This is a genomic window from Burkholderia sp. SRS-W-2-2016 (assembly GCF_001931485.1).
Taxonomy (GTDB): domain Bacteria; phylum Pseudomonadota; class Gammaproteobacteria; order Burkholderiales; family Burkholderiaceae; genus Paraburkholderia.
Map to the genome: position 1 here is coordinate 1 of NZ_MSDV01000066.1, position 41,589 is coordinate 41,589.

Below are 41,589 nucleotides of genomic sequence, written 5' to 3' on the forward strand. Positions count from 1 at the left end.
GGTGGGGGGGGGCGCGGGCGGGTGGGGGGGCGGGGGCTGGGGGGGGGGGGGGGTGGGGGGGGCGGGGGGGTGGGGCGGGGGGGGGGGGGGGGGCGGGTGCTGGTGCTGGTGGTGCTGGCCGCGTGGGAGCCGGTACGGCTCAGTCGGCGGTGGCCACTGCGTCGGCGTCCGCTGCCGCATCCGCGTTCTCCCCATGGCGCACGCCACGCGCATGGACGCTCGGCCTCTACTTCGGCATCGTCAACGGCGGCTATACGAGTCTCGTCGCGTGGCTGCCGGCGTTCTATCAGCAGCGCGGCGTCAGCGTCGCCGCGAGCGGCTCGCTGCTCGCGGCGATGACGGTCTTCCAGGCCGCGTCGGCGTTGCTGCTGCCGCTCGCGGCGGCCTCGTTTCGCGACCGGCGGCCGTGGCTGCTGCTCGGACTGTCCGCGCAACTGGCCGGCGTGCTCGGGCTGATCGTCATACCCGATGGCGCGCCGCTGCTGTGGGTCGGCGTCGCCGGCGCGGGGCTCGGCGGGGTGTTCTCGCTCACGCTCGTGACCGCGATGGATCACTCGGCCGATCACCGCATCACCGCGCAACTGGTCGCGTTCACGCAAGGGGTCGGCTTTATCGTCGCGGCATTGGCGCCGCTCGTGGCCGGCGTCGTGCGCGGCTGGAGCGGCGGCTTCGGCGCCGCGTGGATCATGCTCGCCGGCTGCATCGCCGCGATGATGGCGGTCACGTTGCTGTTTTCGCCGCGTAGTTATTCGCGGTGGCTTTGAGCGCTTTGAGCGCTTTGAGCGCTTTGAGCGCTTTGAGCGCTTTGAGCGCTTTGAGCGCTTCGTGCGCTTCGTGCGCTTCGTGCGCTTCGTGCGCTTCGTGCGCTTCGTGCGCTTCGTGCGCTTCGTGCGCTTCGTGCGCTTCGTGCGCTTCGTGCGCTTCGTGCGCTTCGAGAGCTTCGTGCGCTTCGAGAGCTTCGTGCGCTTCGAGAGCTTCGTGCGCTTCGAGAGCTTCGAGAGCTTCGAGAGCTTCGAGAGCTTCGAGAGCTTCGAGAGCTTCGAGAGCTTCGAGAGCTTCGAGAGCTTCGAGAGCTTCGAGAGCTTCGAGAGCTTCGAGAGCATCAACATCAACGCACGCCATGCGCCGCTTCGGTGCATCGCGCGTTCGCGCCGGCCGGTGCCCCGTGCCGGTGCAACGCTGTGGACCCGACGCCAGCCAATCATCCGCATGCGGGGCACGGGCGTTTGTTCCCCGCTCGCCGCAAAACCCCCGCTAAATCCAGCCTCATTCGCTGCGAACACCCCGCTTTCCACCTCACCGCGAGCCGCGCCGCGCAACGCCTGGCACACCCATTGCTTTAAAGATGGTCAGTCGTCCACCCACCTCCCACATGCTGCGTGTTCTCCTCGTCACCGACACCGACAAACCGATCGGCGATCTGCGCGATGCCCTCGCCCGGCTAGGCTGCGAAATGCTCGCCGGCACCGCGACGCCGCACGCGCTGCACCGCGCGGTGCAGGACGAGCGGCCCGACGTGATCATCATCGACACCGAGTCGCCGTCGCGCGACACGCTCGAACAGCTCGCGGTGATGCACGCGAGCGCGCCGCGTCCGGTGCTGATGTTCAGTCACGACGCCAATCAGCAGCTGATCCGCGACGCGGTCAACGCCGGCGTCACCGCGTATTCGGTCGAAGGCCTCGCGAGCGAGCGGCTCGCGCCGATCCTTGAAGTCGCGCTCGCGCGATTTGCACAGGAATCCCAACTACGCGAGCGCCTCGCGCAGGCCGAAAACGAACTCGCCGAGCGCAAGCTGATCGACCGCGCGAAACGCCTGCTGATGGATCAGCAGAAACTCACCGAACCCGCCGCCTATGCCAGCCTGCGCAAACGCGCGATGAACCAGGGCGTCAAACTCGCCGAGGTCGCGCGCGCGGTCGTCGCGTCGGCCGGCTCGCTCAAATGATGCGTTCATGAATCCAGCCACTTTCACCACCGCGCCCGCTTCCGCGCCGCCGCCCGAAAAGACCCATCTGCGGCTCGGCTACGTCGCGCTCACCGACGCCGCGCCGCTCGTCGCCGCGAAGCTGCTCGAATTCGGCCACGCGCACGGGCTCACGCTCGAACTGTGCAAGCAGCCGTCGTGGGCCGCCGTGCGCGACAAACTGTTGTCGGGCGATCTCGACGCCGCGCACACGCTATACGGCCTCGCCTACGGCGTGCAACTCGGCCTCGGCGGCCCGCGCGCCGACACGGCGGTGCTGATGGTGCTGAACCGCAACGGCCAGGCGATCACGCTGTCGAACAGTCTCGCCGACGCGCTCGCGAAACACGGCACGCTGCGCGCCGCGCTCGCACCGCTCGGCCGCAAGCCGGTATTCGCGCATACGTTTCCGACCGGCACGCACGCGATGTGGCTGAACTACTGGCTCGCGGCGCAGGGCGTCGATCCGTTGCGCGAGATCGACAGCGTCGCGATTCCGCCGCCGCAGATGGTCGCCGCGCTCGCCGAAGACCGCCTCGACGGACTGTGCGTCGGCGAGCCGTGGAATGCGATGGCCGACGCGCACGGCGTCGGCAGGACCGTCGCTTACACGAGCGAAGTGTGGCCGGATCACCCGGACAAAGTACTGGCATGCCGGCGCGATTTCGTCGACGCGTATCCGCAAACGAGCCGCGCGCTGGTGCGGACGGTGCTCGAAGCGTGCCGCTGGCTCGACGGTGCCGGCCATCGCGATGAGATCGCGCGCCGGCTCGCGCAGCCGGAGTACATCGGCATCGACGCGGCGCTGATCGCCGCGCGGCTCGACCATCACACGGACGCCGCGCAGCGGCGCCGTCTGCCGATGCGCTTTTTCGACAACGGCGCGGTCAACTATCCGCACCCGTTCGAGGGCGCGTGGTTTCTGACGCAGTTCGAGCGCTGGGGGATGATCGATGCGCGCGGCGATTACGACGCGATAGCCGCGCGCATCAACCAGACGCAGTTGTATCGCGAGGCCGCGGCGCGCGTGAACGTGACGGTGCCTGATGACGCCGGCGTGACACGTGAGTTGATCGACGGCGAGAGCTGGGGAAGTACCTCGCCGTCCGCTGCGTATGCTGGGCGTTTTCCGATCAGGCGGTAAGTGGTAAGTGCTAAAACAACGCCACTGCCCGCCCGGAGAACAACCGCAGCCTAGAAGTTGTACTTATCGATATTGCTCGCATCGAACGTGGTCGGCGGTCCAAGAATGATTTCGCCCTGCGCGCCGATGGTCCGCTTGCCGAGCTTGCCGGCGTCGAACGTTTCGCCCTCCTTACCGCTGATCTTGCCCGAAGCGAGCGAGGCCGCCGCATACGCGGCCAGATAACCGAGTTCGGCCGGATCCCACAACTGGAACGCGGTCACGGTGCCGTTCTTCACGAACGCGCGCATCTGGTTCGGCGTGCCGAGCCCGGTCACCGCGACCTTGCCCTTGCTCGACGACGTCGAGATATAACGCGCCGCCGCCGCGATGCCGACCGTGGTCGGCGCGACGATCGCCTTCAGGTTCGGATACGCCTGCAACAGCCCCTGAGTTTCGACGAACGACTTCTGATCGTCGTCGTTACCGTAAGCAATCTTGACGAGTTTGATCTTCGAGTACTCGGGCTTTTTCAGTTCATCCTGCATCCACTTGATCCAGGTGTTCTGATTGGTCGCGTTCGGCGTCGCCGACAGAATCGCGAACTCGCCCTCGCCGCCCATCAGCTTCGCGACCAGTTGCACCTGGCCGCGGCCGATCCCCTCCGCATTCGCCTGATTGACGAACAGCTGGCGACCCTCGGGCGCGGTGTCCGAATCGAAAGTGACGACCTTGATCCCCTGCCCCATCGCTTTCTTCAGATACGGGACGACCGCGTTCGCATCGTTCGCGGCGATCACGATCGCATCCTGATGCTGGGTGATCAGCGTGTTGATATACGACACCTGCGACGACGCCCCAGCATCCGACGGCCCCACCGCCTTGCCCACGCCGCCGAACTCCTTGATCGCGGCCATCCCGCCGTCGTCGGCGATCACTTCATACGGGTTGTTGATCTGCTTCGGCAGGAATGCGATCTTCAGCCCGCTTTTCAGGTCCGCGGCAAACGCGCCGCTGCAGCTGATCGCGAGCAACGCGGCGCACAGCGCAGCCGTGCCGGTATGACGTAGAGGTTTGAACATGGAGTGTCTCCTGCGTTGTTGTTGGACAGACAGTGGTCCGGGTTATCGGTCGTGCAGAGTTGCGGATTACATGGGATCACTAAGAAACAGACGAAGCGGAGGCCGCAGCCGACTTCGCGATGAAGCGCCGGTCACGCGCAGCGCGCCAGCGCGCGACCAGGTTCGGGATCAGCACCGACGCGAGCAGCAGCACGCCGGTGACGACCGTCAGCGTTTCGCTCGACACGTCGTCGAGCGTGAGCGCGTTTTTCAGCACGCCGATGATCAGCAGCGACAGCAGCACGCCCACCATCGAGCCGCGCCCGCCGAAAATGCTGACGCCGCCGAACAGCACCGCGGCGATCACCGACAGCTCGAAGCCCTCGCCGTTATCGCCCCGCGCGCTGGTAAAGCGAAGCGTATAGACGATGCCGGCGAGCGCGCTGACCAAACCCGACAGCACGAACAGGCGCAGCCGGATCTTCGCGACCTCGATGCCGGAGAACGCGGCGGCGGTCGGGTTCGCGCCGATTGCGTAGAGGCTGCGGCCGAACGCGGTCGCCTGCAGCAGCACAGTGAACAGCACGGCCGCGACGATCACGATCACGAACGGCAGCGGAATGAAGCTCGCGCCGAGCGTATCCATCCCGAACGCGGTATAGCCAGCCGGAAAATCCGCGACCGCCTGATCGCCGAGCAGCACGTAAGCGAGGCCGCGAAACAGCGCGAGCGTGCCGATCGTGACCGCGAGCGACGGCAGATTCAGCTTGACGATCACGAGACCGTTCAACAAACCGGCCAACGCGCCGGCGATCAGCACCAGCACGATCACGAGCGGCATCGGCAGACCCATATGCCACAGCACACCCATCAACGCGGAGGACGCACCGAGCACCGATGCAACGGAAAGATCGATTTCAGCGGCAACGATAATCAACGTCATCGGCAATGCGATCAATGCGATCTCGGTCAGATCGGCGAGCACGTTGCTCAGATTCGCACCGGTCAGAAACACCGGCGACAACCAGCGCCCGAGCCCCAGCGACACGATCAGCACGATCACCAGCAACGCCTCCCATTGCAGCGGCGTTTCGCGTTTGCGCGTGAGCAGCGCGGAATCGGGTTTAGCCATGATCGCGTTTCCTCATCATGCGTTTGGCGACTGAGCGGGCCAGCAAGGTATCGGCGGCGATCGCGGCGACGATCAGCGCGCCCTGGATCGCCTGCTCCCAGAACGGCGACACGTGCAGCACGACCAGCGCGATGCTGATCACGCCGAGCACCAGCGCGCCGAGCGTCGCGCCGAGAATCGTGCCGACGCCGCCGGTGATCGCGACACTGCCGACCACGGCCGCCGCGACGACCTGCAATTCGATACCCTTCGCGGTGCTCGCATCGACGGTGCCGAAACGCGCGAGCCACAACGCGCCGGCGAAACCGGCAATCGCGCCGGACAGCAGAAAGCCCGACATCACGCGCCGCTCGACATTCACGCCGGCGAGCCGCGCGGCCTCCGGATTCGAGCCGATCGCGTAATGCTCGCGGCCGGCGCGGAACTGTTTCAGATAGATCGCGAGCCCGAGCAGCACGACGATCGCGATCAGCGCAAGGTTCGGAATCCCGAGCAACGTGCCGGTCGCGAGCCGCGAATACGCGTCGGGCAAGCTCGTCGCGTTGATCTGGCCGCCGTGCACCCACGCATAATCGGCACCGCGAAAGATGTACAGCGTCGACAGCGTCGCAACCAGCGAAGGCACGCGCCCGACCGCGACCAGCAGCGCATTGATGCCGCCCGCGACGAGTCCGATCGCAAGCCCCGCCGCCAGCGCGACCAGCACCGGCATATGCGGAAACGCAACATAGAGACTGCCCACCGCGTATGCACTGATCCCGACCGTCGAGCCGACCGACAGATCGATATGCCGCATCAGAATTACCACGGTCATCCCGGCGGTCAGCAGGCCGATGATCGACACGTTCAGCAGCACGTCGCGCAGATTCTGCAGGTTCAGGAACTGCGGCTTCGCGATGCCGGTGCCGGCCACCAGCAAGATCAGGACGACGAACAAGGTAGTTTCGCGGCTCTTCGCGAGACTCGCGACGAGGCCGCCCGACGCGGCGCCGGAGCGTTTCGGCAACGACTGCCGGACCGGCGCGGGATGGATCGAATGGCGCATCATGCTGCACGTCCCAACGGTGAGAGCCCCTGACCGAGCGCGGCGCCCATGATGCGCTCCTCGTTCGCGTCGGCGCGCGCGATCTCCGCGCTGATCCGGCCTTCGTGCATCACCAGCACGCGGTCGGCCATCCCGAGCACTTCGGGCAATTCGCTCGAAATCATCAGCACGGCCATCCCGTCGCGCACGAGTTCGGCGAGCGCGCCGTACACCTCGGCTTTCGCGCCGACGTCGATGCCGCGCGTCGGTTCGTCGATGATCAGCACTTTCGGGCCGGTCGCGAGCCACTTGCCGAGCACGACCTTCTGCTGGTTGCCGCCGGAGAGTGTGCCGACCGGCGCGTTCGGGTCACCGGCCTTCAGGCGCAGCCGCGTGCCCCACTGATTCGCGAGTTGGGTTTCGCTGCGCGTGGAAATCAGCCCATGCCGGACCAGTCGGCCGAGCACTGTCATCGATGCATTGCGCGCGATGCTCAGCTCCAATGCGAGCCCTTGCTGGCGGCGATCTTCCGGCACCAGCGCGAGCCCCGCGCGAACCGCCGCGGCGGGCTTGCCGGTCGCCAGACGCTTGCCGGACAGCCACACTTCGCCGGCATCGAGCGGATCGATCCCGAAGATCGCCCGCGCGACTTCGCTGCGGCCCGCGCCGACCAGACCCGCGAGCGCGACGATCTCGCCCGCGCGCACCTCGAATGAAATGTCCTTGAATACGCCGACACGGGTCAGCCCGCGCACCGACAAGCGCACGTCGCCCGGCGTGCAATCGGCCTTCGGATAAAGCGTCTCCAGATCGCGGCCGACCATCTTCGCGACGATCGCGTCGGTATTGAGATCGGCGGTCAGCGCGTCGAACACTTTCGCGCCGTCGCGCATGATCGTCACGCGCTGCGTCAGCGCGAACACTTCGTCGAGCCGGTGCGTGATGAACAGGATCGCGACGTCGCGCTCGCGCAGCTTGCGCACGATCGCGAACAGCCGCTCGACTTCGGGCAACGACAACGCGGCGGTCGGCTCGTCCATGATCAGCACGCTCGCGTTCAGCGACAACGCCTTGGCGATTTCGATCACCTGCTGATCCGCGATCGACAGACCCCGCACCAGTTGATCCGCGCGCAACTCGACGCCGAGCGACGCGAGCAGACCGTCCACTTCGCGATACATCGCGTCGTATTGAATGCGTCCAAAGCGGTCGACCGGCTGGCGGCCCATGAAGATGTTCTCGGCGATCGACAGATCGAAGAAAAGTGTGGGTTCCTGATAGATCACCGCGAGCCCGGCGTCACGCGCTTCGGCCGGCGTCGCGAAGCGGCGCGGCTCACCGTTGATCAGCAGTTCGCCGGCATCGGGCTGATGCACGCCAGCGAGGATTTTCACGAGCGTCGATTTGCCCGCGCCGTTCTCGCCGAGCAGCGCATGTACTTCGCCGGGCCACAGCACGAGGTCGCCGTCCGATAGCGCGCGCACCCGGCCGAAAGATTTGCTCGCGTGCCGCAATTCGAGTCGCGGCACCGCGGATGGGGATTGCTGCACTGCGTGTCTCCTGTATTTCTGCTGCGGTTACTCGTGCAGTGTTCTATTGCTTCGCCAGCGCCTCAAATGCGGTAATAGCGTTCCGCGTTGCCGCGAAACAGCGCGGCTCTTTCCGCCGCGCTCGCATCGGCGACGATCGCCGCATACGCGCGCCACAAATCCGTGTACGAGCCGAATAGCCGGTCGACCGGAAAATTCGACGCGAACATCGCGCGCTCGACGCCGAACGCATCGATCGTCTCCAGCACGTAGGGCCTCAGGCTTTCGACGGTCCAGCGATGATCGAACATCGCCAGACCGCTGATCTTCACCGCGACGTTCGGACAGGCCGCGAGCATGCGCAAGCCGTCGCGCCACGCGCGATACCCGGCCACGCTATTGCGATCGACGAACATCCCCGCGTGATTGACGATAAACAGCGTGTCCGCGTGTTCGCGTGCGAGTGCCGCCGCTTCTTTCATTTGCGACGGATACAGTTGCAGATCGAACGACAGATCATGACGGCGCAGCAACGCGAAATGCTCGCGCCATTGCGGCTCGCGCATGAAATGACGGCCGACGTAATCGTAGAGCTTGTTCTGGTGCACATTGAGGATCTGGCGGATTCCGCGCGTATTGGCGAACGACGCGTGCGCTTCGAGCAGCGCGGGCGCATTCGCGGCGGATAGATCCACCGCCGCGACGATCGCGTTTGGCATCCCGCGCGATTCAGGCGCATCGGCGAGCGACTGCAACCAGCGGGTCTCCTCGACCGGATCGGCGGGATCGTGATTGGCCTCGACGTGCACGAGTTTCAGCACTTCGATGTCGCCGGCCTCGCCGAGCAGATCGTCGAGCAGATAGTTATGCTTGAGCTCGCGCGCATCGCCGACGAACGACACGCCCGGATTTTCCAGCCATGGATAGCGATGCGTGCTCAGATCCCACAGATGAATATGCGAGTCGACAACCTGCATTCGGCACCTTCGTCGGGTGAAAAGCGGTTTTGGGGGCAGTCGTTAATTGTTCGTTAGCTCAGCGAACTCAAATGAAAGACCGCTTCGAGCGGTTGCGACAGCGGCGTATGATCCGGCGCGGTCTGCATGATGTCGGCCATGTAATCCCACCATTTGCGCATGACGTCGAGTTGCGGCAACTGGTCCATCGCGTGATCGCTATTGCGCGCGAGTACCGCGAATAGATGATGAGTGTCCGGGTCGAAGAAGATCCGGTAATCGCGCACGCCGGCGTTGTGCAACGCGTCAACCAGCTCGGGCCAGATCTGCGCGTGACGCCGTTCGTATTCCTCGCGCATGCCGGGGTTGAGCACCATCCGGAAAGCGATTGTTTCCATTGCGGCCTGTCTCCCAACCCATGCAAGCGGGTTGCTGTGGTTATGCGGCGCTGCGTCTGGCGAGCGTCTGGAACGACTATAATTCCTGCGTCGATAGCATCTCAATCCGTTCTTACGATTGGGCGATCCACAAACCGAATCGCACGGGCACCATGAGCCAATATTCAGCCGCCGTTGCCCTCGTCAACCGGCTCAAATTCAAGCACCTCGCACTGCTCGTCGCACTCGACGACACCCGCAATCTTCATCAGGCCGCCGAAACGGTCAACGTCGCGCAACCGAGCGCGAGCCGCATGCTCGGCGACATCGAGGAAGCGTTCGGCTTCCTGCTATTCGAGCGCAACGCGCGCGGCATGACGCCGACCCCGCTGGGCGTCGTCACGCTCGCTTACGCGCGTCGCGCGCTCGCCGAACTGACGCGCTTCGCCGAAGACCTCGAAGTCAAACGGCGTGGCGGTCACGGACAGCTGACCGTCGGCGCGATCATGGGCGCCGCGCCCGATCTGCTGGCGATGGCGGTCGCCACACTGAAGACCGAAAGCCCGCTGCTCAACGTGCGGATTCTCGGCGAAACCAGCGACCAGGTCGTGCAGTTGTTGCATCGCCGCGAGGTCGATCTCGCATTGGGCCGCCTGACCAATCCGCTTCAGCACAACGACTTCAGTTTCGAGCCGCTCGCGCGCGAAACGCTGTTGCTGGTCGTGCGCGCGGTGCATCCGCTTGCGCGGCGCACGCGGATCACGTTGCGCGAACTGGTCGACTGGCCGTGGGTCGCGCAACCGGTCACGAGTCCGGCGCGCGTGTTGTTCGAGGAAGAACTTGCGCGCGCAGGGCTCGCGACGCCGGTCAATCTGACCGAATGCGCGTCGATCTTCGCGACGCTGCAACTGCTCGAAAACTACGACGCGGTCGCGATGCTGCCGGAATCGGTCGTGCGCGATCACGTGCGCGGCGCACTGCTGGTCGCGCTGCCGCTCGAAATCGGCAAGAGCCTCGCGGGCTTCGGCATCCTCACGCGCAAGGAAGAAGCGCTCGCCGAACCGGCGCTGCGTTTCATCGAACTGCTGCGCGGCTTCTCGCGCAAGCTCGCGCGCGACGACGTCCTCGACACGACGCACGCGTCCATCGCGTTGAGCGCACCGAGCGCGGTCGATTAACCGGCGCATCGCGCGCCGCTCATTGCAGATTCACGAACAGCCCGCCGTCCACCAATAACGCGGCGCCTGTCACATAGCGCGCGCGGTCCGACGCGAGAAACACCACGCAATCGGCGACGTCGTCCGGACGGCCGAGCCGGCCGAGCGGAATACGCTTCTCGAAGTACGCTTTCTTTTCTTCGTCGGCGAGATCGTCGGCATTCAGGTCCGTCGCGATCGTGCCCGGCATCACCGAATTGCATCGGATGCCGAACGGTCCCAACGCGATCGCGCAAGACTGCATCAGCGAATGCACGCCGGCCTTGGTCGGCGTGTAGTGCGTCTGCATCCCGCCGCCGACCAGTGCGCTGATCGAACTGGTCGCGACGATCGCGCCGCCGCTGCCCTGCTTCTTCATCTGCTGCGCGGCCGCCTGGGTCACGAAGAACGCGCCGTTCAGATTCACCGCGACCGTCGCTTCGAGCACGTCGGCCGGCATGTCGAGAAACGCGTGGAATGGACAGATGCCGGCATTGCTCGCGAGCACGTCGACGCGGCCGAATGCGTCGACCGTGCGGCGCACCAGTTCCTGACCGGTATCGCGCGCCGCGACGTTGCCTTCGACCGCGATCACGCGCCGGCCGAGCGCTTCGATTTCGCCGACCACTTCCTCGACCGCCGAGCGGCGTCCATACGATGCGTCGTTATCGCCCCAGTAGTTGATCGCCACGTCCGCGCCCTCGCGCGCGCAGGCCACCGCGATCGCGCGGCCGATACCGCGTGAACCGCCGGTGACGATCACGACCTTGTCCTTGAGCAGCAAGTCAGTCTCCTTTGCGTCGTAGTCTGTTTTACTGTCGCGTCGCCGCGCTCAATACAATCAAAGCATGCGAAACATTCAATGCTGATACGGCCGCGCAAGCGCGCATTCCGGATTGAGCCGCACGCCGAAGCCCGGCGTGTCCGGCACCTTCATCCGTCCGTTGACGGGCACCGGTTCGTCGAGCAACAACGGGTTGAACATCGGCACGACCTGATCGGCTTGCGGCGCCATCATCAGGAACTCGGAGAACGGCGAGTTGTGCCGCGTGACGACGAAGTGATAGCTGTACACCGACGACCCATGCGGCACCACCATCACATTGTGCGCATCGGCGAGCGCGGAAATCTTGATCAGCTCGGTGATGCCGCCGCACCAGCCGACATCGGGCTGAATCAGATCGCAGCACTGCATTTCGAGCAGCATCCTGAAGCCCCAGCGCGTCGCCTCGTGTTCGCCGGTGGACACCATCATGCCGCGCGGCACGTTGCGGCGCAGTTCGGCGTAACCCCAGTAATCGTCGGGCGGCAAACATTCTTCCAGCCATTTGAGCCCGTATTCGTGCGCGCCTTGCGCGAGCCGCGTCGCATAGCGCACGTCGAGGCTCATCCAGCAGTCGTACATCAGCCAGAAGTCGTCACCCACGCGGCTGCGCATTTCGGCGAGCTTTTCGAGGTTCTGCCGCAGTCCCGTTTCACCCTCGGCCGGACCATGCTGCAACGGCAGCTTGCCGCCGATAAAGCCCATCTTCTTCGCCAGATCGGGCCGCGCGCCCGTTGCATAAAACTCCAGTTCGTCGCGCACCGGTCCGCCCAATAGTTGGTACACCGGTTCCTTGCGCACTTTCGCGAGCAGATCCCAGAGCGCGAGATCGACGCCGGAAATCGTATTGAGCACGACGCCCTTGCGGCCGTAGTACAGCGTTGCGAAGTACATCTGATCCCACATCTTCTCGATGTCGGTCACGAGCTGCCCTTCGAGAAAACGCGCGAGATGCTTCTCGACGATGAACGCGCCGATCTCGCCGCCGGTCGTTACCGCGAAGCCGACCGTGCCGTCGCTCGCTTCGATCTCGACCACCAGCGTGCCGAGTACATTGATGCCGAACGACTGGCGGCTCTGGCGATACTCGGGATAGCGCGCCATCGGCGTCGCAATGTGATCGTCGATCCAGTGCCCGCCGGCCTGGTCGTGATAGTCCGCACCGCCGCCGCGAACGATGAAGGCACGCACGTGCCGGATGGTAGGCATGGCCATGAAAGGACTCCGTGAGGAATACGTAAAGCAGCGTGCGATGCGGCGTGTGACGCTGCATGCGGGTCTGCGTGAATAGCGCGCGCGGAATGCGGATGCGGCGCGCGCTCAGTAAGTCGCGCGGCCGCCGGACAGATCGAACACCGAGCCGGTGCTGAACGCGCAGTCTTCGGAAGACAGCCACAGGATCAGCGACGCCGCTTCTTCCGGCAGCAGGAAACGGTTCATCGGAATCTTCGCGAGCATGTAGTCAATGTGCTGTTGCGACATCGAATCGAAGATTTCGGTTTTGGCCGCGGCCGGGGTGACCGCATTGACGAGAATATTTTTGGTCGCCAGTTCCTTACCGAGCGATTTGGTGAGCCCGATCAAACCCGCTTTCGATGCACTGTAGTGCGAAGCATTCGGATTGCCCTCCTTTCCGGCCACCGACGCGATATTGACGATGCGTCCATAACCCTGCTTCAGCATCTGCGGGACCACCGCGCGACAGGTCAGATACGGGCCGATCAGATTCACGTCGATCACGCGGCGCCACATTTCGGGTTCGAGTTCCCACGTGGTGCCGTTGCCGCCGGTGATGCCCGCGCAGTTGATCAGCACGTCGATCGCGCCGTGTTCGCCGACCGTTTGCGCGGTGGCTTGTGCAACCGCGGCCTCGTCGGTCAACTCGACGGTGTGCGCGCTGACCTTGCCGAGTTCGGCCAGTTCGCGCTGACTGCGCGCGAGGCGTTCGCTATCGACGTCCCACAGCGCGACCGACGCGCCCGAGCGCAACGCCCGCTGTGCAACCGCATAGCCGATGCCGCGCGCGCCGCCGGTGATAACGACCGCGCGCCCCTCCAGATCGATCCGATTCATTGCCGTGCTCCTGTGGGCGGCCGTGCGGCGCGCCGTCGTTTGTTTATATCGCTGCTGTCCGTATTCGACGTCTGGGTCAAATATACGGGCGGCGCGATACGTCAACAATTCGACTATTGGAGCAGGCGATAGCAAAAGTGAATCGGCAGGCGGGCGCGCTTTATCCGCCGCTTGCTGCCGATCCGATGCCTTTCACGCAGACGTCATTCGTCCGCGGCGACGAACAGCATCGAGACATACAGAATGGTCGACACGACGATAATGCCGACACCGATCAGCACCTTGGTGCGATCGAAATAGAGACCGCCCTTGATCACCACGCCGATCCCGGCGACCGCCGACAAGGTGCCGAACGCCGCGAGGCCGACGTGGACCTTGCTGCGGATCAGCCGCCGACGCTCCGCTTCGGGTGTGGATTGCGCTTGCTTCGGATCCATGTCGTGCTCCTTCGCATGCGGCGCACCGGTGGCGCCAATCGGGCCGGGCGCCATGCCGGCGCCCGCCGCCCGGTGCACGCGCGGCGTGATCGGGTTCGCTGATGCCGAACCGCGCCGCGCGCGGCGATACGCTTGAACGTACCTGTTTCGAACTAAGCTCGCTAATCGCGAGCGACCGAAGCCGCCACGGCCGATACGAATACCGCGCGCACCGAATCGCCAACTTTCAAATGTTCGAGTGCGACTTCCGGCGACACGTCGAGCGTTTCAGTGCGGGTCGGACCGCGCAACGTGATCGTGCGATTCTTGCGATCGATCTGGCGTATCGTCGCCACCACTTCGACGCGCCGCGCCGACGCGACCACGCCGTTGGCCGCCGGCTGCGTGAGCTCGGTGTCGAGCCGCTGGCGAATGCCGCGCGCCGCGAGTTTGTCGACGCCGATCAGCACCGCCTTCTTATAGGCAATCGTCACGAGATCGCCGATCCGCAGCTTGCTCACATCCGCGGCTTGCGGATTCACGTCGAACGTGTCGACGCCGCCTTCCGGGCCCATCAGCGTCACACTGTTGGTCGCCGGATCGATCGCCACGACGCGCGCCTGCACATGCAGCAGCGCGGCCGCGCCGACTGCCTGCTGGTCCGTCACGGGCGCCGGGTTTTGCTGCGCGAGCGCCGGCCCCGCTGTCGCGGCGGTCAGCGTCAACGCCAGCGCGATCGCCTTGATGCGCGCGAACCCCGAAACCGATCTATTGCAAGCCATCACATTCTCCTTTTGACTACGTCGTTGTTACGGCAAAAAAGCTGTTCTTATCGGCAGGGCCGGCGCAAGACGATGCTTATGCGCGGCGGTTGGATTTTGCGTATATGTGTTGGCGGCAAACCGCCGCTTGCGCGCGCATTAAAAATGGCCAATGGGCCGTTAATCCGCATTTAGTCAAAATCCGCCTGCGCTGTCGACATAAAGGCGCGTCGGCCCGGATGCGTCGCAATACGTGAAGGAATCTCGTACGGAAAAAACTGAGGAGGCCATGCGCCGGGAGCCCGCCAGGCAACTGCCGCGGCTTTCCTGGCTGACCGCCCATGCGGAACTGCACGGCTGTGGGTCCGCTTGCATCGGCATCAGCGGACGGGGGAACGAGCAGCCATAACACCTTCCTCGCAAGGACATCGATTACCGTTAGGCCCAAATGAATCGGCCCGCAAATAAATAAGGTTATGACTACCTGAAACTGTCCGCCGATGCTAGCAAACGCGTCCGGGAATGGCAAGGCAGGCCCCACCGCCGCGCATAAGCACCAGTTCCGCGAATTGATGCGAGCGGAATGCACCATTAAATCCGCAATCCCGTAGCCCGGCGCGCGTCCATTCTGGTGTAAAAAGGTGCGTAAAAACCCTTAATGGTTCATTCGGTGGGTTAACACGCATTTCGCATCGGTAAATACAAAAAATTGTCTTCAATCCCCGCGATACTTTGCATACCGCTCAATGTCCGTGCACTAACGGACGCCAGGCGAAAGGAAAGAAAAGCGGGCACAGCGCTTGCTAAAACTCCGCGTCGACTTTTACCGCACGTCATTCGTTATCCAAAGGACACCGCATATGATTACTGCCCGCCCCTGCACCGCCGCTTGTGTGATCGACGGCCGCCTCGTCACGCTGACGTTCCATCCGGACAACGGCGTGCTGCGGATTGCCGATTCATCCGGCGCGTGTCTGCGGGAAACTCGCTGGCACGGCACGTGGCGCTCGCTGCTGGATGAATTTCGCGGCTATTACGAAGCGGCCGAGACCAGCGCAAGCGCGCCCGGCGTCGAAGCGCTGGTCGCGCAGCTCGGCGAGCCGGCCGGCCGCGCGCCGCGCGAAGCGGCACTTGCGTGACACCGGCCGAAGCGCGGCGCGTCGTTGCAATCGCCGGTTCGCCGGATTATCAGCCGCGCCGCGGCCGGTGCCGCTATCACTATCGCTAAAGCAACGCTTATTGGCCGAAATACACCTTGCAGCCGGAGCCGATCGCGCAGGGCCGCGCGTGGCCGCCGCCCATTTCCGCCTGGCCCCCGGCGACGCCGCCATAAGCGGTGTTCTGTACCGGCTGCTCGCGCGACTGCCAGCCCTGTCCCAACGACATATCGGTAGTCGCCTGCGCCGATTCGTTGGCGTTGTGCTGCATCACCGCATGGGCCGGCATCGCGGCGTCCGGCGGGCCGCCCGGCTCCGCCGCGCTAGCGCTCCTCGGGATCAGAAACAGCAATGCGCTGGCGGCGGCAATCATCAATACACGTAATTTCATTTCCGGAACTCCTCGACTCCGGCGCAGCAGTGTTCGTCCTCCAGAACAATGGATCCGCGCGGGCCAAAGCCAGATTGCCCACGGGAGCGGGGAACGGGTCGATGCCAATGCGCCACTGCCGCGACGGGTCATCGAACTAAATAGATAGAGAATTGCCGCCTCTGCAATCGGGAAATGGCCGCTACAGGCGAGCTGTCAGTCTGCATTGCGCAGTTTTTCGTAGTTCTTTTATAGTTCGCACATCAGGGAATTCAATCGGGAGCTGCGCGGAATGTGGTCAATCGTCCACACCGTTCGATAAACCGCATTGGTTGACAAAATCGGCATGAACAAAACGTGCTTTGTGCGCGCATTGCGTTATGATGTCGTTATAACGCACAAGAAGCGGCGCCCGCACACCGGCGAAAGTCCGGTGAAAGACGGACAGCGTGGAGTGATCCCAGCCATTCGCAATCATTGCATCGAGACACGGTTTCTTCTCTAGCGGACGTCAGGTCTACCGGCCTCGTTCGCCGCGCTGTGACATGCTGAACTATTTGCAGATCGACATACTCAGTTTGATGGTCGGATTTTCAGGCGGCCGCCTTTGGCGCAGCCCGCTTTGCAATTCGGAGAGCAACGTTTTTTAACCGCGCTCATGGCCTTCACTTCATTCGACAACCCGATCGCGGGCCGGCCCTCTCTGGTTTGGGGCGCGATGCTTCGCAGCTTTTTCCTGCATCCGTCATTGACGGAATGCGGCACGATTTAGAAGGACGAATATCTTATGGACGAAAGAAAGCGGGATAGCATGATTGCGTATCTCCGCCATCGTATGGAAGAGTTTGGTATCAAACCAGACGACCTTGCCGCGGCGCTCGCGTCCGAGTCGATGGCCAAAAAGGCCGAGCGCTATCGCAGCGCGACCGGAGACAGCTGGGACGGCAAGGGCGAAATGCCCCAATGGCTGAAACAGGCAATCAGCGCCGGTCAGAGCATCGAGCACTTCGAACTGGTGACGGAGAAGCCGGCGCCTGCCGCGCCGCAACCGAAAAAACAGGTGGACTGGACGAACGATCCGTTCGCCGGCACGCGGCTTGCGCGTCCCGACAGCCGCTAGGCGCGGACTGCGAGGTTCGAAGGCGCCCTCGCGGCTGCTTCAAAATGACCGGTTGCGCCGCGCAGCGTTCTGCTGCCCCCATCGCTGGCGGTATTAACCGCGCTCAGCGCATCGACAATCCCGATTGCATTCGCCGCTTCGCCGGCATGTTCCGACGAGACGGCTTTCACGGCGTGCCGCGCATATTCCGGTTGCGCGATAAACGCATTTACCTGCTGTACCGTTTGCCAGAAAGTCTTGTCGAACAAACGCGCCAGGTCGTCCGCGCCGGCGGCCTCGCCCGCGAGCGGATCGGCAATCGACCAATCGAGAAACAGGGGCTGGCCCGGAAATGCCGGCGCATGCAGTGCATCGACGGATTTGTCGAGCGCGATCACGATATCCATACGCGGCGCCCATTCACCGGTAAATTCGAGCCAGCTTTTCGGGCTCAACGGCGTGCGCCCGGCAATGCCGGGCTGCAATTGCGCAAGCGCCTGAGGATGGATTCGCGCGGCCGGTTCAGGGCCCGCGCTGAAGGCATCGAACCGGTGTCCCGCCAGTTCGTGCAATAAGGCTTCGGCAATGATGCTGCGGATTGAATTGTCGCGGCAAAGAAACAGCACCTTATATTTATTGGTCACACTTTCCCCGTACCGATGTTTTTATCTGGTCTCCGGCCGGCATTGTGCCGATCCAGTCTTGCGCCCCCGTGACACTACGGCGTCTTTATTAATTGCGCCACGGGATTCGCACCAGGTATCTCGAGTCACGGGCACAAGGCACAACGCACAACGCACTGCGAACGATGCGCAGTGTACCAGCGTCCGGGCGGCGCTTTCATGCCCAGCCAATATTCGTCGGATTAAAGGACCTGGTCGTCCTTGCGGACCGGTACGACCTGCTTGGCCGCGTCGCTTTCCGTTGCCGCCGGAGCCTGCGCGGTTGGCGCCGGGTCCGGTGAGGTTGCGGCGGCCGGCGTGTCGAGCGCTTTCACACCGTTGGCAATGGCCGGTGTCGCGACGTAAGGAATGAACGCCGCGATCGCGACCACGAGGATATAGGTGAGAAACATGGCGGACGCTCGATTGCGAAGCTGTAATCGATTGTAGAAGCGCCGTGTCGAACGCCAAAGACGGGACTGCCGATCAATTCGGTCTACGTCTATCGTCTGGCGGACAGGTGGAGATTCTTCGCGCGCGGGCAGCACCCGCGCGACATCAGAACTTCAGACCGTTCAGGAATTGCAGCCACAGGTTGCTGAGCGCGCTGGCTGGATGCATATCGGTGGCGGCTTCGTCGCGTTTGGGCTGCTGCGCGCGTCCGGCATGCGGCGCGTCGTGGTGGCCGTGGCGGGCGGCGGTTTGTGCCGTATCGGTCGCCGTATCGGCCGACGTGGCGCCGGCCTCGGCAGCTTCGGCCGGCTCGGACTCGGGCTGCTGAGCGGCGCCGTGCTGCGCTTTCGCGTTCCGCGCCGCCTTGCGCGCGTGCCGCTTCTGTTGCGCCAGTTCGGCTTCCTCACGGCGAGCCGCCTGCAATGCCGCGACGCTGTCCGCGATCTGCGCCGCGCGTTGCGGTTCGCATTGGCGCCCGAGCAGCACGCCGAACAGCACGTCGCGATTATGACCTTCGTCGGCAAAGCGGATCGCAATCGATACCATCTCCGCATACGCCGCTTCGTCGGCCGCGCGCGCTGCCGCGTCGCGTTCCGCCTGCTCGCGGCGCCGGCCCGACAACTCGGCTTCGAACGCGCTCATCTGTTCCGCGTAGACGGTGTCGTAGACCTTGCGCTGCTCCGCGTCGGAGAGGATCGCGTACGCGTCCTTGATTTCCTGAAACGCGGCGCGCGCGGTGTCTTCCGCGCCGTGATTGCGGTCCGGGTGCCACTTCATCGCGGCCTTGCGGTAAGCGCGTTTGATTTCTTCGTCGGTGGCGTGCGCGGGCACGCCGAGCGTGTCATACAGGGTTGCCATGCTGAACTCGATATCGCGGGGAATCCGCGCGGCCATCGTAGCATGCGAGAAACGCCGTCATCGTGACGCGAGCGCTGGAACGCCCACCCGCGCCACCGTCACTTTCCGTGAAAAACGCCCGAAAAAAAGGCCTCGCCACTTGCGCGGCGAGGCCGAGTCCCATGTCAAAGGAGATGTCATGGAGGAGACGGATCGATCATACCGCCGGCGCCGCGCGTGCCCAACCAACGGTTGGCCATATGCTTATCGCGCGCGCACTCACGTGTATTGCAGCGGCCGCGCGGTTATATCGTTAGAACAAAAAGTCGCTTAGCGGCGCGGCGGGCGCTCATTAAGATGACACTTCAAAGTCCGGTTCGCCCGCTGCGATCCGCGCGCGTCGTGCCACCGCCCGCGCGCAAATTGCAGGAAAAGCCTTAAAACGAGCCGCAAAACCGAAGGAGCATTTCGTTGAGCAGACCCGATCATTCCCGCCGCCCTCTCGTGGTCGGCATTGGCGGCACGACGCGCGCGGCGTCGTCGACCGAACGCGCGCTCGCGTTCGCGTTGCGCGGTGCCGAAGCGGCCGGCGCACAAACCCGCCTGTTCGGCGGCGCCTTTCTGCAGAGCCTGCCGCACTACGCGCCGGAACAGCCGGCGCGCACCGACGAACAGCTCGAGTTGATCGATGCCGTACGCCGCGCTGACGCGGTGATCATCGCGACACCCGGTTATCACGGCGGCGTGTCGGGCCTCGTGAAAAACGCGCTCGATACGCTGGAAGAGTTACGCGCCGACGAACGGCCGTATCTCGACGGCCGCGCGGTCGGCTGCATCGTCACCGCTTATGGCTGGCAGGCGGCGGGCTCCGTGCTGACCTCGCTGCGTTCGATCGCGCATGCGCTGCGCGGCTGGCCGACGCCGTTCGGTGCCGGCATCAATACGCTGGAAACGCGTTTCGACAGCGCCGACAGTTGCTCCGATCCGAAAGTGGTCGAACAACTGGCGACCGTCGGTCAGCAAGCGGCGCAATTCGCGCTCGCATTCAATTCGCGGCATACGTCCGCGCATACGCCGGCCGCGAGCCAGCCATCGGCCCGCGGCGGCGCCGCCGACAGTCACGCCCCCCGCCTTCTGCACGCGGTCTGAACCGCTGCACGCCAGCGCGTGACGCGGTTCCAGACCGCGTCACGCCGCATCAAATCACGTCACGCTCCACACACCGTGCGCCACATAACAGACACCGCGCGCCGCTCGCTTTAGTGTGATCGAACACAGCGATTTTGAGCCGATCCTGGCGCCTGATTATCACTCCCGCCTCGCGCTGATTTGCTTACGACGAAAGATTGGTTCTCCCGCTGCACAGCGCGCCCTACGCTAGACCCTGCCTGCCGTTTCACGAAACCCTCGGCACCGACAGAGCGGCGCGACCCGCGCTGGTTTTCCGCACGACGCATGCGGGCACACTGACAAGTCAAGATCATGAACTCACATATCCGCTACAAGGGCTACGAAGTCGAAGCGGCTACGCAACTGCTTCCCAATGGTTTATTCGCGGCGAATCTCACGATCGAGCAGCGCAACGCCGACACCCGCAAAGCGTACTCATTCGACGCGCTCGATTACTTCTTCGACGAAGAGCACGCGCTCGCGTACGCGTCCGATTGGGGACGCATGTGGATCGACAATCATCAGTAAGCGCGCCGGTAGCGATTACGACGCGCGCGAGCCGGGCCGGTAAATCCGCCTTGCAAGCTTAGCGTCGTCGCTGTAGTGCCGAACCGGCCGTCGGCATTCAGGCGGTTGTGCCAGAATAGTCGGACCTTTGCGTTCGCATTCTGCAATCATGACCTGGACCGTCGACGCACAACTCGCGCTGACCGCCACCGAGGCGGTCGAGGCGCTGCAGTCCGGCCGCCTGAAAGCTGTCGACTACGTCGCCACGCTGCTCGCGCGCGCCGCCGCGCTCACCCATCTGAACGCGTTCATCACGCTCGATCTGAACGGCGCGCTCGCCGCCGCCCAACGCATCGACGCGTTGCCCGCGGCCGCCAGAGCGCGCCTGCCGCTCGCCGGTTTGCCGATCGTCGTCAAGGACAACATCAACAGCGCGGGTCTGCCGACCTCGGCGGGCACACCGGCACTAGAGAACTTCATACCGGCGCAGAACGCGCCCTCGCTGCAACGGCTCGTCGACGCGGGCGCGATCGTGCTCGGCAAGGCCAACATGCACGAACTCGCGTTCGGCATCACCAGCACGAACCTCGCCGCGCATGCGGGACCGGTGCGCAATCCTTACGATCCGTCGCTGATGCCGGGAGGGTCGTCGGGCGGCACGGCCGTCGCGATCGCCGCGCGAATCGCGCCCGCTGGACTTGGCACCGACACCGGCGGCTCGACGCGAATTCCGGCGGCGCTGACCGGCACCGCGGGACTGCGTCCATCGGTCGGCAACGGCGGCGCCGAGCGCCGCTATCACGATCCCGACGCGGTCGTGCCGATCAGCCATACGCGCGACACCGTCGGACCGATGGCGCGCAGCGTCGCCGATCTGGCGCTGCTCGACGGCGTGATCAGCGGCGACGGCATGCTACCCACGGTCGCGCTCGACAGCTTGCGCATCGGTTTGCCGGCGCCGCTGTGGGCCGACCTCGAACGCCAGGTCGACGACGTCGCGCACACCGCGTTGCGCAAGCTCGAAGCGGCGGGCGTCACGTTCGTGCCGGTCGCGATGGATGAACTCGACCATCTGAACGGGATGGTCGGCGGCCCGATCGCGGTTCACGAAGCGCTCGACGACGTGCGCGCGTGGCTCGTCGCAAATCGCGCACCGGTGCAAACGGTCGCCGAACTGGCCGCGCGGATCGCGAGCCCGGACGTGCGCGCGATCTACGACGAGGTGCTCGCCGACGTGCTCGGCCCGCACTACACGGCGGCGCTCACTTACTGGCGCCCGCGCCTGCAGAGCTACATCGCAACGACCTTCGCCGATGCCGGCCTCGACGCGCTGCTGTTTCCGACCACCCGCCTCACCGCGGTACCGATCGACGATCTGAACGGCTCGTCGACGGTCAGGATCGATGGCGGCCCGCCGATCGACACGATGGAAGCGTTCCTGCGCAACACCGATCCCGCCAGCACCGCCGGCCTCCCCGGGCTGTCGCTGCCGGCCGGCATCAGCGCGAGCGGCCTGCCGGTCGGACTCGAACTGGACGGCCCGCTCGGCTCGGACCGGCGACTGCTGGCGCTAGGCATCGCGTTCGAACGGGTGCTCGGCGCATTGCCGGCGCCGGTGCTATGACTCCACGATTGCTACGTTTTCCTCAACATCCACCCAAGTGACGATGACGACAACCGCCACCGCCCGTTCCTCCCGCACACTTTCCAACCGTATTACCCGCTTCACCGCCGTGCTCGCGCTCGCGCTGAGCGCGACCTCGTGCGCGCGTCTGGCAACCGTCGATTCGAACGCGTTGTGGAAAATCGTCGATATCCGTTGCGTGCCGTCGCAGCAGGCGACCGGCACGCCGGGCCAGTGCGAGATCGTCGACCTCGATAAACGCTACGTGATCCTGAAGGATATTCTCGGCCGCTCGCAGTATCTGCTGATGCCGACCGACCGCATCACCGGTATCGAAAGTCCGCTGATTGTGGCCCCCGGCGCGAAGGACTACTGGCTCGACGCGTGGAACTCGCGCCATTACGTGGAGCGCGCGGTGAAGCGCGAATTGCCCGACAATCAGCTCGGCCTCGAAATCAATTCGCAATATCGACGCTCGCAAAATCAGCTGCATCTGCATATCGATTGCATGCGCGGCGACATCAGCACGGCGCTCGCGGAGCACGCGCAGGATGCGCCCGGCGTCTGGCGCTGGACCACGCTCGACGGCCGGCGCTACCGCGTGATGCGGGTGAGTTCGATCAGCGGCGCCGACGACCCGTTCCGGATCGTTGCACGCGACAACCCCGATCCCGCGACGATGGCCACCCAGACGATCCTCGTGACCGGCGCCGGACCGTCCGCCGAGCGCGACGGCTGGTTGATCGTCAACAGCGGCATCGATGTCGACGGCGGCACCGGCACCGCCGAAGGCTTGCTCGATCACGACTGCCGGATCGCGAACCAGCATTAAGCGTGCACCGAGCGGCAACCGCTATCCACGATTGCACAGATGCATTGCTCGATAAAATGGTTCGTGCGCATGGCGGGCGCCCGTACGATCGGTCTGAATCTGTATTCAGACCGGTTTTACGATGGCGATCTATCTCGACGATACCCAGCGCAGCAACCTCGCCGATCTCGCGAGAAGCTGGACGTGGCGCACTCAATGGCCGACCTGGGCGCTGATCGTCACGATCTACGCTAGCTGGTTCTGCGTCGCGACACACGCACGCGCACTCGGTTTACCGGCTACGACCTTACTTCTCGCAGTGCTCGGCACCTGGTATATGTCGTTGCAGCACGAGCTGCTGCACGGTCATCCGACCCGCTCGCAATTCATCAACGGCCTGCTCGGCTTCGCGCCGCTGGCCGTGTGGTTTCCTTATCGGATCTATCGCGAATCGCACCTTCAGCATCACGACGATGCGCAGTTGACGCGCCCCGGCCACGATCCCGAAAGCTATTTCGTCAGCTCCGCAGATTGGCTGCGCGCCGGCGCCGCGATGCGCGCGTTGCTGTTGTTTCGCACTACTTTGTTCGGCCGACTGCTGGTTGGCCCCGCGTTTTCGATTGCCGCGACCGGCGCGCAAGCGCTCGGCAAAATCCGGGACGGCGATTGGCGCGATGTACCGGCGTGGCTCGCCCATCTCGCCGCACTGGCCGCGCTGACCGCATGGTTGCAGCAGCGTTGCGGAATACCCGCGTGGGTGTTTATCGTCGGCGCCGGGTATGGTTCGTTGGCACTGGCGTCGGTGCGCTCGTTTCACGAACATCGCGACGCCGAAGTGGCCGCGCATCGTACGGTGATCAACGAAGCGGGATGGGGATGGCGGTTGCTGTTCCTGAACAACAACTACCACCTCGTTCATCACGACTTGCCGCAGGTGCCGTGGTTTGCATTGCGGGTGGTCTATGAGAAGTCGCGCGAGCAGTACATCGAACGCTCCGGCGGCTTTCTGGTGGAAGGTTACGGCGAGTGGTTCAGGCGCTATGGATTGGCCGCCGTGGCTCATCCCGTAGCGGCCGGCGAATCCGGCAGAGGCAGAGGCAGAGGCGGAAACCGAAACAATCCGTCCGCCCCGCCGGTATTGCGGGCCAACAACCCGTAACTCAGATCGCGGCGCTACGCAAACGCGCGACCGTGTGCTCCCGTGCTGCGAACAACAGCACAACCACCCCGAATCCGGCAAGCGCGCTGGTCAGCACGAACGCGGACGAATAACCTGCGCCGTACTGAATCATGAAACCCGTGACGCTCGGCGCAAGGATCCCGGCGAGATTGGCCAGCAGATGAACGAAGCCGCCCGTCGCACCGATACGCTCACGCGGAACGACGTCCTGCAGCAGCGACCAGCAGGCCTGCGGTGTCATGAACGCGAACAGGCTCGCCACGGCGATCAGCGTAACGGCACCCGGCAGCGAGGTGACGCGCGACACCGCGAGAACACACAGCCCCGCCACGCCGAGCCCGACGATAATCACGGTCTTGCGCGCAAACAGCACGTTGCCGGTGCGCTTATAAAGCGTGTCCGAAGCGACCCCGCCCAGCACGAAACCCAGCGTCGCGCCGAGCCACGGCAGAATGCCGATCACGCTCATGTGCTTGATATCGAGGTGCTGAAAATCCGTCAGATAGCTCGGCAACCAGGTCAGGAAAAAATACAGCACGTAATTGAACGCGAAAAAAGCACTGGCCACGCCCAGCACCGGCATCGACAGCAGGTAATGCAGGATGCCTTGCTGGCGCGCATCGGCGCCGGCATCGCTGATCGCGGTATCGCGCGACGGCAGATCCGCCGCAATCAGATCGCGTTCGCCCTGCGACACGCGCGGGTGCTCGGAAGGATGATCGCGGAAGCCGCGCCACCAGAAGATCATCCAGACAAAGCCGAGAGCCGCGATGACGACGAACGAAATGCGCCAGCCGAACTGCAACGCAACGAGGCCGACGATCGGCGCGGCAATCGCCGCACCGAGCGGCTGACCCGCGTTCGTGATGCCGACCGCGCGTCCGGCCTCGCGGCGCGGAAACCAGTTGGAAATAGCCTTGTTCGTGGTGGTGCCCATCGGGCCTTCGGCGACACCGAACGCGACGCGCGCGATCATCAGCGCCGCGTAGCTGCCGACGAACGCCGTCGTGCCGCAGAACACCGACCAGAATCCCGCCGCGAGCATAAAGACCTTGCGAGGACCGTAGCGGTCGGCAGCCCATCCGCCCACGAAACAGAACACGCAGTAGCCGATAAAAAAGCTGCTGAACAGCAGGCCCATCTGCGCATCGTTGATATGCAGGTCCTTGCGGATGATCGGCGCGACGACCGAAAGCGCGGCGCGGTCAAGATAGTTGAGCATCCCTGCGAAAAACAGCAACGCACCGACCATCCACCGATAGCGGGATGTCATGTCTCCTCCGTGAAAATAGAGTGGTCATGCCGTCGGCATGAATTCAGTCATCATATAACCTACACGTATATTTGAGATTATCGTTAACCCTTTGTTTACAAACAGGACGCGGCTCCCGCAAGACAAAGGGTGACGACTAGTTATACGATGACTTATATTCAAAGGTCGAGGTGATTCTCCATTTCACGTCGATCGCACGGCTAGCCGGCGACCGCGAGACGATCCGCCAGGCGCATCAGCATCGCGTCGCAACCGTTCAATTGCTCGACGGTGACAAACTCGTCCGGCTTATGCCCCTGGTCCATGCTGCCAGGCCCGCAAACAACCGCCGGAATCCCGGCGCGCGTAAACAGCCCGCCTTCGGTGCCGAACGCCACGGTGCCAAACTCATTCGATCCGCTCAGCAACGCGAGCAGACGCGCTGCTTCGCTTTCCTCATCAGTTGCGAGTTCCGGATACGCATTCAACTGCTCCAAACGAATATCCGTCGACGCTTGCACCGCCCGCATTTTCGGCAGCAATTCGGCTTCCGCGTAGGCCCGCAATTTCTCCGCTACGACGGTCGCATCGAACCCCGGAACAGAACGCACTTCGAAATCGAATTCGCATTCGGCCGGCACGATGTTCAATGCGCGGCCTCCTTTGATGACGCCGGTCTGCACGGTCGAGAACGGTGGATCGAAACGCGCATCGTGGTATTGCGGCTCGGCCAGTTCTTCACCGATTGCTTCGAGACGATTGATCAGACGCGCCGCATATTGAATCGCGTTCACGCCATAAGGCGCGTAAGCCGAGTGACACGCGGCGCCCTTCACGCTGCAGCGCATCGCCAGTTTGCCCTTATGACCGAGCACCGGTTTCAATTCGGTCGGCTCGCCAATCAGGCACAAACGAGGTTTATGCTCGCGCCGCTCCAGTTCCGCCAACATAGGTCGAACGCCAAGGCAGCCGACCTCTTCGTCGTATGAAAACGCGAGGTGGATCGGCACGTCGAGCTTGCGCTTCAGGAACACGGGCACCGCGGCCAGCACGGACGCGATATACCCTTTCATGTCGGCGGTGCCGCGCCCGTACAGACGCCCGTCTTTCTCCGTCAGACGGAATGGGTCGACCGTCCACGCCTGACCGTCGACCGGCACCACGTCCGTGTGCCCGGACAGCACGATGCCGCCTCGGTCGCGCGGGCCGATAGTGGCGAACAGATTCGCTTTGCTGCGCTCGTCGTTATGAAAGAGCTCGCTTTCCACGCCGAGATCCGCAAGGTACTGCTGCACGAACGCGATCAGCTCCAGGTTGGAGTCGCGACTGACGGTCGAAAAACCGATCAGCCGCGCGAGCAATTCGCGGCTCGACAGTTCACTCATCGCCTGGCACTCCGTAGCTCGGCGCGGCGGTCGGATTCAACGCGCGCGCGGTGTAGTCCTGCATTTGCGGCCGATAGGCCTGCCACAATGCATCGAGCTGAGCGAGCGGATCTTCATCCGCCCAGTCGACGCGCAGATCGACCACCGGCCAGACTTGCGCATCGACAATCTTCAACGCGGCCGAATGCACGGGCCCTGCCTCGCCGCCCGCTTCGAGCGCAGCGTGCATCGCTGCAAGCAGGCGAGCCGCAAGCACTCCCTGCGCGCGCTCGAACGCATCGACCATTGCTCCGATCACGTGCTGGCCAGAGAGCAGATTGCCGGCCGCGACGCACTGCTCGCCGGCCACCGCGTTATGCACACCGAGCGCCTGTTGCCCGGTGAACATCGCGGTGCGCCCGTGACTGTCGATCACGGTCACCTGCCGGTACTCGCTCCACTCACTCTCTCGCAAAGCCTGCTCGAGCGCCGCATCCGGCGCCAGCTGTTGCTGTTCGAGCAGATCGAGTATCCGCGGACCGAGCGCGGGCAACGTGACGTTTTGCGTCGCGACCGCGCCGACCCCGGCACGCGCCCACGGGCATCGCGCACCGACCGCGATACTCGACGAACTGATGGCGATGCCGAGTTGGCCGGTCTGCCGGCAGCGTCCGACGATCGAGAATGTCATGGGCAGCTCCTTACGCCTGAGCGGATGTCCAGTTGTCCGGAATAACGGCGATCACATCGATTTCCATCAGCCACTGCGGCTGGCCGAGCGCACTGACGACGAGGCCCGTCGAAATCGGATAGACGCCCTTCAACCACTTACCGACCTCCTGATAAACCGGTTCGCGGTAACGCGGATCGATCAGATAAGTGGTCGTCTTGACGATATGCGACAGATCGCTGCCCGCCTCTTCCAGTAGCTGCTTGACGTTTTTCATCGCCTGCTCGGCCTGCGCGCGCGGGTCGCCCAATCCAATCAGATTGCCGTCGAAATCGGTACCGACCTGGCCGCGCACGTAGACCGTATTGCCGGCGCGAACCGCCTGGCACAGGTCGTTGTCGAGCGATTGATTCGGGTAGGTATCCTTTGTATTGAACATGCGGATGCGGGTATGCGTCGGCATCAGTTCACTCCCAGTTCGTTGACTTTTTTAACCTGCGACTTCTCGCACGGAGTTCCGGTTTCAGCCGCCGCGCGCGCGAGACGCTCATTCTGACGACGCTGCGACGCGTCGTGATAATCCTGATACTTGCGCTGCGTGGCGATGTGATCGGCGATATGTTTCGCGTCGTGCCACACGCCCCAGATAAACGACGAACCGCGCCGCGACAGCCACGGCAAACCGACGAAATAAATGCCAGGCTCCTTCGCTACGCCGCGCTGATGCTGCGGCTTGCCCTTCGCGTCGAAGGTGTCCACCTGGAGCCAGTTGAAATCGACCGCATAGCCGGTCGCCCAGATGATCGTCTTCACACCGGCCTGCGCGAGATCCAGTTCACGCAGCGGCTGGGCGACACAGTCGGGATCGGGCGGCACCAGCCGTGCGTCGGGCTCTTCGGGCAGATCGATACCGTTGCGCTCGACGTAAGCGTCGGCGGCATCGAGCAGCGACATCAGGTTCTCATCGCCGCGCCGGATATTGTCCGCCAGATCCTGTTCGAAGCTCACCACGCCATTGGCGAACGATCGGGTCAAGCCGACCAAGGTAATACCGCGGTGAGCCAGTTTGCGGAAATCGATCGTCTGGCCGCCGTACGCACCGCTGACCGCAATTGTCACGTGCTCGCGTCCGGGCCCGGCGACTTCCTTGTCCCACTCGCCGAGCACGCCCAGCCACCAGCAAAAATCGCGGCCACGGTACGAGCGCGGCGGACGGTCGTGCGCGCCGACCGATAAATAGACCTGCCGCCCCGCGCGCTGCAGTTCGTCCGCGATCTGCACGCCCGACGAGCCCGCGCCGACCACCAGCACCGCGCCTTCCGGCAATTGCGCGGGGTTGCGGTAATCGGCCGAGTGCAATTGCGTCAGACCTGCATCGTTCGGCGCGATCGGCGGAATCACCGGCCGCTGGAACGGCCCGGTCGCGACGACCACACGGTTGGCCTCGATCACGCCGTCCGACGTTTCGATCCTGAAGCCGGGATGCCCGTCGCGACGCTTGACGCTGGTGACTTCGACGCCGGTGCGAATCGGCGCATTGAACTTGCGCGCATAGGCCTCGAAGTACTCGGCGACCTGATCCTTGCCGGCAAAAGCGTCGGGGTCCAGCCCTTCGAATTCCAGCCCCGGGAAGCGGTCATGCCAGGCCGGGCCGTTGGCGACCAGCGAATCCCAGCGTCCGGTGCGCCAGCGCTCGGCGATCCGGTCGCGCTCCAGCACCAGATGCGGCACGCCCAGTTTGCCGAGATGCTCGCTCACCGCGACGCCAGCCTGACCGGCACCCACGACCAGCGTGTCAATCGACAACGTTTCAGCCGTCATGGCTGTCTCCTTTCGAAAAGCGAGTTGATTCGGATCTTCCGTTGCTGACGCGATATGAGCGCGAAGCGCCGCGGCGGCGGCCGGGGCAGCCGCGCTCCGTCTGCCGGCGGATCGCGCTGGGACTGAATGTACGCCGCGGCCATCGCAAACAAAAATACATTCAAAAAATGCTATGCATTGTTTTTGGCTATGCAGCGATTTATTTTGCGGCCACAATAAAAACGCTCATCGGGAGACCTGCATGGAAGGCCATTCGGTAAGGTATTCGTTGCGCCAGTTGCGCTATTTCGTCGTCACGGCGGAGACGCTGTCTTTCACGGCGGCCGCGAAACGTCTGCATATTTCACAGCCATCCATCTCGACCGCGCTCGCCGATCTCGAAGAATCGTTCGGAGTCCAGTTGTTCATCCGCCATCACGCGAGCGGCCTGTCTCTCACGCAACCGGGGCGCGACCTGCTTGGGCAGGCACGCAATCTTCTAAAAAATGCGGAAGAGTTGCAGTTGACCGCGAAAGAGATGGACGCTGGCATGTCCGGTTCGATCTCTCTGGGCTGCATGGTGTCGCTCGCGCCGCCGTTGATGCCCGGCATCATCAGCCAGTTCGTGAAGGAGCATGCGGCGATTACGTTCAGGACTACCGAGGCTCATCAGGACACGCTGCTAAGCGGCCTGCACGACGGCTCGCTCGACATCGCGCTTACTTATAGCCTGGACATCACCGAGGGCATCGCGTTTACCCCACTGCTGTCGCTGCCGCCCTATGTGATCCTGCCCGCTACGCACCGGCTTGCGCGCGCGCGCAAGGTTTCGCTCGCCGAACTGCTCGACGAGCCCTACGTGATGCTGGATCTACCGCACAGTCGCGAGTACTTCTCGGCATTGTTCGACGCGGTCGGCACCCGGCCGAGCGCGGCTTTCCGTTCGTCGCAACCCGAGGTGGTCCGCGGAATGGTGGCCAACGGCCTGGGCTATAGCATTCTCAACTTCCCGCTCAAATCGACCCGGACCGTGGACGGCGGCGATTTCGTCATTAAGCATTTCAAGGACGACGTGAAGGCCACTTCGCTTGGCATCGCACAGTCGAGCAGCATGAAGCCGCGGGAAATCGTCAAACGCTTCGCGGCCTTCTGCGAAAGCTATATTCACCGACTGCACATCGCCGAGTAGAAGCGCCAACAGACGCTGCATAGCATTTGCTTATTCAATGCATCCAAAAACAGTATTTTGACTTGAAATTTGGATTGGTAGATTGGAACGCAACGCAACGTACGCGCTGACACGGAGGTCACATGGCGGTTTCCATCCCCCCGTCACCCGCAGGACTCGATATCGTTCACGCGCTGCGCGCGAATTGCGAGCGCCCATTCGAGGACGCACGCTCGATGCCGCCCGAGGTCTATACGTCGGAGGCTTTTCTTGCCCTCGAACGGCGTGACGTATTTCGTCACGAATGGCTGTGCCTGGGCCGTGCGAGCGCGCTCGCGAATCATGGCGACTATCTGACGGGGACCATCGACGATCAACCGGTCGTCGTGCTGAGGGATGCGACCGGCGAGTTGCGGGCATTCTCGAATGTCTGCCTGCACCGGATGTCGGTTCTGCTCGAAGGGCGCGGCAACGTTCGCCGGATCGTCTGCCCGTATCACGCGTGGAATTACACGCTCGACGGCTCTCTTGCGGGCGCGCCGCTAATGGATCGGCAAGCGGGCTTCTGCAAGGACCAGTACAAGCTGCCTTCTGTGCGGTGCGAGACCTGGCAGGGCTGGGTCTATGTCACCCTCAATGAAAAGGCGCCCCCCGTACACGCGCATCTGGCGGATCTCACCCAGTTGATCGAACCGTACGGGATGACCGACTACGTCGAGACGTTCCATGAAGAACATGTGTGGGACACCAACTGGAAGATCCTCGCGGAAAACTTCATGGAGAGCTATCACCTGCCGATGCTGCACCGCGCCACGGTGGGTCCCCATTCGAAGCTGGAGGAGATGGAATGTCCGGCGGGTTTGCCGGCTTTCAACTATCACTGGATTACCAAGGAAGCGTCGTTGCCGATCGGTAACGCACATCCGGACAACACCCGGCTGAAAGATCATTGGAGACGCACCACCGCACTGCTCGCGATCTACCCGAATCATCTGATTACGCTGACGCCCGGCTATTTCTGGTATCTGATCCTGCAGCCGCGCGGCGTCGATCGCGTGCATATCCGGTTCGGCGGCGGGCTCGCGCCGGAATTCATCGACGATCCTAAAGCCGGCGAATACATGGCCACGCTCAAAGCGCTGCTCGACGAAGTGAACGCCGAAGACCGGCGCGGAGTCGAGGCGGTGTTTCGCGGCGTCCACGCGCCGCTCGCGAAACCGGGTCATCTGAGTCACCTGGAGCGGCCGAACTACGACTTTGCGCGCTACCTTGCGCGACGCGTGGCGTCGGATTGACGCCGTCGCCGCGCCTGCACTGCCAACCCACTGACGAGTTGCCCATGTCAAGCCAACCGTTTATATCCTTCGCCGGCGTCAGCAAGTCGTATGACGGCGTGCATAGCGTGGTCGAAGGTCTCGATCTCGATGTCGCGCGCGGCGAATTCGTGTCGCTGCTCGGGCCTTCCGGATCGGGCAAAACCACGACGCTGATGATGCTCGCGGGTTTCGAATCGCCCACTCGCGGCGAGATCCGGCTGGCGGGCAAGCGTCTGGACGACAAGCCGCCGCACCGGCGCGACATCGGCATGGTGTTTCAGAACTACGCGCTGTTTCCGCACATGACGATCGCCGAGAACGTGGCGTTTCCGCTGTCCGTGCGCAACGTGAGTCGCAGCGAGCAGAAGAAGCGAGTCATGCGCGCGCTGGAGATGGTGGAGTTGCCGCATCTGGCTGCACGGCGCCCGGCCCAGCTCTCCGGCGGCCAGCAACAACGCGTCGCGCTGGCTCGCGCGCTCGTGTTCGAACCGAGCGTGGTGCTGATGGACGAGCCGCTCGGCGCGCTCGACAAACGGCTGCGCGAAAGCATGCAGTACGAAATCATGCGGCTGCATCGCGAACTGTCGCTCACCATCGTCTATGTGACGCACGACCAGAACGAAGCGTTGACGATGTCGGACCGGGTTGCGGTGTTTTCGGACGGCCGGATCCAGCAGGCCGCCACACCGACCGAACTGTACGAGAACGCGGCGAACGCGTTCGTGGCCAATTTCGTCGGCGAGAACAATGGACTGACCGGCCGGGTGAATCCGTACGACGGCGAATGGGCGTCGATGCAACTGGCCGACGGCAGCATCGTGTTCGGCCGTGCGGGTGCCGGACTCGCGCCCGGCGATACCGCGATGCTGGCACTGCGCCCCGAGCGCGCGCGTATCGCCGCGACCCCGGAGGCGCTCCAGGAAGCCGCACGACAGAATATGAATGTCGTGCAGGCACTGGTGGAAGAACTCGTTTATTGCGGCGACCACCATCGCGTTCATCTGAAGCTCGGCCACGGCGAGACGATCGTCGTCAAGGTGCCGAACACGCAGCACCGCGATCTACCCACGCTCGGCAAGCAGGCCGCGGTCACCTGGCACAGAGATGACTGCAAGGTTCTACCCGCGGCCGCGGCCGCGCTGCCCGCCAACGCGGCTTCCGGCGACCCCCGCTCGTCCGCTATCTCGCCTTCCTCGTCCGCCTCGCCACTCATCGCAGGAGTCAATTAAAAATGAAGACCAATACTTCTCTGTTCCGCACCACCATCGCGGCTTGCGCTTTCAGCGTGCTGGCCGGCGGCACCGCGCACGCCGCGGACACGATTTCAGTGGTCACGTTTGGGGGCGCCTATGAGGCCGCGGCCAAAAAGGCGTGGTTCGAACCGTTCACGGCAAAGACCGGCAATCAGTTCTCGACCGAGTCGTACGATGGCGGCCTCGCCAAGCTACAGGCAATGCAGCAGGCGAAAAATCCCACCTGGGATCTGATCGACCTCGAGACCAACGACGCGATCACCGCGTGCGACGAGGGCCTTCTCGCCAAATTCGACAAGAAGCTGCTCGGCAACACCGCCGATTTCTTGCCGGGCTCGATCAGTGACTGCGCGGTCGCGGCAATGGTGTGGTCCACGGTCTATGCGTACGACACCAGCAAACTGAAGACCGCGCCGACCACCATCAACGACTTCTTCGACCTGAAAAAATACCCCGGCAAGCGGGGGATGCGCAAATCGCCGAAGGTCGCAATGGAATGGGCGCTGATCGCCGATGGCGTTGCGCCGGCCGACGTCTATAAGGTTCTCGGCACACCGGCGGGCGTCGATCGCGCGTTCAAGAAACTCGACACGATCAAGCCGAGCATCGTCTGGTGGGAAGCGGGCGCGCAGGCGCCGCAGTTGCTCGCCGACGGCGCGGTCGTGATGACCCAGGCTTACAACGGGCGTATCGACGACGCGGTCCATAAAGACAAAAAGCCGTTCAAGGTCGTTTGGGATGCCCAGGTATACGACTACGAGTGGTGGGCGGTGGTCAACAACGCCAAGCATGCGGACGCGGCGCAAAAGTTCATCATCTCCGCGTCGACCCCGCAAGCGTACGCGGACCTGTCGAAGTACATCGCCTACGCGCCGCCGCGCAAGGATGCGATTCCGCTGATCGACAAGGCCCGCCTGAACGACCTGCCCACGGCGCCCGAGAACTTCAAGCGCCCGGTGCAGATCAACGCGACGTTCTGGGCCGACAACGCCGATGCGATCAACAAGCGATTCCAGAACTGGCTGACGCAGTAACGCCACGCCGCTAACGAACGTCATCGGAGCGATCCATACGATGAACACGCCGCTGCCATCCACCGCTGGCTTTGGCCGTAGCCCACGCGGCGCGGACCGCGACGCGTTTCGCGCCGCGCGCCGCAAGGCGGCGGCCCGCGCGCTGCTACTGGCTTTGCCGTTGCTCGTCTTTCTTCTGGTGACGTTCGTTGCGCCGATCGCCAGTCTGCTTGGCCGCAGCGTACAGAATCACGAGGTACGCGCGGGCATGCCGCAGCTCAGCGCGGCGCTGGCCACGTGGAATGGCGCCGGCGTGCCCGATGAAAGCGCATTTGCCGCGCTCGCGCACGACCTGAAGGAAGCGGGCGAGAACAGTCAGCTCGGCAATATCGCGCGGCGCATGAATTTCTATCAACCGGAGTTCCGCAGCCTCTTTTTCAAAACGGCGCGTGCCGCGCGTTCGCAAACGCCGGCTCAATGGAAACCCGTTCTGATCGAACTCGACCCGCGCTGGAACGAGTCCGAAACCTGGCGGCTGCTCAAACGCGCGTCCATCTCGCCGACCCCGGACTATCTGCTGAACGCCGTCGACGCACGGGTCGGGCCCGACGGGTCCGTGGTTTCCGTTTCAGCGGATAGCGCGGTGTACCGCGCCGCATTCCAGCGCACCGTGCTGATCAGTGCGACGGTCACGGTGCTCTGTCTGCTGTTCGGCTATCCGGTCGCGTATCTGCTCGCGACTCTGCCGGAACGGCAAAGCAACCGCCTCCTTCTGTTCGTGATCGTGCCGTTCTGGACTTCGCTGCTGGTGCGTACCACCGCGTGGTACGTGTTGCTGCAGCCCAGTGGCGTGATCAATAGCGCGCTGCTCAGTCTCGGTCTGATCAGTCATCCGCTGCCGCTCATTTTCAATCGCACCGGCGTGCTGATCGGCATGACTCACGTGCTGCTGCCGTACATGATTCTCGCGATCTATTCGGTCATGAAGAATGTCTCGCCGGTCTACATGCGTGCGGCGAAATCGCTCGGCGCGCATCCGGCGGTCGCATTCGTGCGCGTCTATATTCCGCAGACGCTGCCCGGTGTCGGCGCGGGATGTTTTCTCGTCTTCGTGCTCGCGCTCGGCTACTACATCACCCCGGCCCTGCTCGGCGGCGCCGGCGACGAAATGATCAGCCAACTGATTGCCTCGCAAACCAACGAGCGGCTCAACTGGGGCCTCGCCGGCGCGCTGTCGTGTTATCTGGTTCTTTTCACGGCGATCTTCTATTTCATTTTCAACCGGCTGGTCGGGATCGACCGGCTGCGCTTCGGCTAGCAGGTCATCACAAGGCAGACCGACATGAAAGACGGACGCACGCGACTACTTTCGGAACGCATCGCCGGGGCGGGATTGAACGTGCATTGCGCGCTCGTGTTCTTTTTCCTCGTTGCACCGATCCTTGCGATCGTGCCGCTGTCGTTCAACTCCGGTTCGTTCTTCTCTTATCCGATGCAGGGCTTTTCGCTGCGCTGGTACGAGCAGGCACTGAGTTCTCCGGACTGGCAACGCGCGTTTGTGAACAGCATCGGCATCGGCGCCGCATCGACGTTGATCGCGACGGTACTCGGCACCCTGGCCGCGCTGGGTCTGAGCCGCGGGCAGTTCCCGTTGCGCTCGATCATCATGCCGATCATCGTGTCGCCGATGATCGTTCCGATCGTCGTCGTCGCGGCAGGCTTTTATCTGGTGTTTTCGCCGCTCGGACTGGTCAACTCCTATCTGGGCGTCGTCCTCGCGCACGCGGCGCTCGGCACGCCGTTCGTCGTGATCACCGTCACCGCCTCTTTATTGTCGTTCGATCAGAGTCTGCTGCGCGCCGCGTCGGGCCTGGGCGCGCCGCCGTGGGTCGCGTTCAGACGCGTGACGCTGCCGCTGATTACACCGGCTGTCGCGACCGGCAGCGTGTTTGCGTTTGCGACGTCGTTCGACGAGGTGATCGTGATCCTGTTCATCGGCGGCCCGGATCAGCGCACCGTGCCCCGGCAGATGTGGAGCGGCATCCGCGAACAGATCGATCCGTCGATCCTCGCCGTCGCCACGTTGCTGATGCTGTTCGCGATCGCGTTGTTCGCGAGCATCAACTGGCTGCGCAAACGCGCGGCAGTGGCGAGCAGTACGTATGCGTGACGGCCCGATCCTGTAGATGACGGCGCGCGCCGGTACGAACGCGCTCCCACAACTTAGCGCCCGTGGCGGCTCCGCCATTGCGCAAACCGGTCGAGCGTCTCCTGCCGCGTCGCCGGATAAAGCCCGACGATCGACTCGCCGGCCCGCACCTGCTCCATCACGAAGTCCTCGAACGCGGTCATCTCGACCGCTTCCGCCGCGATTTCCGCGACCCGATGCGCGGGAATTACGATCACCCCATCGTTGTCGCCGACGATCACGTCGCCGGGAAACACCGGCGCCTGTCCGCAGCCGATCGGCACATTGATATCGAGTGCTTCGTGCAGCGTCAGATTGGTCGGCGCGGACGGCCGGTTGTGGAACGCGGGGATCTCGGTATTGGCGATCTCGTCGGCATCGCGAAAGCCGCCGTCGGTGACGACGCCGGCCACGCCGCGTTTCATCAGGCGAGTCACGAGAATCGCGCCCGCCGATGCGGCGCGCGGATCGTTGCGGCTGTCCATCACCAGCACCGCGCCCGGCGGACAGGTCTCCACGGCCTTGCGCTGTGGATGCTCCGGATTGCGAAACACTTCGAGACCGTTGCGGTCTTCGCGGGCCGGAATATAGCGAAGCGTGAACGCTTCGCCGACCATGCTTTTGCTCAGGCGTGTCAAAGGCGTGACGCCCTGGATCGCCTGATGACGAAAACCGCGCTTGAAAAGCGCGGTGGCAAGTGTTGCGGTACTGATCTTTTCCAGTTGCGCGCGCAATTCGGCGGTCAGGACAGTCATGCGTTACCTCGACAAGGGAAATAGCGGGAGGATCCGGTCAGTGACTGCCCTTCTTTCGAAGCTGGCGCGCTCGAACAAAGAGTTATTTCGACAGCACGGCCACTGCCTTGATTTCGATAATGTACCCCGGCGAGCCGCACAGCATGTGCGCGCCGATCGCGGTCCATGCCGGCAGCGGATCCGAATCGAAGTAACGATCGCGGACCTGCATGAACAGCGGCAGATCGCGCAGGTCGGTATGGAAGGTGGTCAGATCGACGACATCGCGCATCGACGCGCCGGCGGTTTCCAGTACCTGTTTCAGGTTCTCGAATGCCTGCACGATCTGCGCTTCACGCGGCTCGATCAGTTGCATCGCGCTATTGCGGCCGATCTGCCCGGACACATAGATCGTATTGCCGACTTTCACCGCGGGGGAATAGCGGATTTTTTCATATACCGCTTCCATTCCCGGCGGAATCACTGCTTCCCGGTCACTCATGAAGTCTCCTTTGATATTCGTGTTGGTAACGCCAGTTGCCGAAACGCTCGTGTCGCTCGTGTCGCTCTTATCGCTCGCGCGTCAGCCCGTATCGCCGCCGGCGACCGGCAGCACCGAACCGGTGATATAGCCCGCTTCGTCGGACGCGAGGAACAGGATCGGCGCGACCTGCTCGTCGATACTGCCGTAGCGCTTCATGAACGTGGAGCCGGTTACCTGCTCGACCGCTTCGCTCATCCAGCGCTGTTCCTGCTCGCTGTCGCCGGCCGCATTGCGCGGAATCCGGCGCGGCGGCGCACTGGTGCCGCCCGGCGCGGTCGCGACCACGCGGATGTTGTGCTCCGCGTATTCCATCGCGAGCGACTGGGTGATCGCGTTGACGCCCCCCTTGGCCGCGGAATACGGCACGCGCCGAATCCCGCGCGTCGCATTCGACGACACGTTGACGATCGTGCCGCCGCCGCGCTTGAGCAGATGCGGCAGCACCGCGTGGCACGAATACAGCGTCGGCATCAGCGAGCGGCGGATTTCCGCGTCGATCTGCGCCGGTTCGAATTCGGCGAACGGCCGCATACGGATCGCGCCGCCCACGCCGTTGATCAGGATGTCGATCCCGCCGAACCGCTCGGCCGCAAACGCGAGCGCCGCCTGCGCGCCCTCATACGTTTCCAGATCGGCGACGAAGCCGGCGGTATCCGCACCGCCCGCCTCGGCCGCCACTTCCGCGACGAAATCCGCGCGATCGACGAACAGCACGCGAGCGCCCTCGGCCGCCGCGCGCAGCGCGACGCCGCGGCCGATGCCCTGGGCCGCGCCGGTCACGACCATCACCTTGCCTGCGAATCGCTGGTTGTTCGTCATTTCGCCACCACGTTCGGGGTGAACTTCTCATAGTGGAAGCTGTTCGGCTTCACACCGTTATCGTCGAAGTACTTGCGCACCGCGTCGACCATCGGCGGCGGGCCGCACAGATACACGTCGACATCGCCGTCGTTCAGCGACTCGGCCGGCATGTGCTGGGTCACCCAGCCCTTGCGTGGATGGTCCGAATCCGCATCGGCGACCACCGTCGCGAAACTGAAGTTCGGCAGCTTCGCCGCATACGCCTCGATCGCTTCGACCAGCACGAGGTCGAGCTCGCGCGTGACGCCGTAGATCAGATGAACCTTCTGCTGCGCATTGGTGCGCGCGAGTACTTCGAGCATCGACAGGAACGGCGCGAGTCCGGTGCCGCCCGCGAGGAACAGCAGCGGCCGCTGCACGTCGCGCAGATAGAAGCTGCCGAGCGGACCGGTCAGTTCCAGCTTCTCGCCGGCCTGCGCGGAATCGAGCCACGTGCTCATCACGCCGCCCGGAATCTTCTTGATCAGGAAGCTGATCTTCTTCTCGGCGGGCGCCGACGAGAACGAATACGAGCGATGCTGACCGCTGCCCGGCACGTCGATGTTCACGTACTGGCCCGGCAGAAACACCGGCGCCGCCGCTTCCACGTCGAGCTCCAGCACGATCGCCGCGTCCTTGTGCTGCTCGACCTTGGTGACCGTCGCGGCGAACTTGCTCTGGCCGGTCTTGCACACCGCCGACGACGCCGGCACCGCGATCACGCAATCGCTCTCGGGCACCATCTGGCACGTCAGCACGAGACCGCTGTCCTTTTCGTCCTCGGTCAACGCGTCTTCGATGTAGTCGTCGCCGAGATCGTAGCTGCCGCTTTCGGCGCGGCACTTGCAGGTGCCGCACACGCCGTCGGAGCAATCCATCGGCAGATTGATCTTCGCGCGGAACGCCGCGTCGAGAACTTTCTCGCCGGCCTTACATTCGATAAAACGGGTCACGCCGTCTTCGAAATTCAATGCAATGTTGTAGCTGGACATGGAAGCTCCTCCGTCCTCAGGTATTACGTAATGCTCGGGTATCAGACGTGATAGACGTCGAGTACTTGCCGGATATAGTCGTTTTTCAGCACGATCTTCTTCGACGAAATCAGCAGGTCGTCGCCGCTTTTACGCAGCGTGACGAACATCGTGCCGTAGATATGATCCGTGGTCTTGTAGCGATGGCTGAGCGTATGGAAGTTGTAGCGCACCTCCACTTCCTCGCCGCGCTCGGCCAGCACTTCGACATTGGTCACGTTGTGACCGGTGCGCGGCTCCGGCGTCGATGCGCCGCTGCGCTCGGTCTTGATGCGGAACACGCGGTCTTCCAGACCGCCGCGATCCGGGTAGTACATCAGCGAGATCTGGCTGTGCGGGTCTTCGGTGATCTGATCGTCGTCGTCCCACGCCGGCATCCAGTAAGTGACGTCTTCCGTGTAGCAGTTCAGCCACTCGTCCCACTGACGGTCGTCGAGCAGGCGCGCTTCGCGATACAGCACCGCGCAGATTTTCTGGTAATCGAAGCTCATGCTGCGGTCTCCTTCTGTTCGCTCTTGAGCGCGTCCTTCATCGTATTCACCCAGTATTCGTGCTGACACACGAACAGGCCCTCGTCCTCGCTGCGTTCGCCGGAGATGAGCGGCTTGATACCCATCTGCTTCGCGTTCTCGTCCGGACCGTGGACCCACAGCGGCGCGCCGCGCGACAGGTCGTTCCACATCGCCGTGATGCCGGCGTAACCGGACTGGCACGCGCGGAATTCTTCGAGGTCGTCGGCGGTGCCCATGCCGGACACGTTGAAGAAGTCCTCGTACTGGCGAATCCGCACCGCGCGGTCTTCGGCGCTTTCACCCTTCGGCGCGAAGCAGAAGATGCTCACTTCGGTCTTGTCGACGCTGAGCGGGCGCACCACGCGAATCTGCGTGCTGAACTGGTCCATCAGGAACACGTTCGGATACAGGCACAGATTGCGGGTCTGGTTGACGATAAAGTCGGCCTGCACTTCGCCGACCCGGCTCTTGATTTCCTCGCGATGCTTGAACACCGGACGCACTTCCGGATTCATCGTTTTGGTCCACAGCAGGATGTGGCCGTTGTCGAAGCCGTACACGCCGGCGACCGACTTGCTCCAGCTGTTCGCGTCGACCGCCTGGGTGCCGTCTTCCTTGCGGCGGCCCATCGTTGCCGCGTAATTCCAGTGCACGGTGCTGACGTGGTAGCCGTCGCAGCCGTTTTCCATCTGCATCTTCCAGTTGCCGTCGTAGACATACGTGGAGTTGCCGCGCAGCACTTCGAGACCGTTCGGGCTCTGATCGACGATCTGGTCGATGATCACACGCGACTCGCCCAGGTACTCTTCGAGCGATTGCACGTCGGCATTCAGGCTGCCGAACAGGAAGCCGCGATAGTTCTGGAAGCGCGGGACCTTGCGCAGATCGTGCGAGCCGTTCTTGTTGAATTGCACCGGATATTCGGTGGTCTTCTCGTCCTTCACCTTCAGCAGCTTGCCGGTGTTCGAGAAAGTCCAGCCGTGGAACGGGCAGGTAAAGCTGCCTTTATTGCCGTGCTTGCGACGGCACAGCATCGCGCCCTTGTGCGCGCACGCGTTGATCACCGCGTTCAGCTCGCCGGTCTTGTCGCGCGTGATGACGATCGGCTGACGGCCGATCCACGTGGTGTAGTAGTCGTTGTTGTTCGGAATCTGGCTCTCGTGCGCGAGATAGACCCAGTTTTTCTCGAAGATGTGTTTCATCTCGAGTTCGAACAGGTCCGCGTTGGTGAACATATCGCGGCGGCAGCGATACACGCCGGCTTCCTTGTCGTCCTGCACCGCGGTCGCGAGCAGTTGTTCCAGATCGCTGGCTTTATCGATAATGGCAGACATTTTTGCACTCCTAGGCAGGCTCCGAACCGGGTTCGAAGTCACTTGCGCTGGTATCAGACTATTAAGTACCTGTGGACTACGGCAGCGCTTTCGCGCCGCCGCCGCTCTGTGTCAAGCCTCGGCCGAAGCGCGCAGGCGGTAGACCAGCTGGTTGTCCTTGCCCTGCACCAGCGGCGTGATCGTGAAGTTGAACTCGATGTCCTTGTACGCGTCGGCCTTCAGGCCCAGCGCCGCGCCACCGTTCTTTTCCGTAACCGGCGGGA

General features: G+C 63.5%; 44 protein-coding genes and 1 pseudogene. 17 read left to right on the plus strand and 28 right to left on the minus strand.

The window, feature by feature from the left end; translation table 11 throughout:
- Positions 1-149 precede the first annotated feature (149 nt).
- Positions 150-764, plus strand: coding sequence for an MFS transporter (locus BTH42_RS28260; RefSeq protein WP_372237293.1), 615 nt, complete (start codon positions 150-152; stop codon positions 762-764).
- On the opposite strand, the gene BTH42_RS35655 is transcribed toward BTH42_RS28260, so the two are convergent.
- Complete coding sequence (locus BTH42_RS35655; RefSeq protein ID WP_075304482.1) at positions 721-1,122, minus strand: hypothetical protein; 402 nt, start codon at positions 1,120-1,122, stop codon at positions 721-723. The genes BTH42_RS28260 and BTH42_RS35655 overlap by 44 nt on opposite strands.
- A gap of 250 nt (positions 1,123-1,372) precedes the next feature.
- Here BTH42_RS35655 and BTH42_RS28270 point away from each other — a divergent pair, with 250 nt between their 5' ends.
- Both BTH42_RS28270 and BTH42_RS28275 read left to right on the plus strand, forming a co-directional pair.
- The gene (locus BTH42_RS28270; RefSeq protein ID WP_075304483.1) at positions 1,373-1,948 is read left to right on the plus strand and encodes an ANTAR domain-containing response regulator; all 576 of its coding nucleotides are present in this window, start codon (positions 1,373-1,375) and stop codon (positions 1,946-1,948) included.
- A 7-nt stretch (positions 1,949-1,955) separates the two neighbouring features.
- Positions 1,956-3,110, plus strand: coding sequence for a CmpA/NrtA family ABC transporter substrate-binding protein (locus BTH42_RS28275; RefSeq protein WP_075304484.1), 1,155 nt, complete (start codon positions 1,956-1,958; stop codon positions 3,108-3,110).
- A gap of 50 nt (positions 3,111-3,160) precedes the next feature.
- Here BTH42_RS28275 and rhaS read toward each other — a convergent pair whose 3' ends face one another.
- The 6 genes from rhaS to rhaM all read right to left on the minus strand — a co-directional run bounded on the left by rhaS (position 3,161) and on the right by rhaM (position 9,189).
- Entirely contained in the window at positions 3,161-4,171 is a 1,011-nt protein-coding gene (gene rhaS / locus BTH42_RS28280; protein ID WP_075304485.1) for a rhamnose ABC transporter substrate-binding protein, read from the minus strand.
- Positions 4,172-4,250: 79 nt separating this feature from the next.
- Complete coding sequence (locus tag BTH42_RS28285; RefSeq protein ID WP_075304486.1) at positions 4,251-5,282, minus strand: ABC transporter permease; 1,032 nt, start codon at positions 5,280-5,282, stop codon at positions 4,251-4,253.
- Positions 5,275-6,330, minus strand: coding sequence for an ABC transporter permease (locus BTH42_RS28290; RefSeq protein WP_075304487.1), 1,056 nt, complete (start codon positions 6,328-6,330; stop codon positions 5,275-5,277). The genes BTH42_RS28285 and BTH42_RS28290 overlap by 8 nt, the downstream gene beginning before the upstream one ends.
- Positions 6,327-7,856 (minus strand): sugar ABC transporter ATP-binding protein, encoded by a 1,530-nt coding sequence (locus BTH42_RS28295; protein ID WP_075304488.1) that lies wholly within the window; start codon positions 7,854-7,856, stop codon positions 6,327-6,329. Before BTH42_RS28295 ends, BTH42_RS28290 begins: the two co-directional genes overlap by 4 nt.
- A 62-nt stretch (positions 7,857-7,918) precedes the next feature.
- A complete protein-coding gene (locus tag BTH42_RS28300) occupies positions 7,919-8,812 on the minus strand; it encodes an amidohydrolase (RefSeq protein WP_075304489.1) in 894 nt (297 codons plus the stop codon).
- Between the two features lie 53 nt (positions 8,813-8,865).
- The gene (gene rhaM / locus BTH42_RS28305; protein ID WP_075304490.1) at positions 8,866-9,189 is read right to left on the minus strand and encodes an L-rhamnose mutarotase; all 324 of its coding nucleotides are present in this window, start codon (positions 9,187-9,189) and stop codon (positions 8,866-8,868) included.
- 152 nt (positions 9,190-9,341) lie between these two features.
- Between rhaM and BTH42_RS28310 the strand changes: the two genes are divergently transcribed.
- Entirely contained in the window at positions 9,342-10,346 is a 1,005-nt protein-coding gene (locus BTH42_RS28310; RefSeq protein WP_075304523.1) for a LysR family transcriptional regulator, read from the plus strand.
- 19 nt (positions 10,347-10,365) lie between these two features.
- Here the strand turns inward: BTH42_RS28310 and BTH42_RS28315 are convergent, their stop codons facing one another.
- The 5 genes from BTH42_RS28315 to BTH42_RS28335 form a co-directional block, all read right to left on the minus strand.
- A complete protein-coding gene (locus tag BTH42_RS28315; RefSeq protein ID WP_075304491.1) occupies positions 10,366-11,148 on the minus strand; it encodes an SDR family NAD(P)-dependent oxidoreductase in 783 nt (260 codons plus the stop codon).
- Positions 11,149-11,223: 75 nt separating this feature from the next.
- Positions 11,224-12,402 carry an L-rhamnonate dehydratase gene (rhmD, locus tag BTH42_RS28320; protein WP_075304492.1) on the minus strand — a complete coding sequence of 393 codons (1,179 nt, stop codon included), beginning with the start codon at positions 12,400-12,402 and terminating at the stop codon, positions 11,224-11,226.
- Between the two features lie 105 nt (positions 12,403-12,507).
- Entirely contained in the window at positions 12,508-13,260 is a 753-nt protein-coding gene (locus BTH42_RS28325) for an SDR family NAD(P)-dependent oxidoreductase (protein ID WP_075304493.1), read from the minus strand.
- A gap of 203 nt (positions 13,261-13,463) precedes the next feature.
- A complete protein-coding gene (locus BTH42_RS28330) occupies positions 13,464-13,697 on the minus strand; it encodes a DUF2964 family protein (RefSeq protein WP_075304524.1) in 234 nt (77 codons plus the stop codon).
- A gap of 161 nt (positions 13,698-13,858) precedes the next feature.
- Positions 13,859-14,458, minus strand: a complete 600-nt coding sequence (locus tag BTH42_RS28335; RefSeq protein ID WP_075304494.1) for a hypothetical protein — start codon at positions 14,456-14,458, stop codon at positions 13,859-13,861.
- Between the two features lie 839 nt (positions 14,459-15,297).
- On the opposite strand from BTH42_RS28335, the gene BTH42_RS28340 reads away from it, so the two are divergent.
- The gene (locus BTH42_RS28340; protein WP_075304495.1) at positions 15,298-15,576 is read left to right on the plus strand and encodes a hypothetical protein; all 279 of its coding nucleotides are present in this window, start codon (positions 15,298-15,300) and stop codon (positions 15,574-15,576) included.
- A 97-nt stretch (positions 15,577-15,673) separates the two neighbouring features.
- Here BTH42_RS28340 and BTH42_RS28345 read toward each other — a convergent pair whose 3' ends face one another.
- Entirely contained in the window at positions 15,674-15,985 is a 312-nt protein-coding gene (locus tag BTH42_RS28345) for a hypothetical protein (RefSeq protein ID WP_075304496.1), read from the minus strand.
- 766 nt (positions 15,986-16,751) lie between these two features.
- Here BTH42_RS28345 and BTH42_RS28350 point away from each other — a divergent pair.
- Positions 16,752-17,084, plus strand: a complete 333-nt coding sequence (locus BTH42_RS28350) for an H-NS family nucleoid-associated regulatory protein (RefSeq protein ID WP_075304497.1) — start codon at positions 16,752-16,754, stop codon at positions 17,082-17,084.
- Here BTH42_RS28350 and BTH42_RS28355 read toward each other — a convergent pair.
- From BTH42_RS28355 to BTH42_RS28365, 3 genes are all read right to left on the minus strand, one after another.
- Positions 17,081-17,707 carry a low molecular weight phosphatase family protein gene (locus BTH42_RS28355; protein WP_075304498.1) on the minus strand — a complete coding sequence of 209 codons (627 nt, stop codon included), beginning with the start codon at positions 17,705-17,707 and terminating at the stop codon, positions 17,081-17,083. The two genes, BTH42_RS28350 and BTH42_RS28355, sit on opposite strands and share 4 nt — an antisense overlap.
- A gap of 221 nt (positions 17,708-17,928) precedes the next feature.
- Positions 17,929-18,138, minus strand: coding sequence for a hypothetical protein (locus BTH42_RS28360; protein WP_075304499.1), 210 nt, complete (start codon positions 18,136-18,138; stop codon positions 17,929-17,931).
- Positions 18,139-18,283: 145 nt separating this feature from the next.
- Positions 18,284-19,036, minus strand: coding sequence for a J domain-containing protein (locus BTH42_RS28365; protein WP_178392254.1), 753 nt, complete (start codon positions 19,034-19,036; stop codon positions 18,284-18,286).
- A gap of 450 nt (positions 19,037-19,486) precedes the next feature.
- Between BTH42_RS28365 and BTH42_RS28370 the strand changes: the two genes are divergently transcribed.
- From BTH42_RS28370 to BTH42_RS28390, 5 genes are all read left to right on the plus strand, one after another.
- Positions 19,487-20,164: an NADPH-dependent FMN reductase gene (locus BTH42_RS28370; protein WP_075304501.1), complete on the plus strand. Its 678-nt coding sequence runs from the start codon at positions 19,487-19,489 to the stop codon at positions 20,162-20,164.
- 333 nt (positions 20,165-20,497) lie between these two features.
- Positions 20,498-20,713 (plus strand): transcriptional regulator, encoded by a 216-nt coding sequence (locus BTH42_RS28375; RefSeq protein WP_075304502.1) that lies wholly within the window; start codon positions 20,498-20,500, stop codon positions 20,711-20,713.
- 148 nt (positions 20,714-20,861) lie between these two features.
- Entirely contained in the window at positions 20,862-22,316 is a 1,455-nt protein-coding gene (gene iaaH / locus BTH42_RS28380) for an indoleacetamide hydrolase (RefSeq protein ID WP_075304503.1), read from the plus strand.
- A 43-nt stretch (positions 22,317-22,359) separates the two neighbouring features.
- Complete coding sequence (locus tag BTH42_RS28385; protein ID WP_075304504.1) at positions 22,360-23,148, plus strand: CDP-diacylglycerol diphosphatase; 789 nt, start codon at positions 22,360-22,362, stop codon at positions 23,146-23,148.
- Positions 23,149-23,269: 121 nt separating this feature from the next.
- Entirely contained in the window at positions 23,270-24,286 is a 1,017-nt protein-coding gene (locus BTH42_RS28390; protein WP_075304505.1) for a fatty acid desaturase, read from the plus strand.
- A 1-nt stretch (position 24,287) separates the two neighbouring features.
- On the opposite strand, the gene BTH42_RS28395 is transcribed toward BTH42_RS28390, so the two are convergent.
- From BTH42_RS28395 to BTH42_RS28415, 5 genes are all read right to left on the minus strand, one after another.
- Entirely contained in the window at positions 24,288-25,580 is a 1,293-nt protein-coding gene (locus tag BTH42_RS28395; RefSeq protein ID WP_075304506.1) for an MFS transporter, read from the minus strand.
- 200 nt (positions 25,581-25,780) lie between these two features.
- Positions 25,781-26,944: an acetylornithine deacetylase gene (argE, locus tag BTH42_RS28400; RefSeq protein WP_075304507.1), complete on the minus strand. Its 1,164-nt coding sequence runs from the start codon at positions 26,942-26,944 to the stop codon at positions 25,781-25,783.
- Positions 26,937-27,614 carry a DUF1028 domain-containing protein gene (locus BTH42_RS28405; protein ID WP_075304508.1) on the minus strand — a complete coding sequence of 226 codons (678 nt, stop codon included), beginning with the start codon at positions 27,612-27,614 and terminating at the stop codon, positions 26,937-26,939. The genes argE and BTH42_RS28405 overlap by 8 nt, the downstream gene beginning before the upstream one ends.
- 10 nt (positions 27,615-27,624) lie before the next feature.
- Positions 27,625-28,056, minus strand: a complete 432-nt coding sequence (locus BTH42_RS28410) for a RidA family protein (RefSeq protein ID WP_075304509.1) — start codon at positions 28,054-28,056, stop codon at positions 27,625-27,627.
- Positions 28,056-29,414: an NAD(P)/FAD-dependent oxidoreductase gene (locus BTH42_RS28415; protein ID WP_075304510.1), complete on the minus strand. Its 1,359-nt coding sequence runs from the start codon at positions 29,412-29,414 to the stop codon at positions 28,056-28,058. The genes BTH42_RS28410 and BTH42_RS28415 overlap by 1 nt, the downstream gene beginning before the upstream one ends.
- Positions 29,415-29,655: 241 nt before the next feature.
- Between BTH42_RS28415 and BTH42_RS28420 the strand changes: the two genes are divergently transcribed.
- From BTH42_RS28420 to BTH42_RS28445, 6 genes are all read left to right on the plus strand, one after another.
- Positions 29,656-30,582, plus strand: coding sequence for a LysR family transcriptional regulator (locus BTH42_RS28420; protein WP_075304511.1), 927 nt, complete (start codon positions 29,656-29,658; stop codon positions 30,580-30,582).
- A 122-nt stretch (positions 30,583-30,704) separates the two neighbouring features.
- Positions 30,705-31,856: an SRPBCC family protein gene (locus BTH42_RS28425; RefSeq protein WP_075304512.1), complete on the plus strand. Its 1,152-nt coding sequence runs from the start codon at positions 30,705-30,707 to the stop codon at positions 31,854-31,856.
- A 44-nt stretch (positions 31,857-31,900) separates the two neighbouring features.
- Positions 31,901-33,106, plus strand: coding sequence for an ABC transporter ATP-binding protein (locus tag BTH42_RS28430; RefSeq protein WP_075304513.1), 1,206 nt, complete (start codon positions 31,901-31,903; stop codon positions 33,104-33,106).
- Between the two features lie 2 nt (positions 33,107-33,108).
- Complete coding sequence (locus BTH42_RS28435) at positions 33,109-34,164, plus strand: ABC transporter substrate-binding protein (RefSeq protein WP_075304514.1); 1,056 nt, start codon at positions 33,109-33,111, stop codon at positions 34,162-34,164.
- A 40-nt stretch (positions 34,165-34,204) separates the two neighbouring features.
- Complete coding sequence (locus BTH42_RS28440) at positions 34,205-35,461, plus strand: ABC transporter permease (protein WP_075304515.1); 1,257 nt, start codon at positions 34,205-34,207, stop codon at positions 35,459-35,461.
- Between the two features lie 24 nt (positions 35,462-35,485).
- Complete coding sequence (locus BTH42_RS28445; RefSeq protein ID WP_075304516.1) at positions 35,486-36,313, plus strand: ABC transporter permease; 828 nt, start codon at positions 35,486-35,488, stop codon at positions 36,311-36,313.
- A gap of 53 nt (positions 36,314-36,366) precedes the next feature.
- On the opposite strand, the gene BTH42_RS28450 is transcribed toward BTH42_RS28445, so the two are convergent.
- The 7 genes and pseudogenes from BTH42_RS28450 to BTH42_RS36160 all read right to left on the minus strand — a co-directional run.
- Positions 36,367-37,086 (minus strand): ribonuclease activity regulator RraA, encoded by a 720-nt coding sequence (locus tag BTH42_RS28450; RefSeq protein ID WP_075304517.1) that lies wholly within the window; start codon positions 37,084-37,086, stop codon positions 36,367-36,369.
- An 82-nt stretch (positions 37,087-37,168) separates the two neighbouring features.
- Positions 37,169-37,567, minus strand: coding sequence for a RidA family protein (locus tag BTH42_RS28455; RefSeq protein WP_075304518.1), 399 nt, complete (start codon positions 37,565-37,567; stop codon positions 37,169-37,171).
- A gap of 81 nt (positions 37,568-37,648) precedes the next feature.
- Positions 37,649-38,428, minus strand: a complete 780-nt coding sequence (benD, locus tag BTH42_RS28460; protein ID WP_075304519.1) for a benzoate diol dehydrogenase BenD — start codon at positions 38,426-38,428, stop codon at positions 37,649-37,651.
- Positions 38,425-39,441 (minus strand): benzoate 1,2-dioxygenase electron transfer component BenC, encoded by a 1,017-nt coding sequence (gene benC / locus BTH42_RS28465; protein ID WP_075304520.1) that lies wholly within the window; start codon positions 39,439-39,441, stop codon positions 38,425-38,427. The genes benD and benC overlap by 4 nt, the downstream gene beginning before the upstream one ends.
- 41 nt (positions 39,442-39,482) lie before the next feature.
- Complete coding sequence (gene benB / locus BTH42_RS28470; RefSeq protein WP_075304521.1) at positions 39,483-39,971, minus strand: benzoate 1,2-dioxygenase small subunit; 489 nt, start codon at positions 39,969-39,971, stop codon at positions 39,483-39,485.
- Positions 39,968-41,326, minus strand: coding sequence for a Rieske 2Fe-2S domain-containing protein (locus tag BTH42_RS28475; RefSeq protein WP_075304522.1), 1,359 nt, complete (start codon positions 41,324-41,326; stop codon positions 39,968-39,970). The genes benB and BTH42_RS28475 overlap by 4 nt, the downstream gene beginning before the upstream one ends.
- Before the next feature lie 111 nt (positions 41,327-41,437).
- A pseudogene (locus tag BTH42_RS36160) lies at positions 41,438-41,589 on the minus strand (catechol 1,2-dioxygenase); the annotation flags it as partial.

Bases quoted from the DNA above. Each gene is read 5' to 3' on its own strand.
- BTH42_RS35655 (WP_075304482.1), bottom strand. From the start codon at position 1,122: ATGGCGTGCGTTGATGTTGATGCTCTCGAAGCTCTCGAAGCTCTCGAA.
- BTH42_RS28270 (WP_075304483.1), top strand. From the start codon at position 1,373: ATGCTGCGTGTTCTCCTCGTCACCGACACCGACAAACCGATCGGCGAT.
- BTH42_RS28275 (WP_075304484.1), top strand. From the start codon at position 1,956: ATGAATCCAGCCACTTTCACCACCGCGCCCGCTTCCGCGCCGCCGCCC.
- rhaS (WP_075304485.1), bottom strand. From the start codon at position 4,171: ATGTTCAAACCTCTACGTCATACCGGCACGGCTGCGCTGTGCGCCGCG.
- BTH42_RS28285 (WP_075304486.1), bottom strand. From the start codon at position 5,282: ATGGCTAAACCCGATTCCGCGCTGCTCACGCGCAAACGCGAAACGCCG.
- BTH42_RS28290 (WP_075304487.1), bottom strand. From the start codon at position 6,330: ATGATGCGCCATTCGATCCATCCCGCGCCGGTCCGGCAGTCGTTGCCG.
- BTH42_RS28300 (WP_075304489.1), bottom strand. From the start codon at position 8,812: ATGCAGGTTGTCGACTCGCATATTCATCTGTGGGATCTGAGCACGCAT.
- rhaM (WP_075304490.1), bottom strand. From the start codon at position 9,189: ATGGAAACAATCGCTTTCCGGATGGTGCTCAACCCCGGCATGCGCGAG.
- BTH42_RS28310 (WP_075304523.1), top strand. From the start codon at position 9,342: ATGAGCCAATATTCAGCCGCCGTTGCCCTCGTCAACCGGCTCAAATTC.
- rhmD (WP_075304492.1), bottom strand. From the start codon at position 12,402: ATGGCCATGCCTACCATCCGGCACGTGCGTGCCTTCATCGTTCGCGGC.
- BTH42_RS28325 (WP_075304493.1), bottom strand. From the start codon at position 13,260: ATGAATCGGATCGATCTGGAGGGGCGCGCGGTCGTTATCACCGGCGGC.
- BTH42_RS28330 (WP_075304524.1), bottom strand. From the start codon at position 13,697: ATGGATCCGAAGCAAGCGCAATCCACACCCGAAGCGGAGCGTCGGCGG.
- BTH42_RS28335 (WP_075304494.1), bottom strand. From the start codon at position 14,458: ATGGCTTGCAATAGATCGGTTTCGGGGTTCGCGCGCATCAAGGCGATC.
- BTH42_RS28340 (WP_075304495.1), top strand. From the start codon at position 15,298: ATGATTACTGCCCGCCCCTGCACCGCCGCTTGTGTGATCGACGGCCGC.
- BTH42_RS28345 (WP_075304496.1), bottom strand. From the start codon at position 15,985: ATGAAATTACGTGTATTGATGATTGCCGCCGCCAGCGCATTGCTGTTT.
- BTH42_RS28350 (WP_075304497.1), top strand. From the start codon at position 16,752: ATGGACGAAAGAAAGCGGGATAGCATGATTGCGTATCTCCGCCATCGT.
- BTH42_RS28360 (WP_075304499.1), bottom strand. From the start codon at position 18,138: ATGTTTCTCACCTATATCCTCGTGGTCGCGATCGCGGCGTTCATTCCT.
- BTH42_RS28365 (WP_178392254.1), bottom strand. From the start codon at position 19,036: ATGGCAACCCTGTATGACACGCTCGGCGTGCCCGCGCACGCCACCGAC.
- BTH42_RS28375 (WP_075304502.1), top strand. From the start codon at position 20,498: ATGAACTCACATATCCGCTACAAGGGCTACGAAGTCGAAGCGGCTACG.
- iaaH (WP_075304503.1), top strand. From the start codon at position 20,862: ATGACCTGGACCGTCGACGCACAACTCGCGCTGACCGCCACCGAGGCG.
- BTH42_RS28385 (WP_075304504.1), top strand. From the start codon at position 22,360: ATGACGACAACCGCCACCGCCCGTTCCTCCCGCACACTTTCCAACCGT.
- BTH42_RS28390 (WP_075304505.1), top strand. From the start codon at position 23,270: ATGGCGATCTATCTCGACGATACCCAGCGCAGCAACCTCGCCGATCTC.
- BTH42_RS28395 (WP_075304506.1), bottom strand. From the start codon at position 25,580: ATGACATCCCGCTATCGGTGGATGGTCGGTGCGTTGCTGTTTTTCGCA.
- argE (WP_075304507.1), bottom strand. From the start codon at position 26,944: ATGAGTGAACTGTCGAGCCGCGAATTGCTCGCGCGGCTGATCGGTTTT.
- BTH42_RS28405 (WP_075304508.1), bottom strand. From the start codon at position 27,614: ATGACATTCTCGATCGTCGGACGCTGCCGGCAGACCGGCCAACTCGGC.
- BTH42_RS28410 (WP_075304509.1), bottom strand. From the start codon at position 28,056: ATGCCGACGCATACCCGCATCCGCATGTTCAATACAAAGGATACCTAC.
- BTH42_RS28415 (WP_075304510.1), bottom strand. From the start codon at position 29,414: ATGACGGCTGAAACGTTGTCGATTGACACGCTGGTCGTGGGTGCCGGT.
- BTH42_RS28420 (WP_075304511.1), top strand. From the start codon at position 29,656: ATGGAAGGCCATTCGGTAAGGTATTCGTTGCGCCAGTTGCGCTATTTC.
- BTH42_RS28425 (WP_075304512.1), top strand. From the start codon at position 30,705: ATGGCGGTTTCCATCCCCCCGTCACCCGCAGGACTCGATATCGTTCAC.
- BTH42_RS28430 (WP_075304513.1), top strand. From the start codon at position 31,901: ATGTCAAGCCAACCGTTTATATCCTTCGCCGGCGTCAGCAAGTCGTAT.
- BTH42_RS28435 (WP_075304514.1), top strand. From the start codon at position 33,109: ATGAAGACCAATACTTCTCTGTTCCGCACCACCATCGCGGCTTGCGCT.
- BTH42_RS28440 (WP_075304515.1), top strand. From the start codon at position 34,205: ATGAACACGCCGCTGCCATCCACCGCTGGCTTTGGCCGTAGCCCACGC.
- BTH42_RS28445 (WP_075304516.1), top strand. From the start codon at position 35,486: ATGAAAGACGGACGCACGCGACTACTTTCGGAACGCATCGCCGGGGCG.
- BTH42_RS28450 (WP_075304517.1), bottom strand. From the start codon at position 37,086: ATGACTGTCCTGACCGCCGAATTGCGCGCGCAACTGGAAAAGATCAGT.
- BTH42_RS28455 (WP_075304518.1), bottom strand. From the start codon at position 37,567: ATGAGTGACCGGGAAGCAGTGATTCCGCCGGGAATGGAAGCGGTATAT.
- benD (WP_075304519.1), bottom strand. From the start codon at position 38,428: ATGACGAACAACCAGCGATTCGCAGGCAAGGTGATGGTCGTGACCGGC.
- benC (WP_075304520.1), bottom strand. From the start codon at position 39,441: ATGTCCAGCTACAACATTGCATTGAATTTCGAAGACGGCGTGACCCGT.
- benB (WP_075304521.1), bottom strand. From the start codon at position 39,971: ATGAGCTTCGATTACCAGAAAATCTGCGCGGTGCTGTATCGCGAAGCG.
- BTH42_RS28475 (WP_075304522.1), bottom strand. From the start codon at position 41,326: ATGTCTGCCATTATCGATAAAGCCAGCGATCTGGAACAACTGCTCGCG.